This is a genomic window from Mucilaginibacter sp. P5_A4 (assembly GCF_056400605.1).
The window spans coordinates 1-57,671 of the sequence record NZ_JBFUKX010000016.1 but is presented as its reverse complement, the minus strand read 5'-3'; the positions used below and the strand labels follow the sequence as shown (position 1 = coordinate 57,671).

Genomic DNA, 57,671 nt, shown 5'->3' with positions numbered 1-57,671 from the left:
GCTTCGTTGTTTTATTTAGACGACGTAGGCGTTATACAGTAATATGTTGCTTTAAGATAATACCCATCCCCTGGCCGAATTGAGTAGGCCAGGAGATGGTATTTTAAAACTCACATGAACAATGAAGGCGATTAAAATAACGTGCTGCATAAGTTTAATTATGCTGAGCTTACTGGCTAAAGCGCAAAAAAACCTGGTAACCAATAGCGGTTTTGAAGATGAATTGTACGGATGGAGCGGAAATAATTTAAAACTTACGCCCTGGGACTTTAAAACCGGCAAAAACAGTTGCGCCATTATCAGCACAACTATCGATAATTGGATGGGTACCGACCAGGTAATCCGCATCCCCAAAAAAAACACAACTATTGAGTTTGGCGCCTGGATAAAAGTCATAAATGTTGTTAAAGGTAAAAATGATTGGGATGGCGCCATATTTAGTGTTGTTTTTATGGATAGCGGCGATAAAGAAATAAACGGTGGCGAAAACATTGCCCGCTTAACAGGTGATCTGGAATGGACTCTTTTTACTAAAGCGATTAAAATACCTGAGAAGGCTTCGAACTTTAAAATTCTTCTTGCAATGGGTAATGCCTCCGGAACGATGATAATAGATGATGTTACAGCCAAGATTGTTGCCGACCAGCTGGCAGTTAAATAAAATTATTATGATGACAAGCAATGTAATGCGCGAAATTACCCCGCTGACAGCCGGCGATTGCTTTACCGTTTTCGCGAAGACCGATAATAAATTTGATTCGCCTCTTCATTATCATGATGATTACGAACTGCATTTGATTTTGAATGCAAAAGGAGCCAAACGCGTTGTTGGGGGCCATATGGACGTAATTGATGATCTTGAACTGGTACTTATCGGCCCCGATCTTTACCATGGCTGGTTTACCAATGAATGTAAAAGTGAAGAGATAACAGAGATCATTATCCAGTTTCATAAGGACCTTTTTGATGAGAAATTTTTAAGGAGAAATCAACTCAGTTTTTTAAAGGGTATGCTTCAACGTGCACCTATGGGTATCATATTCGCTCCGGAAACAATTTTAGCGGTAAAGGAAAGGATTTTGGCCTTGAATAAAAAAAGCGGGTTTATATCTGTTTTAGAACTGCTATCTATTCTGCACGAGTTGTCAACCTCGGTCGACATGAAAACTTTATCGGATCTGAGCTTTATAAATGAAAGATTTTATTACAACAGCCGGCGAATAGAGAAGGTATTTGAGCATATGAACAATAATTACAACCGCCGGGTAACATTGGCCGAGGCTGCCAGGGTTATTCATATGCCCGAAGCTTCATTTAGCCGTTTTATAAAAAAGCGTACCGGCAAAACGTTTACCGATAGTTTAAACGAAATAAGATTAGGGCATGCTTCAAGGATGCTGATAGACTCCACAACTACAGTGGCCGAGATCGCTTATGAATGCGGCTTCAACAACATATCCAATTTCAACAGGATATTTAAACGCAAAAAACAATTCACCCCAAATGAGTTTAGGTCAACCTATATGATAGCAGGTTGTATACTACACCCGCAGGTTAACTTAAAGGCGTCAGTGGCATAATTTTAAAAAAAACACATGTTTGGCAAGCAGGTCATACAAGCCATATTTTAACCCCTATTAAGGCAAAAAACAAAAGAATGAAATTGACGACAAAGAGTGTATTTGTATTATTAATAGCCTTTTTAACATCAGAGGCATGTAAAAAGGAAAAAAAAATTGATACAACGGTGGTTGTCGCTATAGATAACGGAGGCGCAACCGGCCCGATTACATCACCAACAAATCCTGCTATCGCGGTTTCGCAAGGCTTTTTTTTAGATAACTGGGAGGGTAAAATATTTACAAAACCATCGGCGCAAAATGCAGCTAAACCCGGTACCACATCAACGATCACCGTAACCGCAGACTTTGCACAAGTGGTATCAAAAGTTTCAAAGAATTTGTTTGGTAACAATCTTACCCCATATACAGGTCAGTTTACTGATGCCAGCCTTATAAAAAATATCAGTAATCTTTCGCCCAACATTATCAGGGCGCCGGGGGGGAGTACATCAGATGTTTATTTTTATGACCTTCCATCTGGGGGTAAACCTGGCGATGTGCCCGCGCAATTATTAAAAGCCGACGGCACTCCTGATCCTGCTACCGGGTACTGGAGCGGCATGGTTACTGATAACTGGTCAATAAGCCTCGATAATTACTATTCGTTGTTACAAAAAACTAATAGTACGGGTATTATCACCGTAAATTATGGCTATGCGCGTTATGGATTGAGCGACCACCCGGTAGAGACCGCTGCGCATTATGCTGCCCAATGGGTTAGAAATGATAAAGGCCGTACCAAATTATGGGAGGTGGGTAATGAAAATTTTGGTAACTGGGAAGCCGGTTACCGTATTGATGTATCAAAAAATAAGGATGGGCAACCCGAAATTTTAACGGGCCAGCTATATGGAACCCATTTTAAGGTTTTTGCGGATTCGATGCGCAAAGCCGCCAGCGACGTAGGTGCCTCCATTAAAATAGGTGTTGTAATCACCGACGTAGATGACCAAAACAATTCGGTAGGAGTGCAAAACTGGAATGCAGGCGTATTATCAGCCGCCGGTTCATCGCCCGATTTTTTTGTGGTGCATAACTACTATACACCATTTAACCAAAATTCAACTCCAGAGGTTATCCTGGCAACCCCATCAGCGGTTACAACTTCAATGCTAAACTGGGTTAACAGCTCCATTCAAAAGGCAGGCGTGGCACAAAAACCGGTTGCTATGGACGAGTGGAACATATTTGCAGCCGGTTCAAGGCAGCAGGTATCGTATGTGAATGGCGTACACGCGGTTTTGGTACTTGGCGAGTTAATTAAAAACCAGGTAAGTATGGCCTGCCGCTGGGATTTAGCCAATGGCGGCAGCGATGGTAATGATCATGGTTTGTTTACCTATAAACAGGATGGCACAACGGATTTTACCCCGCGACCGGCGTTTTATTACCTGTATTACTTTCAAAAATATTTTGGAGATAGGATGATAAGTTCAACTGTAACGGGTAATACAGATATTGTTAGTTACGCATCTTCGTTTACATCGGGCGAAGCCGGTGTTACATTGGTAAATAAAAGCGGTACCGACCAGGTAGTTAATGTCAACTTTAAAAACTATTATACCGGGGCCAGCTACTACTATTACACATTGAAAGGCGGCACCGATAACGGATCATACTCGGGTAAGGTAATCATAAATAACAACGGTCCATCCGGCGATGTTGGCGGTCCATCAAATTATGCTGTGCTTCCGGCAAGCTCATCAAATACAAGTGGGGGAATAAAAGTTTCCGTGCCGGCAAGAGGAGTTGTGTTCCTGGTTTGCGATAAGAAGTAGTAATGCTATCAATGTTTTGCAAAAGTACCCTATGATATAAAAAAGCATATACCCCTAATTTAATAATTGATTAACATGTAGATAGCCTGCTTTGATTACGATACGTTTGTCGTAGTCAATGCGGCTATTTTTTGTCCCAAAGCCTGTTGGTAACTACCTGCTTTATAACCTGCTCCCGGTAATTACGGCTAATGGGAATTTTGCTGTTCTGAATAAAAATTTCGTTGCCCTCTATACCCTCTATTTTGCCAATTGCTACTACATATGATTTATGTACCCTGATAAAGGCTTTGCCCGCTAAATTCTCCTCCAGATTTTTGAGGGAGAGCATGGTTACATATTTGCCTTTTAAGGTGAATATGTTTACGTAGTTCTGCATTCCTTCTATATAGGCATAATGAGAAGTCGATAGAAATAATCCATCGTGCGTGGCCAAAGGATGACCCTTACTAATGCAAGCGCCCCTGTTGAATTAGAAGGTAAAAGATTCTGTCATGGTCTATTGATCACTACGGCCTTTGTGGTATATTGCCGCAAAGCCCGGTTAAAACTAATGGGCCGGTTGCCGGTTTAACATTGGTCCCGTTGGAAGGCGCAAGATTAAGGATTTCCTCGTTCCCGGCAGTGGAATAAAAATTATACACAGTTTTAGAGTCAAGTGACATATAACATACTGTTAATTAATAAGAACCATAAAACACCTATATATGCAAACTAAATTAAAAGTAGTAGCCCTGGCTTTGTTAATGTCATTGAGCATGAGGCTGGCCGCCCAGCAAAAAGCAACGGCACAAGTATGGTCGCAACAAAGGGCAAAGGAGTGGTATGCTAAAAATCAGTGGCTGGTTGGCAGCGATTTTATACCAAGCAACGCCATAAACCAGCTGGAAATGTGGCAGGCCGATTCATTTGATCCCAAAACTATTGATCGTGAGTTGGGATATGCCCAGGGCTTAGGTATGAATGTAATGCGCGTATTTTTACATCACCTTGCCTGGCAGCAGGATCCGGAAGGGTTTAAGAAACGTATGGATCAATATTTGGCCATATCCAGTAAGCATGGTATCAAAACCATGTTTGTGTTTTTTGATGATTGCTGGAACAAGGTCCCAAAAATTGGCAAACAACCAGGTCCAAAACCAGGGATCCATAACTCCGGCTGGATGCAGGATCCCGGGCAACCGGCATCCGAGGAAATGGCCGATTCCCCGATTCTACAGAAATATGTAAAGGATGTTTTAAGCCGGTTTGCTACCGATAAGCGCATTTTGCTTTGGGATTTGTACAATGAACCAGGCAACTCGGATAAAGGCAATAAATCATTACCGCTGCTTAAAAACATATTTAAATGGGCAAGGCAGATAAATCCGGCCCAGCCGCTAAGCGCGGGTGTATGGGCATGGAATTTAGAGGAACTGAACCGTTTCCAAATAGCTAATTCGGATGTGGTTACTTATCACGATTATTCGCCGGAGGCTGAGCACTTAAAAACTGTTCAGTTCCTTAAAATGGTTGGTCGCCCGCTGATCTGTACTGAGTATATGGCCCGCCCGCGTAACAGCCTGTTTAGTACTGTATTACCGATGTTGAAAAAGGAAAATGTGGGCGCCATCAACTGGGGTTTTGTATCTGGCAAAACCAATACCATTTATGCATGGGATGCCCCAATGCCAGATGGCAGCGAACCTAAATTATGGTTTCATGATATCTTTCGCCAGGATGGTACGCCATATAAAACTGATGAAACCGACTTGATTAAAAGCTTAACCGGGAGAGGGAAATAAATATAAAGCGTTTAGGTGTTCCACCGGAACGGTGGAACGCATTGGAACGGCTGAAACACCTTTTCTGCTGATAGTCAATGCTTTAAGTATTTAAAAAAAAATAGGGGTGGGACACTTAATTGTTTGATTATAAGTGTTTTAGTGTTTTGTGGGTTTTTATTTATTTAAGAAACCATAGGACAAACCGCAGATTTAAATGGGGTAAGCCGTTTGATCAAAGTAGCTAAACCGAACAAATTTTTGCTCGAGAAATATCGGGAAAAATGTATAAATATAGCTAAAACGACTTAACTTGTAGGCCATTATAGCAGATGGATAAACAAATAAAGATCATAAACGGCCGCGTTATTACACCCTATCGCATTAGCAATGCAACGGTGCTTATCAGCGGAAAAAAAATTAAGGCCGTAAGCGAGCGTGATATCGACGCGCCGGATGCTACTGTTATTGATGCAGCAGGTAAATACGTTTCGCCGGGGTTTATTGACATTCATGTGCATGGCGGCGGTGGTCATGATTTTATGGATGGCAGCGAAGAAGCGTTTTTAGCGATAGCCCGCACACATGCCCGCTACGGTACAACAGCCATGGTGCCAACAACCCTTACTTCCGAAAAAGCCGACTTGTTAAAAACACTTGATCTATATGCCCTTGCCGATGCTAAAAATACCATGGGTGCACAGTTTTTGGGCATGCATTTAGAAGGGCCTTACTTTGCCATGAGTCAGCGCGGTGCGCAGGATCCCCGTTATATCCGAAATCCCGATGAGGACGAATACAAAGAGGTCATCGCCTATTCAAAAGCTATTAAACGCTGGAGCGCCGCGCCCGAGTTGCCCGGAGCAATCAAATTTGCCAGGTACCTGCAGGCAAATGGGATCATTCCCGCTTTAGCCCATACCGATGCCATTTATGAGGAAGTTGTGGAGGCTTTTGAAAACGGGTATACCTTGGCTACCCATTTATATTCGGGTATGTCGGGTGTTTCCCGGCGCAATGCTTTCCGGTATGCAGGCGTTATCGAGAGCGCGTTTTTAATAGATGCCATGGATGTTGAAGTAATTGCGGATGGTATCCACCTGCCTGCTCCGTTGTTAAAATTGATTTACAAGATCAAGGGGCCCGATAGAATTGCCCTTATCACTGATGCCATGCGCGCCGCAGGTATGCCCGAAGGAGAAAGTGTGCTGGGCAATAAAGATACCGGGCTAAAAGTAATAGTAGAAGATGGCGTTGCCAAACTGCCCGACCGATCGTCATTTGCCGGGAGTGTTGCCACCTGCGACAGGCTGGTGAGGAATATGGTGAATATGGCGAACGTTCCCCTGGTTGAAGCTATAAGGATGATGACCCAAAATCCGGCTACCATTATGGGGGTAGGCGACAACAAAGGTGCTTTAGCTGCCGGGAAAGACGCCGACGTTGTAATATTTGATGATCAGATCAATATTCAAACAACTATGGTGAATGGCAGGGTAGTGTATGAAGCAAACCAAACACCGGGCTAAATAATGAAAGAACTTATTAAAGATAACCTGGCGGTTAAAATTTTTGGAAGCAGGCATTTGATGGGCCTGGCTGCCGCCATAGCCGTTGCCGAAAAGATAAATGAGCTGTTCAATGTAAAACCCTTTGTGAACATTGTTTTCGCTGCGGCACCATCTCAAAATGAGTTCCTGGAAGCTTTATTGGCACAGGATATTGACTGGACGAGGATCAACGGCTTTCATATGGATGAGTATTTAAACCTGGAGGCAGATGCTCCGCAGGGTTTCGGGAATTTTTTGAAGGAACGTTTGTTTAACAAAGTGACCTTTAACAGTGTGAATTACCTAAACGGCAATGCACCTGATGCAGATGAGGAATGCTTGCGTTATGCAGATCTGTTAACACAGCTCCCCCCGGATATCGTTTGCCTGGGGATTGGCGAAAATACACACCTTGCATTTAATGATCCGCATGTGGCCAATTTTAACGACCCCGTTTTGGTAAAGGTTGTCGATCTGGATAACGCATGCAGGATCCAACAAGTTAATGATGGCTGTTTTGCCCGGATAGAAGATGTGCCTACGCATGCTTTAACGTTAACTATTCCGGCGTTGGCAAGTGCACCTTACCTGTACATAATTGTTCCCGGTGAAAAAAAGGCCGAAGCTGTTTATCATACTTTAAACGCTGCTATCAGCGAGAAATATCCATCAACCATATTGCGTAAACATCCGCATGCGCTGCTTTTTGCTGATGATAAAAGCGGCACACATATCTGAAATATCAACCATGAAAAAACTGTTACCTGTTTTATTACTGCTGGCTTGTTTAAATACTTTGTTTGCACAACAAAGTAAAACGGTAACGGCCCCGTTTGCGGTCAGGGGATTTCACATCGATCTACGCATCCAGGTTATGACCATGCCCGCCCTGATGGATTTTGCCTTAAAGCTGAAGCAGCATGGTATGAATACGCTTGTAATGGAGTGGGAGGGTACTTATCCTTTTGAGAAGCACCCACTGATACCAAACCGTTATGCTTACAGTAAACAGGAGATAAAAAGCTTTATTAAATATTGCGATAGTTTGGGTATTGATGTAATACCCCTGCAGCAAAGCTTTGGGCACGTGGAATATATCCTGCGGCATGAGAGGTATAAGAAGCTGCGCGAGGATCAAAAGGATGTATCGCAGGTTTGCCCGCTGGAAACCGATGGCGACAAGGCGCTGTTTACCGATTTGTATACCGAACTGGCAGCTACGCACACGTCAAAATATATCCATATCGGCGGCGACGAGACTTATTTACTTGGGCACGATGCCAGATGTAAAGCAAAGGCCGAAAAGGAAGGCAAATCCAAACTGTATACCGACTACATTAAAATGCTGTGCGATATTGTGATCAAATTAGGTAAGCGACCAGTGCTTTGGGCGGATATTGCTTTAAAGTATCCGGAAGCCATCAAATCTCTCCCCAAAGAAACCGTATTTGTAGATTGGAACTATGGCTGGGATATGAGCCATTTTGGCGACCATCAAAAGCTGATGGAAAGCGGTTTCGAGATCTGGGGTTCTCCGGCTTTACGTTCAAGTCCGGATAATTATAATCTTACCCAATGGGAAAAACACTTCAAAAACATCCGCGATTTTATACCTGCAGCAGCCAGGTTGGGTTATAAAGGCATGATCATGACCTCCTGGTCAACATCGGGTCAATATTCGTCGGTCTATGAATCAGAAGCAGATGTTTCCGAGTTATATGCTATAAGGCATGTGTATCCATTATCGGGGTTTAATATTTCGATAGCAGCTTACTTCGAGGCACTTAAAAGCAAGCAGTCATTAGATATAAACCTATTTGTTTACAAATACGCCGAAGACCGGTTCGGATTGGATAAGGCCGGGGCATCATCGTTTTGGGAAGCTTTAAAAACAGCACCTTATGAAATTCAACAGGGCGAGGTTATATCACCACCCCCAATGTCTATCCCGCAGTTGTTGGATAGCTGTACCATAGCCCAGCAAAAGCTTTATGCATTAAAACCACTAAAAAACCAGCAGGAGTTTGAACATTTTAAGCTGATGGTCGATATCAGGGCTTATTACCTTACTTACCAGCTGATAGAAAAAGAGGTAAATCAACCCTCGTTTAATGAGGCCCAAAAGTCCGCTGTTATTGGCAAATTGAAGCAGCTGTTAACAGGTTCAAAAAGTCTGGATGAAAGATTTGCAAAGCTGAATAAGGATTTTTTAAACCCATCGGCCATTGCGGAAGAAAACCAGTTAAGAAATATGAAAGTGATTGGCTTATTTGATCGGCTGTCGGGCAATAAATAGTGAACTTATCCCACTGTCATTGCCACGAGCCTGGCTGGAAAAAACAGTAATAACATAATTTTAAACGGTAATTTTGTAGAGACGCATAATTGCGTCTCCCGCAGGACATTCAGGATTTGCAAGGGCGATTTGCACGCGGAATTTGCATGTGGGATTTGCACGCGGGAGACGCAATTATGCGTCTCTACATTAAGAACTCAAAATGGTATTGATACTCAATAACTTAAAGTCATGTCATTGCGAGGAACGAAGCAATCGCATGCTATACAGGGCGGACCTGCACAGTTCGCGATTGCCGCGCTGCGCTCGCAATGACATGGGTGTTGTGAGGCCGTAAACCCAACGCGTCATCCCCATTTTTTCCAGGATTACCCTGGTGGATACAGCAATGACGATCACGAGGCACCTGTTCAGCTCCGCCCCAAAAAAAACCGCTAATCAATTTGATTGGTAGCAGTCAAAAAATCCTTATTAACGTTAGTTATCAGTATTTTAAATGATGGCTCGGCATTGACGTATTCGTTAAGCAGCTTAAATTGATTTTTTGCGCGCATTAAATTATGACCAGGGTATTGCGCGCCGTAATAGACATCGTTGTTCAAAAAATCTGTTAAAAAACGCAAAGCCTGCATGTATATCATCAGTTTGCCCGAGAAAATAAAAAGCTGTTTTTCGGTTTCGGTTAAAATGTCGCCCATTTCGGTCATGTAACCTTTGTATATCGCCCTGAAGAAATCTTCCCTGATGTGTATTTTATCCATATCGGTTTCTTCTTCGTTGGCAGGCGACAGGTAGGTGCGCATCATATCGCCCACATCGCTTAAATAATACCCCGGCATTACGGTATCAAGGTCTACAAGGCAAAGGGCTTTACCGCTATCATTAAACAACACATTATTAATCTTGGTATCATGATGTACAACCCTCAACGGAATTTCATTATTAGCCACTACCTGGTTATAGGTTTGTACCACCTGGTGATGGTTATAAACCTCCTTTATCTCTACTGCGGCCTGCGCTGATTTAGCCGGATCGGCATTTTGAGCGGCGGCCGTAAACTGATCGAACCGAAGTTTAAGATTATGAAAATCAGGCAAAGTATATTTAAGCTGACCTATGTCAAAATGATTCAGAAGGCAGGTAAATCTGCCAAACTGCAAGGCAGCCTCATGAGCTTCGGTACTGTTCTGCAAAAAATTTACCGTATGTGATCCCTCAATAAACGGGAACAGCCTGTAAAACTTACCATCTGATGAGCTAACCATAAAGTCGCCCGAAATGGTTTTTAACGGCGCTACAAAAAGGTAACCGGGGTTGGTTTTATTAAGGTACTCTTTTACCAAAGCCAGGTTGCTGACTATGTAACCGGGATTTTTAAATACGCTGGTATTAATTTGTTGAAGGATGTAGGTCCCTTCATTACCGCTTAGCTTATAGGTATGGTTTATTAAGCCGGAGCCAAAAGCCCGGATATCATATGCTGAAACATTTAATCCAAAGCCCCTTAGTATATCATCAAACATATTATTTATTGAGATTATTTGGTCAAACATACCTAATTGGCTTATGAAACCGGTGTGCAAACGTTTGAGTGTTTTTTAATGGATTATTTTTTGTTTTCGATCAGTTGCGATTCAATAATGAGCTTGTAATAGGCACTTTGTTCATTAGTTCCTTTATGCTGGTGATGAAGCAGGTCTATCAGGATATCAGTCGCCTTTTGCCCCTGCAAATAGGGGAATTGCTCAACAGAAGCCGCGGGTATATTTTCCATATAATTAATCAAAGGTAAATTGGCGTAGCTCACAAATTCAAGGTCTTTGTTTATTTTAATATTCAATTTTTGTGCGTGTTTGATAGCAAAAAGGGCCACATAATCATTAAAAGTTACAACTGCGGTAGGTTTCCTTTTACCGGCTAACAACTTATCCAATGCTTTTTTTGTGCCCTCTTCGGTAAGGTCGCATGATACAATTAATGAAGGATCATATTTTAGCCTGTTTTTGGTCATGGCTTTAATATAACCTTCCTTTCTTTCGCCGGTAGCTACCATGGTTTGCGGACCGTTTATCATCCCAATTACACGATGTCCTTTTTTTAATAAATAGCTAACGGCCTCAACAGTACCTGTTTCCATATTGCAGGCTACGTAGTGTATGTTGGGCATAGGGGGGATGCGATCGAAAAAAACTACCGGGATATTGTATTTTTTTAAATTCTCGAAATGATGAAAAGACGAGGTGTTTTTACTCAGGGATATCAGCAAGCCATCAACCCGGTGATTTTTCATTTTTTCTACAAGCAGCTTTTCTTTATGCTCATCATCGTGCGATTGTGCAAGCAGTACGGTATAGTTTTTTTTGTAGGCGGTATCTTCAATCGCGCTTATGGCCGATGAGAAGAAAGCTTCGGAAAGCTCGGGTAAAATAACACCGATGGTGTGGGTTTTACCTTTCTGTAAAAATATGGCTGTTTGATTTGGCTCGTAATTTAACTCGCCGGCCAGTTTTTTAACCCTGGCACGGGTAGTAAGCCCAATACTGGGATGATCATGCAAGGCCCTTGAAACTGTGGAAACCGAGATGCCCAGTAATTGCGCTATCTCTTTTATAGTAGTTGGTTTTGATTGCATTATCCGGGGCTGTGTGTATGTGTTTGCAAATTTAAAGTTAGGAGAATATTATGATATTATTGCTTTGCAAACGTTTGCGTGTTGTTTTGACAGCAAGGTATTTAAATACGCCTGCTTAATGCGTAATTTCATTACAGTTTTAAAAGAGTGGCTATAAATTGCTAATTTAAGTTTTATCAACCTAAAATATAAATGCCGCTACTATAGCGGTTAAAGCGGGGCATTGCCAATGGCCGGGAGATTATGCTTTGTGAGTTTTATATAGGGAAAAGGCTGTCGGGGAGAGCTAACCACAATTATTATTTGTTGATATTGGTTAAATGATAAACACGACAGGATTACAAACGTTTGCGTTAAAATGGAAGCTATATATTCTTTACAAAAACGATGAATGCCGGTACATTTATACCTGGTAAAAAATGAGGATGACGTGTTTACTTAAACCGGCTTGACACCCTGAGTGGAAAGACGTTTTAAAAGGTTTGTCATCCTGAACGCAGTGAAGGATCTATTCGCAGACTATACAGGGCGAAGAAGCATGGCGGAGAGTAGATCCTTCACTGCGTTCAGGATGACAAAARGGTTTTTTAAACACATCATGGGTAGCCTGTCGAAGGGGGGTGTGCAGAGGTCTTCGCCCACTATGCTTCGATATGCTTGGCATAACAGCTTTTTTTTAACAATCCTCACAAGGACGATTTATTTATAACCTCAAAGCAACTAACAATAATTATAAATGGAAAGAAGAGAATTTATCAAAAACAGTGCGATTGCCGTAGCCGGTTTTAGCATATTACCCACCGGAAGCTTATTTGCTTCGGCGCCGGCCAAGGTTCGATTAGGTTATATAGGCGTTGGCGCCCGTGGCATGAGCCATATTGCCGAAGGTTTGCTGCGCGATGATGTGGAGATAGTGGCCATTTGTGATACGCAGGAAAGCTCGCTTAAAATTTGCAGGGAGTATATTGCCAAAAAGGGCCATGCCCCGGTAAAGGAATATACAGGCGGGTTGGATGCATATAAAAAGTTATTGGATCATAAGGATATCGATGCCGTGATTATTGCCACTCCATGGCAGTTTCATCATCCGCAGGCTATAGATGCGATGAAGGCCGGTAAGTATGTAGGCTGCGAGGTAATTGCAGGCTTAACGGTTGATGAGCATTGGGATATAGTACATACATCTGAAAAAACAGGCATGCCATATATGACACTGGAGAATGTTTGTTACCGCAGGGACGTAATGGCGGCCCTGAACATGGTGAGGCAGGACCTGTTTGGCGAGATGATTCACCTAGAGGGAGGTTATCAGCATAACCTAAGGAATGTACTTTTTAATAACGGCAAGCAATACTATGGCGGCGGCGTGGAATTTGGCCCTAATGCTTTGAGCGAGGCCCAATGGCGTACCCAGTATAATATTGACGTGGATGGCGATATTTACCCAACTCACGGAGCAGGCCCTTGCATGCATTACGCGAATATCAATGCAGGTAATCGTTTTACCAATTTGGTTTCGTTTAGTTCAAAAGCGAAAGGATTAGCCGCTTACGTGGAGGAACAATCACCTGGCCATAAAAACGCGAAGATCAATTACAAAAATGGTGATGTAACTACCACCATGATCAATTGTGCAAATGGCGAAACTGTATTGCTAAGCCACGATACACACTTGCCAAGGCCGTATTCCTTAGGTTTCAGGGTACAGGGAACAAAGGGGCTTTGGATGGATGTAAACAAGAGTGTATATATCGATCATCAGTCGAAAGAAGATGATTCATGGGATCCGGCAAAAGTATGGTTCGATAAATACGATCACCCCCTGTGGAAAAAATACGAAAAGCTGGCCGAAGGTGCAGGGCATGGGGGTATGGATTGGTTTGTATTTAACGCCTTTATAGAGTCGGTGAAGCAAAAACGGCAAACACCAATTGATGTGTATGATTCGGTTACCATGAGTGTAATCACACCATTATCAACCCAATCATTAAAAGAAGGCAACGCAAGTATCCAATTTCCGGATTTTACAAAAGGTAAATGGAAGGAAAGGAAAAATACTTTTGCTTTGGATGACAGCGGATTTTAAAGCCGGGTAGATAAATCTCATCGCCGTAAGTATGCTCCGTTAGGAGCAACCTGTTTGTAGTAGTTTTGAACAAAAAACAAGCTTGCTCCGTAGGTGCAACCCTCAATTAACAAGGTAAATAACATTATTGTGAGAGGGTAGCCTCTCCGAGGCAAAAAGTAATGGCTTGTCTTTTCTACAAATAGGTAGCACCTAATGGTGCAGGCTGCTCTTTTCAGGGCGCAGCCTTTTATAATCTTCCCTACATCTATAGTCGGTATACCCTTAGGAGCCAATCATTCCTAAGCGGCTAAAATAGCCGGAGAATCGGGCGCTGCAATTGCGCCCGGTTCTTAAAACAGCCCCAAATCCTAAAAGATGCCCTGAACAGGTACTCATGGATCCGCTTATTTCAAAAATTAGTGTGAATTGTTGCCGGATTACCCAAAGTGATGCCATTGTCATATTGTTTATACTTTTTTGTATAAACAGATAATGACCGTATCTTTGTGGTGTTATTATTACTGATTCCACTTAAAGACCGGCATCATGAAAGAAGAACTGAATACACTGGAACAAACTGTATTAAATGATTATAAATACGGTTTTGTTACAGATATAGATACGGACACCGCTCCGAAGGGGATTAACGAATCGGTTATCCGCCTGATCTCGGCCAAAAAAAACGAGCCCGATTGGATGCTGGACTGGCGTCTTAAAGCCTATGCCCAGTGGATGAAAATGGAAGAGCCAAAGTGGCCGAACGTGACCTATCCGCCAATCAATTACCAGGATATTATTTATTATGCCGCTCCTAAACAAAAGCAGCAGTTAAACGGTTTGGATGAGATAGACCCCGAATTGCGCCGCACGTTTGAAAAACTGGGTATTTCCCTTGACGAACAAAAACGGCTGAGCGGTGTAGCGGTAGATGTGGTGATGGATAGCGTTTCTGTGGCTACTTCCTTCAAAAAGCAATTGTCGGAAATCGGCGTTATTTTCTGCTCCATGAGCGAGGCTATACAACTGCATCCCGAACTGGTAAAAAAATACATGGGTTCTGTAGTGCCCATGACCGATAATTACTTTGCGGCGCTGAATGCGGCTGTATTTACCGATGGTTCTTTTTGCTATATTCCTAAAGGCGTACGCTGCCCCATGGAGTTATCCACTTATTTCCGGATCAATACAGAAAACTCTGGCCAGTTTGAACGTACGTTAATCATTGCTGAAGACGATAGCTACGTTAGCTACCTGGAAGGGTGCACAGCGCCTATGCGCGACGAAAATCAACTGCACGCAGCCGTAGTAGAGCTGGTTGCGCTTACCAAGGCGGAGATCAAGTATTCCACTGTTCAAAACTGGTATCCCGGCGACAAAGAAGGGCGTGGCGGCATTTATAATTTTGTTACCAAGCGAGGCATATGCCAGGGCGATCATTCCAAGATATCATGGACACAGGTAGAAACCGGTTCGGCAATTACCTGGAAATATCCAAGCGTAATTTTGAAGGGTGATTATTCCATTGGCGAGTTTTACTCGGTCGCACTTACCAACAACCATCAGCAAGCGGATACCGGTACCAAAATGATCCACCTCGGCAAGCATACCAAAAGCAGGATCGTAGCTAAAGGGATCTCTGCAGGGCATAGTAATAATAGTTATCGCGGGCTGGTACGCGCCAGCAAATGGGCCACTAATGCCCGTAATTATTCGCAATGTGATTCCCTGCTGCTGGGCGACAAATGCGGTGCGAATACCTTTCCGTATATTGAGGTTAAAAATACCACATCAATTGTTGAGCATGAAGCAACTACTTCAAAAATTGGTGAAGACCAGCTTTTTTATTGCAGGCAACGGGGGATTGATACCGAAACTGCCGTGGCATTGATAGTTAACGGATTTGCCAAAGAAGTAATGAATCAGCTGCCTATGGAATTTGCCGTAGAAGCGCAAAAGCTGCTGGCTATCAGTCTGGAAGGCAGCGTAGGGTAATTTTGAAACACACAGATTATTTATAAAACACGTTATAGAACTGCTATGTTATCTATAAAAAATATACACGCGGCCATTGAAGGGAAGCAAATACTAAACGGGATTGATCTTGAAATCAAACCGGGGGAAGTTCATGCCATTATGGGGCCGAATGGTTCGGGGAAAAGTACGCTGGCGCTGGTACTGGCCGGAAGAGAAGAATACGAAGTAACCCAGGGTTCGGTTACCTTTTCTGGGAAAGACCTGCTGCAGATGCCGCCTGAAGACCGGGCCCGTGAAGGTTTGTTTTTGGCATTTCAATACCCGGTGGAAATACCCGGGGTAAGTACAACCAATTTTATTAAAGCCGCAGTGAATGAAAAGCGGAAATACCTGGGTGAAGAACCGCTGGATGCTGTTACCTTTCTGAAACTGATGAAGGAGAAAATGGCGCTGGTTAATATTGACCAGGCTTTATTGAGCCGGTCTGTTAATGAGGGTTTTTCTGGCGGGGAGAAAAAACGCAACGAAATTTTCCAGATGGCTATGCTGGAACCCAAATTGGCCATACTGGACGAAACAGATTCCGGTTTGGATATTGATGCCCTGCGTATTGTGGCTGCCGGGGTAAACCAGCTACGCAGTAAGGACCGGGCCATACTAATAATTACCCATTACCAGCGCTTACTGGATTACCTGCAACCCGATTTTATACATGTGTTATACAATGGTCGTATGGTGAGATCAGGAGGTAAAGAACTGGCCCTGGAACTGGAAGAAAAAGGGTATGATTTTATTAAGGATGAGATCAATTTAGCCGAAGGCTTACCCACAGGTACTAATTAAACAGGATCATGACAGATGTAAGTTATTTTAAAGACCGCTTTGAACAGTTGCAGGGTGCAAACCCGGATAGCGAAATTGCCAGGATGCGCCAGGAAGGCTTTGATAGTTTTAATAGCGCAGGCCTTCCGTCTTTGCGTAACGAAGAGTGGAAATATACCAATATCAGCAGTTTGTTTGATAAAGAATACCACGTTGCAGCTGTTGACGAAAGGGCTGTTCTTAGCCAGGCAGATGTTGATTCCATCCGCTTGCCGGGACATTCAGGCGCTAATGAACTGGTTTTTGTAAACGGCCGGTTTATGCCGGCGCTTTCCACCATCCGTTCGCCGGGCCACCAATTAACTGTGATGCCATTGGAAGATGCTGCAAAGGGAATATATAAAGACCTGGTTAAAGAGCATCTTGGACAAAGCAGTAAATATATTAAAGACGGAATCCATGCGCTTAATACCTCATTCATCTATGGCGGGGTATTTATCTACATCGCTAAAGGACAACAATTGAAGCATCCTGTTTACCTGTATCATCTGGCAGATGCACGTGAACATCAAATGCTTTCGCAGCCCCGCAGCCTGGTATATGTGGGCGAAGGGAGTAAACTACAACTCGTGGAAACGTATCAAACAACAGGCACCGCCGATAGTTTCACCAACCAGGTGATGGAGGTGGTGGTTGACAGCGATGCCTATGTGGAATATTATCAGCTCCAGAACGATACTGCTAATGCCAGCCAGGTAAGCACAACACATATCCGGCAAATGGGCCGGAGTTATGTACACACTGTAACGATTACGCTTAATGGCGGTATGATTCGCAATAATATGAACCTGGTATTGGATGCAGCAGGCAATGAAACACACCTGTATGGTTTGTATATGCTTAAAGGCCATACCCATGCCGATAACCATACTTTGGTTGATAACCGCAAACCAAATTGTTTCAGTAACCAGCTATATAAAGGGATTGTGGATGATAACGCAACTGCCGTATTTAACGGAAAGATCATGGTACAGCCACAGGCGCAAAAAACCAATGCTTATCAATCCAATAAAAATATCCTGTTGTCTGATAAGGCAAGTATTAATACCAAGCCCCAGCTGGAAATTTTTGCGGATGATGTAAAATGTTCACATGGCTGTACTGTGGGGCAACTGGATGAAACAGCCTTGTTCTATTTAAGGGCAAGAGGTATCCCCAAGGAAAACGCACAGGCAATGCTGTTACAGGCCTTTGCCGAAGATATACTGTTGCAGATAAAACCCGAATTGCTTCGCGAATATGTGAGGCAACTGATTACAGCGCAGCTTTTTAATGATAAATAAAAAAATGACAGCTTTAAGCACGATATCGCCCGTTTTTGATGTGTATGCCGTTAGGAAGGCATTCCCCATTCTTGGCCGTATGGTTAAGGATAAGCCGTTGGTATACCTGGATAATGCGGCAACATCACAAAAGCCATTAAGTGTAATTAATGCCATTAATGATTATTATAGCGGTTATAATGCCAACATTCACCGGGGCATCCATAGCCTGGCCGAAGAAGCTACTGTAGCCTATGAGGCCTCGCGTTACGCAGTAAAACAATTTATTGGTGCGGCAGCTACTGAAGAGATCATTTTTACCAGGGGAACAACGGAAGGCATAAACCTGGTTGCCTATACCTGGGGCAGGCAAAATATTCATGCAGGAGATGAGATCATTATTTCGGGCATGGAGCATCATTCTAATATTGTGCCCTGGCAAATACTTTGTGATGAAAAGCGTGCTGTACTCAAAGTGATCCCGGTTACAGAAAACGGAGAACTTTCATTAAAGGCTTACCAGGAGCTTTTGACTGCTAAAACAAAGCTGGTTTCCATTGTGCAGGTATCAAACGCTTTAGGAACGGTAAATCCGGTTAAAGAAATGATTGCCGCGGCTCACCAGGCCGGAGCCCTGGTATTAGTTGATGGGGCGCAATCGGCCGTTCACCTGGATATTGATGTGCAGGACCTGGATTGTGATTTTTTCGCCTTTTCGGGGCATAAGGTTTATGGGCCAACCGGGGTAGGGGTGCTGTATGGTAAAAAAGCGATACTGGAGAATATGCCGGTTTTCCAGGGGGGCGGGGAAATGATCAAAGAAGTGACGTTTGAACATACTACCTATAACGAGCTGCCCTATAAATACGAAGCCGGCACGCCCAATATTGCGGATACCATTGCGTTAAAAGTTGCCCTGGATTTTATTAATACAACCGGGAAAGCCGAAATCCGGAAACACGAGGCCAGGTTATTGGCCTACGCTACAGAGCAGCTGGAAAACATCCCCGGGCTCACAATTATCGGCAAAGCCAGGGAGAAGGTGAGCCTGGTGTCGTTTGTGATTAAAGGGGCGCATCCGCAGGATATTGGCATTTTACTGGACAACCAGGGAATTGCTGTGCGAACTGGTCACCACTGCTGCCAGCCGCTGATGAAACGGTTTGATATTCCAGGAACAGTAAGAGCTTCATTTGCGCTATACAACACCAGGGAAGAAGTAGATAAATTGATTATAGGTTTACATAAAACCATCAAAATGCTGTCATGATGATAACAGACAACAACGGGCAAATGCAGGATACCGAGGCCGCAATTATTGCAGATTTTTCTTTTTTGGACAACTGGGAGGATAAGTACGAATACATCATCGACCTTGGTAAAAAGTTACCCGCATTAGATGAAGCTTATAAAATAGAAGAAAACAGGATTAAAGGCTGCCAATCGGCGGTGTGGCTGGTAGCAGATTACCATGATGGCAGGGTGTTTTTTAAAGCAGATAGCGATGCCGTTATTGTAAAAGGTTTGGTGAGTATGCTGATCCGTGTACTGTCGGGGCATACACCTGGTGAGATTATCCGGGCAAAGCTTGATTTTATAGAGCAAATAGGCATGATGACACACCTGGCACAAACCCGTTCCAACGGTTTGCTGGCCATGATCAGGCAGATGAAAAATTATGCCCTGGTCTATCAAACAGTTGGAAATTAAAAGAAAACGCGATGATGAACGAGGAAGCATTGAAACAAAAGATCATAGATTGTTTGCAAACTATCTATGATCCCGAGATCCCGGTAAGTATTTATGAACTTGGGCTGATTTATGAAACCACGGTTATGCCTCCTTTGAACAATGTACAGATTGTGATGACCCTTACCGCACCCGGCTGCCCTGCTGCGCAGTCATTACCTGTAGAAGTGGAACAAAAAATAAAAAAAATTGAAGGCGTGAATGAAGTGCATGTTGCTGTAGTATGGGATCCACCCTGGAATAGGGAAATGATGTCTGAAACGGCTAAGTTCGAATTAGGTATGTTATAAAAGATATAAGCACAAATACTAAAATATAGCGTTAAATATGAAAATTACGGCCCAGGAGGAGTATGGTTTACGGTTATTACTGCGCATTGCTAAATGTGGAGATAACGGCGGGATGAGCATTCCGGATTTAAGCGAGGCCGAAGGTTTGTCGGCAGCTTACGTAGCCAAGCTTACGCGCATATTGCGCATAGCCGGGTATATCAGCAGCACACCCGGCTACAAGGGGGGCTATGTACTGGCCCGACCTGCCGGTGAAGTCAATATCAACCAGGTATTGAAATTGCTGGGAGGTACTTTGTACAGTAAGGACTTTTGCGGCAGCTATGCGGGCGTACGGCCTTTGTGTACTAATTCCGTGGACTGTTCTGTGCGGTCACTCTGGCAAATCATTCAACTCTCGGTTGATCAATTATTAGATCAGGTAACTTTGGCCGACCTGGTTGGTTCTGAACACGTATCTGGTCAATTGCTCAATACGCTAATAGCTCAACGTATTAAGGTATTGTCTTGATGCACTTGACTATCAGCTTGCATTGACGGTGTTATAAATAGGTGTTGAGAAGATTTATTAAATCCCTCCCAACACCTATTGTGTAAACATTGGTTGTCGATGGTTACCAAACCTCCGGTAAATGATTGAAATCATTTGGCCGCCCGGGCCTTATTTGGATTTCTTTTCCGGAAGATCCTTCAGTGTTTCTTTTAAGAATTCTACTTTCCCGGTGTGGATATCATAAACGGCGCCTACAATCAGGATTTCTCCCTTTGAATATTTTTTATGTAAAATAGGATCTAAATCTCTAAGGGCATTTACCTGGTCAATCACGTTTTGTCTTACAGCATTATTCACAGGGTCTCCCGGATGGTGCGCAACCTTTGCTACTGCAGGTTTAATTTCGTTTATTAAAGTAACAATATGCCCGGGAACATCTTCCGGCCTCTGAACTGCCGCTGCTACAGCGCCACAGTCGGTATGTCCTAAAACAACAATCAGCCTGGTGTACAGTTTTATCACGGCATATTCCATGCTTCCGTAAGAGGCTGCTGATGATACTTGTCCTGCAGTCCGGATAATAAACAAATCACCCAAGCCCTGGTCAAAGATCATTTCATTAGGTACGCGGGAATCAGAACAACTGACAATGGTAGCAAAAGGCTTTTGGCCAAACCCTAATTTTTTAATGGTTTCGGCATCCTGTCTCGGGCGGATAGATTTATTTTCGACAAATCTTTTATTGCCCCCCATTAATTTCTTAATAGCAAGCTGTGGGTCGGTAAAGGCGGCATCCCTGTCTACAATATAATGGTCGGCTTTCCATTTTGCGGAGTCGATGGCTGTTTGAGCCTTCTTTTTTACGGAATGGCCGGGTTTTGCATTTTGAGCATTTACAATATTTTGTAATAAGAATAGCGCGATTATTGATACAAATAAATTTTTCACTTTTTGTGTTTTGTTTTTAGATAGGGTTTTTATAAAGATTGTTTTTTGTTTATACGGGACTAAAATTATTTTCGTTGCCTATGGGTATTTTTTTAATAACCAGTAAACGTAGCATATTTTGCTAAATATTTAGAAGCACAAAGTTGCACAGGCATTTCTATATATTTAAAATAGATTCCTATAAATCTTAGAATTATATTGCCCGGGTATATTAATATTGAAAATAATTACAGACCACCTATAAAAAGATAACTTATCATACTTAAAATTTAACCCGCCGAAGCCCGTACTCAGAACGTACTTCTATCTCGAAAGCAATGTTTTATTGGGGATTGTAAAAAGATAATTGCGGTGGAAAGATAAAGTATCCCAGGCAGTTGAAGTTTTTAAATAAATGAGTAATTTGTGATTTATAAACAAAATAAATAACCTGATTATGAATTCACGTCGCGACTTTTTACAGAAATTAGGATTATCAGTCTTAGCATTGCATTTGGCGCCAATTACAGCATGCGCAGATAGCAAAGATAATCATAACGGAGCCTATAATGGGCCGGTATTACGCGTAGCCATAATGGGCCTTGGAAGTTATGGAACCCGCGTTGCTGAAGCTATGCAATCCTGTGTAAAGGCCAAACTGGTTGGTGTAATTAGCGGTACGCCCTCAAAAATTAAAGAATGGCAAAGTAAGTATGCTATACCTGCAAAGAATTGTTACAATTATGAAAATTTCGACGATATAAAAAACAACCCTGATATTGATGCAGTATACGTAATAACCCCAAACGGATTGCACCATGATCAGGTGATACGGGTAGCTAAGGCCAGCAAACATGCGATTTGTGAAAAGCCAATGGCCGTGAATGCCAAAGAAGGGCAGGAGATGGTAGACGCTTGTAAAAAAGCGAATGTGAAATTATTAGTTGGCTACCGGATGCATTTTGAACCCAAAACGCTTGAAGTTATCAGGATGAGAAAAACCGGTGGTTTTGGAAAAATTTTGTTCTTCCAGGGATTATGTGGGTTTACGATCGGCGATCCCACGCAATGGCGATTAAATAAACAACTGGCAGGTGGCGGCTCTTTAATGGATATAGGTATTTATGCCATCAATGGTTCCAGGTATATGACCGGCGAGGAGCCCGTTTGGGTTACCGCACAAGAGACTAAAACAGATCCCATAAAATTTAAGGAAGGCGTGGATGAAACTATACAATTTCAATTTGGCTTTCCCAGCGGGGCCACGGCATCCTGTTTATCAACTTATAAAATGAACAACCTGGATCGTTTTTTCCTGAATGGAGAAAAGGGATTTGCAGAGTTACAACCATCTACCGGCTATGGACCTATCAAAGGGCGTACCAATAAGGGCGAATTGACGCAACCCATTACCGTTCATCAAACTGTGCAAATGGAACAAATAGCGGGGATCGTCTTAGAAAACAAACAGCCTGTTGTTCCAATAGACGGTGAAGAAGCAGTAAAAGACTTAAAAATAATTGATGCCATCTATCTGGCGGTAAAAACGGGGAAAAAGGTTGATATTAAGCTTTAATTTGCTGCTTACAACTGTTATAGATATAATATTAATTGTCCTCCTCACAATCATTTATTAACTTATTTATTGATTATTTGAATAATAGGTTGTTACTTTATGATTCCAATTATAAAACCGCATTTTGTTCAACTATTTGAGATCAGCCAATATTGGTGACGAAATATCAACTTCGCTGCACCAGCGCCTGTCATCGGGCGATGAACTTGCATTTAAGTTGTTTTTTCAAGAAAATCAACCCAGGCTTTTCGCCTATATTTATAAAGTTGTTAAGTCTCGCGAAATTGCAGAAGAACTGGTGCTTGATATTTTTGTGAAGATATGGTCAGCCAAAGAAATTCTTAGTGAAGTTGAAAACATTGATGCTTTCCTTTACCGGATGGCCATAAACAAATCTCTCGACTTTTTACGTACAGCCGCCCGCGAAAAAAGGATACAACAGCTGCTTAATCACCAAATGCAGTATGAGCAGGCAACAGCAGCTTCAAATCACGACTTAAAAGAATATAACCAGCGCGTTACACAATGTTTGCAAATGCTTACCCAGCAACAACAATTAGTACTCAATTTAAGCCGGGAAGAAGGCCTCACCCATGAACAAATTGCCGATAGATTAAATCTGTCGAAAAATACTGTAAAAAATCACATCGTTACTGCCCTGAAAAAAATGCGTGAATTTATAAAACATGGTCTGTTATCCATTTTATTGACAGTATCTCTTTTTTTATTTTTTTTCATATCTAATTAGTCCTCTCCCGTTATTTTATCGTCAAGTATACAAATTGGTTCCAATTAGCCAAATGTAGCATGTCAACAGCCTCTGTTTTTCGCATAAAATACTTGTTTCAAAAATACCTGGACGGCTTATGTTCCATGCAAGAGCTTGATGAACTCTTTGACCTGATAGGCAAAGAGGATAACCTGTTAGAAATTGAAGGTTTATTGGAAAAATTATGGTCAGATACCGAAGCCCGCTCTTTTGTTGACATTGACCCTGGCCACCAGGAGGTTTTATATAATAAGTTGCTTGAAACCATAAAGAAGGAAAAAAAAGTTTACTCGTTTCAAAAAAGAAGTCCGGCAACAATCATTTGGTCGGTTGCAGCAACCATTGCATTATTTATTTGCGCCGGGTTATACTTTTTACATACCAGGCCTAAACCAGCACCTTTGCAAGCCAAGGTAGCAATACCCCAACCTACCCGTCATGTGCAAGAAATAAAACTGGCCGATGGCAGCATCGTGTTGTTAAATAAAAACAGTCATTTAGATTATCCGGCAAAGTTCACCGGCAAAACCCGCGAAGTATACTTAACAGGCGAGGCTTACTTTGATATCAGGCACGATCCGCTTCACCCTTTCCTTGTGCATGCAGGGCAGATTACAACACGCGTATTAGGCACAGCGTTCAATATTAAATCCGAAGGCTGCATGGTTCAGGTAACAGTAACACGCGGAAAGGTTAAAGTATCTACTCCTAAAAAAACTTTAGGTATTGTATTGCCCAACCATCAGATAAGCTATAACGAAGCCAACCATCAATCTTCAAAAAATATATTGAATGCCAAAACCACGATACTTTGGAAAGAGACAGATCTGGTGATGGATCACATGACGCTGAAAGAAGCCGCCGCCGTTTTAACAGAAAGGTATGGTATAAAAGTTATGCTAAATAACGAAAAGATCGGTAACTGCCGTTTTAGCGCTACCTTCTTAAATACTACCGGGTTACAACAGGTTGTGAATGTATTATCACATCTAAATAATCTGAACTATAAATGGAACGGAACCGGTGAAGTTATACTATCCGGGCCAGGCTGTGAACAATAAACAATTTTTTACCACTTAAATTTAAACCCTATGAAACAGTGATACTTTAACGCTCAAAATTAAAAAACCCCGCTGCTTACGACTTCTCAAATCTTTCGGCAACAGGGTAAGTATTTTAACCAATTTATTAACCGATTAAAACCAATGCAAGTTATGAAAAAAACTCTTGCGTTTAAGCAATGGTGCACATTATCTGATGCTTCTGCACGCCAACTGTTAAACACATCCCGAAAAATTATGAGACTCAGTTTTATTATCCTGTTGGTATTACTGATTTCCGGCCAATTGCTCTTAGCTTCATCCAGTAAGGGGCAATCGCTGGATAAAATCAATATTAAGATAGAATTACGTAACGAAACTCTAAAATCGGTAATTAAAAAAATTGAAAAGCAAACCAATTTAAGATTTGCTTACAAAGACAATGTTCTGTCGGCAAATACCCGCGTCAGTCTTTCACCCGAAAATAGATCGGTAAAAGATATCCTGGATGAGCTTTTTGCCATTCACGGAATTGGCTATAGTCAAATAGAAAACAATATAATTTTGTTTAATAAGATTGCTTCGGGAGCTGCAGAAGCAACTGTTAGTAATAACGGCGGGCAGGTGGCAACAATTACAGTAAATGGTAAAGTAACCGACGAAAAAGGCGAACCGCTGCCTGGTGTATCAATAAGAATAAAAGAGACCAATATAGGTGTTGCCACTAATACTTCCGGCGAATTTACGATTACTGTTCCTAATGCTAATACTGTATTGGTATTTACGTTTTTAGGTTTCAAATCATTAGAACAAAGTGTTAATGGCCAAACTTTTTTAAAGGTATCGTTAGTGCCATTAAGCAAATCGCTCGAAGAGGTGATTATTGTAGGTTATGGTACGGTAAAAAAGCGGGATCTCACCGGTTCTGTTGTTTCTGTTAAGGGAGACGAAATCACCAAAGTAGCGGCATCAAACCCAATGGAGGCACTTCAGGGTAAAATTCCCGGCGTAGATATTGTACGCACAAGCGGTGCCGCAGGTTCAAATGTGAGCGTAACTGTTCGTGGTAACCGGTCGCTATCTGCTGGTAATGGCCCGCTTTACATAGTTGACGGGATACAATACAACAACTACGAGGATATCAACCAAAACGATATCGCATCAATGGAGTTTTTAAAGGATGCATCGTCCACTGCCATTTATGGCTCGCGCGGCGCAAACGGAGTAATTATTATCACAACAAAAAGAGGCAGCGATGGACAACCCAAGGTAGCTGCCAGTTCATATTATGGAATCTCGGATGTAGCCGGTTACCCTGTACCCATGACGGGCCCACAATATGCAAACCTAAAGCGCGAAGGTTTCAGAACCATTGGAACATGGAACTCTACCGCCGATGACCCGAAAGTTTTTACCAGTGCGGCGGATCTGGCTGCAGTTCAAAACGGTTTATCCTATTACTGGCCGGGTTTTTTACTGCACAAAGGTTCCCAACAGGATTATAGTGCAAGTGTTTCTGGCGGAAGCGAAAAAACAAAAGCTTATTTTTCGTTTGATTATTTTAAGGAAAAAGGTTTGTATGCCAATGATTATTCTAACAGGTACACATTACGGTTAAATATTGACCATCAGTTGTTCAAGACTTTTAAAGTTGGGTTGCAAAGTCAGCTTGCTTATTATAATCAAAACCTTCGGAACGATGGTGTACTATCTGTGGCTAACAAGGTTATCCCTTATTTTAACCCGTATAATGCCGATGGTAGCATAGCTAAATTTCCCGGTAATGGTAACCAGGCTAATCCTCTTTTTGATGATGATGCAGCACAGTTTGTAAATAAAAACAATATTACTCATTTGCTTTCAACTGCTTATGCAGAATGGAAGCCAATAAACAGCTTAACCATACGATCAAATTTAGGCATTACCTTGTCCAATTCACGTAACGGACATTTTGAAAGTGCCAATACGATAAACAGGGCATTGTCTTCGGGGTCACTATCATCGGTAGCCAATTCAAATGAAACTAATTTGCTTTGGGAAAACATTATTACCTGGCAAAAAACGATAGCCAGTCACAACATAGGCATAACGGGTGTTACCAGTTATCAATCAAATGTTATGGACCAATCATCGGCACAGGGCACCGGCCAATTAATACCCGACCAGTCTTTTTATGCACTACAAAACAACCCTTCTAACTTAAAAATAGCAAGCAACTACGTTGGGCAACATTTAATTTCAGGAGCGTTACGCCTAAATTATTCATTTAGAGACAGATATTTACTAACGCTTACCGGGCGCGCTGATGGTTCATCTGTATTGTCGTCAGGAAATAAGTGGGCATTCTTCCCTTCGGCAGCCGCAGCCTGGCGTGTGGTTGATGAGGGATTTATGAAAACCCAAAATGTATTTTCTGAATTGAAATTGCGCTTAAGTTACGGTGTGGCAGGTAATGCCGCAGTAAGTGCATATCAAACCCAAAGTAAGGCGGCGCTTATCCCATTTTCATGGAATGATATAACAGCATTGGCATATGGCCTTGATCCAAATATCGGAAACCCTCAATTAACCTGGGAACTAACAGGAACGTTAAACGCCGGTGTTGATTTCGGAATTTACAAAGACCGGGTTTCGGGCAGTGTGGATTATTATGATTCACATACCAGGGATTTGTTGTTGCCGCAGCAATTACCGGCCTCAACAGGGGCACTAAGAACATTGGCCAATGTTGGCAAAAGTCGCAATACAGGTATTGAGATTGCACTAAAAACCATTAACGTTCAATCAAAAAACTTCACATGGACATCCAATATTACCTATATGCGTAATAAGGAGCGTATCACTTATTTACCAAATGGGGTAAATGATCTTGCCAATGGTTGGTTTATAGGTCATCCGGTAGTATCTTTTTACGATTATAAAAAAGTAGGGATATGGCAAACAGCCGAAACCGCCCAGGCAGCAAGTTATGGTTATAAGCCAGGCGATATTAAAGTGGCCGACATTGATAACGACGGAAAGTTCACGACAACATTTGACCGTACAGTACTTGGCTCAGCTGTCCCAAGGTACAGCTTTGGCTTTGGTAATGATTTTAAATATAAAAGTTTTGACCTGAATGTTCAGGTATTTGGACGCATCGGACAGATGTTCATATCTCAATATGCGTTAAAATATGAACCTAACGGAATTGAAAATGGCGCTAATGTAGATTATTGGACCCCCGAAAATCCTACAAATGCATATCCAAGACCCAGCGCCAATATTACAAAGGCATCTGAGCCATTTGCTTCAACATTGGGCTACAAAGATGGTTCCTATGTTAAAATAAGGAACGCCACGCTTGGGTTTACTTTTCCGGCAAGTGTAACTAAAGCAATCCATGTTGCTAATTTAAGGATATATGTGAGTGCCAAAAACTTTGCGACATTCTCAAAAATAAAGGATTATGACCCTGAAGGTGGTGGTTCGTTCGATCGGCCGCTTACCAAATTGTTCCTGGCCGGATTAAATCTTTCCTTTTAACAAATACTAATATTTAAAAAATATATTATGAAAAAATTACTAAAAAGCTGGGCACTGTTACTCATAGCCATTGCCGCTTTATTTAGTGCCTGCAACAAAAAGCTTGAAGAATATAATCCAAGTAATTTAACTGCAACAACTGTTTATACCAAGGCGGTGGGCTTTGAAACATTGGTTAACGCGGCCTATTCCTATACCCGGTTTTGGTATGGTAAGGAGGAGGGTTACCTGGCCTCTGAAATGGGGACAGATATATGGACAAGCGGCACCGGCGACCCGTACCCAATGTTTACCCAATACATCAATTTTCAGGGTACTGCAGACCCACTGCCACTATTGTGGAACAATTTGTATGCCGGTGTAAATTTATGCAATACGGGGATAGCGCAAATTGCTGCTGTTACAGATTATACAGCGCCCCAAAAATTAAACCGCGAAGCCGAACTACGTTTTTTAAGAGCATTTTATTACTGGCATATTGTTGAAACCTGGGGAGGAGTAAACTTTGCCATTCAACCAACCGTAGGAGCTAATACAGAAGCTAATAAAACACCGGTAGAAACTTTTTACAAGCAGATATTTGAGGATCTCAATTTCGCTGTAACTAATTTAACCCCAACCACTACTGATTATGGCCGTGTTACAATTCCGGTAGCCAAAGCCTTTTTAGCGCGAATGTATTTAACACGCGGTATGAATACCGAAGCATTTAACATGGCCGATGACGTAATTAAAAATTATGGCTATGTATTGCAGCCTAAATATTCGGATCTGTGGAACATGGGGAACTTAAAAAATAAGGAAGTAATTTGGGCTGTTGATTATTCAACCAATTTGGCTAATAATGATCTTACATCGGCAACTTATCCAAACGGGCACTATCGCGGCTCAAACAACGGGCACTTACTGTACCTAATGGTTTATGACCAGGTAAATTCAAGCCTGCTCACTCGGGATATTCCAAACGGCAGGCCATTTAACAGGTATATGCCTACTTTGGCTTATTTAAATATGTTTGATCAGCAAAATGATTCACGTTACGCCGGTTCTTTCCAAAGTGTTTGGCGTGCTAATAAAGCCGGTACTTATAATGGCAATACTATTAAAGTTGGCGATACAGTGTGTTACACACCTAATGCAACTATACCAGTAGCAGCACAGAGCAATAAATATGTTACTTATGACCTTGCCAAGGTATATGCATCAAACGGGGTGCCCAAACAGCGTAAGTTTTATGTTTCTTTATCGAAATTTAAAGATTCAATACGCGCAAGCGTAGCCGAAGCTCAAAGTGCCCGCGACGTTTTTGTGATAAGGTTGGCAGAGATGTACCTGATTGCTGCCGAGGCAAAATTAAACCTGGGCGACCTTGAAACCGCAGCAACTTGTATTAACGTGCTTAGAACAAGGGCGGCAAAAGCCGGACACACAGCAGAAATGCAGATTACTGCTGCGCAGGTTACTATCGACTTTATTTTAGATGAAAGAGCACGTGAGTTAGGTGGCGAACAGCTACGATGGTTTGATCTGAAGCGAACAGGGAAATTAGCAAGTCGTATCCAGGCCTTGAATCCAGATGCAGCAGTTAATTTCAAACCATACCATTTAGTAAGACCGATACCACAGGGACAAATTGATGCCGTGACTAACAAAGATGTGTTTAAACAAAATCCAGGGTATAATTAAAATGTTATTAAAGAGGGGGAGTTCATGATTGCCCCTCTTTTAAATTTCTAAGCGCTTACCGATAGCTAATAATAGAAAACATGATGTACAGGAGCAGTAATATTAAATTTAAAAGCTTGTTACTTATCTGTGTTTTAATAAACGCGGCATTGCTTATGTCTTTTCTGGCTATTCCCGGTCGGATCACCATTTATTTAGCAGGCGATTCCACTATGGCTAACAAAAAGCCTAACGCTTTTCCCGAGACTGGGTGGGGGATGCCTTTCAGCTCGTTTTTTGATAGTACGGTAACTGTTGATAACCGTGCGCAGAATGGCCGAAGTACCAAAACATTCATTAATGAAGGTTTGTGGGATTCCATTATTTACAGTTTAAAGGAGGGCGATTACGTATTTATACAATTTGGCCATAATGACGAAGTGCCAACCAAAAAGAGCTACATTAATGAACAGGGCTACCGGGATAATTTAGCAAGATTCGTCCGCGAAACGAGAGCAAAAAAAGCAAACCCGGTATTGCTGACGCCTGTGGCACGAAGAAAGTTCGATACAACGGGAACTATCGTGGGGACACACGATGTATATTCGGCGATCGTACGCGAACTGGCAGCCGCGCAAAAAGTTCCGCTGATTGATCTGGATAAAGATAGTCAGGCCTTATTGCAAAAACTCGGGCCCTCGGAATCAAAAAAGCTATTTAATTACCTGGCTCCGGGAGAAAGCATTAACTACCCCAAGGGTCGGGTCGACGATACACACTTTAGTGAACTGGGAGCCCGTAAAATGGCTCAGATTGTTTTAGAAGGCATCCGGTCATTAAACCTTGGACTTGCCCAACATGTAGCGCCATCAAGCCTTAAACCAGCATATGAAAAATAAACTGGTATTCATTGCACTATTAATTACAACCGGACAGATCTTTGCCCAGCAAAAAAACAAATAACCACGGCAGGTACCGATTATATCTCTAAGGTATGGGTGGCAGATCATGGTAACGGCACCTATAAAAAATACGGTTATAAATGCCGATTATTCTGATCCGGATATTATTCGCGTGGGCGACGATTTCTATCTCATTGCTTCCAGCTTTGAAGCAATTCCGGGCTTGCCTGTACTGCATTCAAAAGACCTGGTTAACTGGAATATACTGGGCCACGCGTTGTTGACGCAGCCGCCCTTTGATCATTTTGATATTCCACGGTCCGCATCAGGGTGCATGGGTAAATACACTAACTGGTGAAGCTTTTTCCCCCATAAAAAAAATGAAATAAAACAGTATTTCGCTCTCAGAATCAAAAGGAGTGTTGTGGCTCGAACCAAAGAACATTGCCGTTCTACGTCAGGAACGGTTGGGAGTATTTTACTTTTAAATCCAATAAAAATGAATTTATTGCCAATTTTGCTGAATCAAATGCTAAACTCGCGAAATAATGGTTCATAAACATTTGCCATTTTTATAAACCATTATAAACGTCTTTTTTTTAATTATCAAACCAATATTAATATTGATAATTTATTTGAAGACAAATTGCCCGATATTTTTCCTGATGATTTAAAACTTTTGTATGCCCGGCTATGGTGTTTATTCGGATAAAGAATTAGCATATCTCTTAAATGATAGCGATAAAGCTGCTTTCACTGAAATTTATAACCGGTTTTATGGAGTTCTTTACCGGCATGCCTACAAAAGTCTGCCCGACTCTGAAGCATTAAAAGATATGCTTCAGGAGGTTTTTGTTTGTTTATGGAATAACAGGACAAATATAAAACCTGAAGAAAACCTTGCGGCTTACCTGTATATGTCTATCAGGAATAAATTGATTAATAATTTCAGGCACCTTAAAATTAAAAATAATTACATCGCATCGTTCCAAGATTACCTGGATAACAACAATCAACCTGAAGCAGACGAAACCATACGTTTAAAGCAGCTGATTTCTATAGTTGAGGCAGAAGTGGGCAGGCTTCCTGCACAAATGCGACTCATATTCCAAATGAGCAGGAACGCTAATCTTTCGCATCAGGAAATTGCAGACGAGCTTGGCCTGAGTATACTAACAGTAAGGAAACAGGTTAACAACTCCCTTAAAACCCTGAGATTGAAGCTGGGAAGTAAGTTTTTTTTATTTTTTTTCTAAATCGTCTACTCCCTTAGCGCTCGCTAAGTGTGTATAACATAATCGGGGAAAATAACCCCTTACCAATTATGTCTAAAAAAGACGCAACAGATTTATTGAACAGATACCGTAGTGGTCATGTATCCGAAGAAGAAAAAGCTTTGGTAGAAAGCTGGTATTTGAATTATACCCAAAAGGCTGCTAGTCCTGAAATCAGCGACCTGGAATTGGAGGCTAATCAGCATAAGATACTTGATCATATCATGGCTGAAATTGGGCCGGAACGTAAAATTCATTATTGGCGTTATATGAGCGTTGCTGCCGCTGTTCTGGCGGTAGTATTTGCCGGGGGAATACTCCTGAAAGAAAACAGGCTCCCTAATAAAATATTATCCTCTGTTATAAAACGGGAAGGTAATCATTTGCCGCCCGGGGGTAACAGGGCCACGTTAATTTTATCAAACGGCAACTCCATAAACCTTAGCGGTATAAAAAACGGCACCCTTGCCAGTGAAAAGGGGGTTGTTATTAATAAAAACGCCGATGGCCGGATAACTTACAGCCACGGCAAAAGCAATGCTGCATCGGCAAATGTATTTAACACGGTTTTAACTCCAAGAGGGGGCCAATACCAGCTTGTTTTAAGTGATGGAACCAAAGTTTGGCTAAACTCAGCTTCAACTTTAAAATATCCGGTAACCTTTACTGCTACGAAACGTGAAGTAGAGCTTTCTGGAGAAGCTTACTTTGAGGTTGCACATAATCAGCATAAGCCGTTCCGTGTGATCTCAAACGGGCAAACGGTACAAGTTTTGGGTACTCATTTCAATATTAACGCCTATCAGGACGAACAAGTCACCAAAACCACACTGCTGGAAGGAAGTGTTAAAGTACTTGCAAATGGAGTAAGCAGCAAAATTAAACCCGGACAGCAGGTACAGCAAAAAAATGGTAAGTTGTTTGTCTCGGAAGTAGACATAGAAGAAGCCATAGCCTGGAAAAATGGTTTCTTTTATTTTAAAGACGATAATATTAAAACAATTATGCGGCAGCTTGCCCGCTGGTATGACGTTGAAATAAAATATGAAGGGCAGATCCCGGAAAGGGAATTCTCCGGACAAATGAATAAAAACATCGATGCTTCACAACTGATGCACATTTTGAGTATCGAAAAAATACATTACCGCTTAGAGAACAGAACCATAGTTATAATACCATGATAATAATCCAATTATTCACTTAAACCCCATGACATGAGAAAAAACACACGCAAATAAATGTCTTAAGGCCACCCGGCCAATGGTTAAAAAGCAGAAACGTACCCCGACGGCAATCAGGGTACGTGTATCTGAGTTAACCTCTTTAAAAGAAAATGATCTTATTCGGTAATCATCCATTAACTCAAACTTATCAAAAGTATGAAATTAAATGCTCTTTCTGTGGCAATAGGTAAACTACGGCCGCCCCAAAAAATAATATTGGTTATGAAACTGACCACCTTAATTATTCTTTTAGCTTTTTTGCAGTGCAGTGCTAAGGTTTTTAGTCAAAAAATTAACCTTAATGAAACCAATGCACCTTTGAAAAAGGTATTGAAAGTCATTAATAGTCAAACGGGCTATGTATTCTTTTATGAATCAAAAGCCATTCGTAATAAAAACATCACTATACAGGTTAAAGATGCATCTCTTGATGCCGCTTTATTGGCTTGTTTGAAAGGTCAGCACTTAAGCTATGAAATAGTTAACAATACTATTTTTATAAAGGATCAGCAAACACCTGCCCAAATTCCATCGGTAAACTTACAGCAGGTTGCAGTGAAAGTAAGCGGTTTGGTTTATGACGAAAAGAACACCCCCCTGCCTGGTGTTACAGTTAAATTAAAAGGCAGTACTGCCGCCGTAATTACAGACAAAGACGGGAAATTTAATATTGATGTTCCTGATGCAAACGCCGTTCTTGTTTTTTCGTTTATCGGCTATACAAAGCAGGAACTAACCATTGTGCAGGGCGGCCTGATGACTGTTCACCTGCAGCCAGAACAATCAAAACTAAATGAGGTAGTTGTTGTAGGGTATGGCACTGCCAAAAAAACGGATTTAACAGGTGCTGTTGGCTCGGTGCGAAGCGAAGCCCTGCAGGAGCGGCCCGCTTCATCCCTTAACCAGGCCCTGGCTGGCCGTATATCGGGGGTAAACGTATCTTCCAATTCGGGCAGGCCCGGCGGTAAAACCAATATCCGTATCCGTGGTTCAAGCTCGTTGCTCACAACCAACAATCCGTTGTATGTAATAGATGGTGTTATTATGAGTAATATAGACCTCAGAAATGGAAGTACCCCGATTGATTATATCAATCCCAATGATATAGCCTCTGTTGAAGTGTTAAAAGATGCCTCGTCTACAGCTATTTATGGCGCCCGCGGCGCAAATGGTGTTATCATGGTTACAACCAAACGCGGAAGCACCAGCGGTGGAAAGATCTCGTATGACCCTGATTTCAGCATAGGCATACTGCCTAAAGAACTCCCTGTACTCAACTCAAAGGAGTTTTTAGCTTTAGAGGACCTGGCCTATGCAAATGCCGCAAAATATGACCCTGTTGGATGGGCTACCGGTACCAAATATACCGACCCTAAAACCAAAAGAACTAACCCGCTATTGTTTGATGCACAGGGTAATCCGCGGTATGATACCGATTGGCAAAAATTAGCGTTCCAAAAAGCATTTACACAAAACCAACAGCTTTCATTTACCGATGGTGATGAAAAGCGCAGCCTTGGTGTTTATTTAAACTATCGTAACCAACAGGGGCTGGCGCGTGGTTCATGGCAAAAAAGATACTCCGGACGCTTTGTGTTTGACAGCCAGATAAAAAGCTGGGCAAAAGTTGGAGGAACATTGGGTTATACCGATCAGACCGATAAACAGGTAGACCAGGTTGATGGAGCCGGCATTACCATGATGCGGGATGTTTTGGAAGAATTGCCTATTATTCCTGTAAAATATGCAAATGGGGCCTGGGCCAGTAACAGGGATTATCCGGGTATGGAAGGCGGCGACAATCCTTTGAGGCTTGCCGCTGATAGGAATGACTTTCTTAAAACTCAAACCTTGCTGGCCGATGTGTATGCCACTCTTCACTTTGCCGAAGGCTTGGACTTTAAATCAACAATTGGCACCAACCTGATTAATCAGTCAGAGCAATATTCGGCCGCTGCGGGATTGCAATATATTTCTGATAAGGGCGATGCCAGCGTATCTAACAGCCGGATCACTTCCTGGCAATTTGAAAATTACCTTACTTACAGCAAGCAGTTTGCCAAAATACATTCAATTAACGCCGTGGCGGGCTTGTCATGGCAGCATAATGATCGTTTTGACAGCTATGCGGCTTCCAGTAACTTTTTCGATCCTTACTTTCAGTTTAATAACCTTGGTGCAGGCGCCAGTCCGCAAGCTCCATCTTCGGGCGCCACGGCTTCCGGGTTAAACTCATATTTCGCCCGTTTAAATTATGGATTATTTAATAAATACCTTGTTACCTTCACGGGAAGGAGGGATGGCTCGTCAAAGTTTGGAAAAAACAATCAATATGCCTATTTCCCGTCCGCAGCACTCGCCTGGCGGGTAATAGAAGAAGATTTTATCAAAGCTATTCCTGTTATTTCAAACCTGAAACTTCGGGCAAGTTATGGATTAACAGGTAATTCTGAAATTGCGCCGTATAGTGCTAATGCCGGTTTAACCACCGATGGCTATGTGATAGTTTTAGACGGAACCCGCCAAACAGGGGTAGGCAATGCCCGTATGGCGAATGATAATTTAAAATGGGAAAAAACGGCACAAACCGATATGGGTTTAGAACTTGGTTTGTTTGCCAACAGGGTAAATTTTGAATTTGATGTATACCGCAGAAAGGTAAATGATATGCTACTGAACCAGCCTTTGCCGCTCAGCAGCGGATTTTCAAGTGTTGTTGCCAATGTTGGTAGCATGGAAAACAAGGGTTTTGAATTGGCGTTGAATACCATTAATATCAAAACAAGTAGGTTCTCATGGAGCACCACATTCAATATTTCTGTAAATAAAAACAAAGTGCTGGCCTTAGCCGGTGGTCGCGATATATTCTCCGGTAACGGAATTATAAGAGTAGGCGAACCTGTAGGTTCTTTTTATGGAAGGGTAAGCCTTGGAACATGGGGTAGCAACGAGGCGGCAGATGCAAAGAAATACGGTATGCTGCCGGGCGATATAAAGTATAAGGATTTAAATAATGACGGCACCATAAATGATCTTGATCGAACCATCATCGGAAAGGGTATTCCAGACGGCTATGGAACTTTCCTAAATACCTTCCAATATAAAAACTGGGCGTTAACAGTTGATCTGCAGTACATGTACGGCAATGACGTGCTTGACAGAAGCATCCACTCGGCAGAAGACAGGCAAGGTATTGCCAACAGCTACAAAACGGTATTAAACGCCTGGACAGAAACAAATCAAAATACGCCTATTGCGCAAATACGCCCCATTAACGCCTATTATACCACTAATAATGACAGCCACAAGGTAACCGACGGATCGTTTATACGTGGGCGCAACCTGTTGCTTGCTTACACGCTTCCATCATTGGTATCGTCCCGGTTAAAACTAAGCAGGTTAAGGGTTTATGCATCTGTGCAAAACTTTTTTGTAGCCACCAAATTCAAGGGCTATGACCCTGAAGTTTCCAACTCCAGCGCTCCATTTGACCAGGGCTTAACATTGTACGATTACCCGAAGCCAAGAATATTTATGCTTGGCCTTAATGTTGGACTGTAATTAATACCAATTCTTTAAACAAGGAAAAATGAAAACAATAAAGAAATATAGTTTGCTGGCATTAATAGTTGGCATATCAGGGCTATTCGGCTGTTCTAAATTTTTAAACGAGACAGATCCGAGCAACTTTACGGTGGGAGCGTATTTTACCAAACCAGAACAGGCCAGAACTTCCGTAAATGCTATTTATGCGAGCTTGCGCGATCCGATGTCTGGTGATTTTGGTGGCGCAGCCTGGACAATGACAGAATTTGCTACGGGGCAGGCGGCCACCGATTTGGGGCAGGCGGTTAATAGCTATTTTATAAAAGACTTGAAAAATACAGCAGAAAATGGCTATGGACAAACCTACTGGCGAAGTTATTATAGGGGTATTGGCAATGCCAACCTTTCTATAGCTAACATACCCAAAATAGCGGGCATGGATGCCACACAAGTTAAACAATTGCTTGGGGAAGCCTATTTTTTAAGGGCCTGGTATTATTTCAGCCTGGTGCAAATGTTTGGTAATATACCCTTGATTACCGAGCCCATTGATTTGACCTCATCGCAATTGAAACCCAAACAGGCAACCCCGGAAGATGTTTACAAATTGATTGTGAGTGATTTAACAACGGCCGAGGCGGCAGGATTACCATGGGTAGATGCGGGCGGAAGGGTAAGCCTGGGGGCGGTAAAATCATTGTTGGCCAAAGTATACCTTACTATGGCTGGGTATCCGTTAAAAAAGGGTAATGACTATTATGACCTGGCCGCAAAAAAAGCAGCCGAGGTTATTGACTCAAAACAATTTAAGCTGTTTGATAACTATTCTGATTTACACAACCCGAACAAGAAGAATATTGAGGAAAATATTTTTATGATCCAATTTAAAACACAGGTTATCCCCGGTAGCTGGCAGTCATTAATTATTCCTTATAACAAAAATATTTCTGCGTATTCTGCAGAAACCGGTGGTATTTACGCCACTGCAGATTTTGTAAAATCGTACGCCCCGGCCGATTTGCGCGCCAAAGAAGGGCAGTTCTTTTTTACCAAATTTACAAATCAGGATGACAGGAAAATTGAGGTGAATTTAGGGGGTTACTTCCTTTACAAACTTTTTGATGTTGATGCACAAACCAATACAGCCAACAGCGATCTTAACTGGTCGCTTATCCGTTATGCTGATGTGCTGCTGGTATATGCCGAAGCATCCAACGAAGTAAGCGGCCCAACAGGAAAAGCGTATGAGGCTGTTAACGGGATAAGAACAAGGGCGCAGTTACCAAACCTGGCCGGCCTGTCAAAAGATCAGTTTCGCGAGACTGTTTGGAAAGAACGCTGGTATGAATTATGTTTTGAAGATGTTACCTGGTTCGATATGGCCCGTCTTCGAAAAGCGTTTAATGTTAGTTCCAAACAGTTTGACGAATACGTTGGGCATAAATTCTCTTATGGCCCCGTTTTAACCGAAAGAGAGCTTTTGTTTCCTATTCCGAGTATTGAGTTGCAAAATAATCCTAATTTGATACCGACGAAAGGATATTAATATTCAAAGCACGCTTTATTAGCTATTAAAACAATTGTTGAATAATAATCCTGATGAATTTTGTTACATCAGGATTATTATTTCTTATATCTGTTTAGGTAATCATCCATCTGTACCTGAGGCAAAAGAAATTTGAATATTATCACTAACAATAAATAAAAAATTATGAAACGGATCTTCCTTTTTTTATGGCTTATCTCCACTTTGCTCCCTGTCGGCGCTCAGCAGCTCTCAAGTCATCATGACCGTGTTAAATGGTTTACCGATGCCCGTTTTGGGATGTTCATTCACTGGGGCGTATATAGTGGCGCGGAAGGAATATGGAAAGGCGAACGCCTGAGAAACGGAAATAATTATGCAGAATGGCTTCGCTACCGCAATCGTATTTCACAAGATGAATATGTTCAGTTGGCAAAACGGTTTGATTGGAATAAAATAAACCCGGAGCAATGGGTATTGCTGGCTAAAAAGGCAGGAATGAAATATATCCTTATTACTGCCAAGCATCACGATGGGATAGCTATCTGGAATTCTAAAGTAAGCGATATTAACCTTAGTAAACTTAGCGGTACAAACAGGGATGTGATTAAGGAGTTAGCCGCCGCGTGTAAAAAACATAATATGAAACTGGGTTTTTATTATTCGCATTGGCTTGATTGGGAACATCCAAATGGCTGGGATCACAACCAGGAAATAACCGGCCGGATTACTGATGAGCGATACAATAAATATTGGCAGGAAAAAGTTTTGCCGCAATTGCGCGAACTACTAACCAATTATGGTGACATCGCTATGATCTGGTTTGATATGTGGATAGATTATAAATCCACTATTGTAAAAAAGGAGCAACTGGATCAGGTCATCAAGCTGATACATGAGTTACAACCAGGTTGCCTTATAAATTCCAGGCTGGGATTACCGGCAAGTGATCCGGGCATTGATTTTGAAACCATGGGCGACAACCAACTGGGTGCGGTATATACAAACCATCCCTGGGAAACTTCGGGAACAATTGCACATTCATGGGGGTACAACGCCCTGGAGAATGAGTATAAGTCTACCAGCCAGTTATTACAATCTTTAATAGGTAATGTTAGCCTCAATGGAGGATTCACTTTAAATATAGGTCCAAGGGCGGATGGTTCCGTTCCCTACGAAGATGTAACGAGATTGGATGAGATGGGCGCATGGCTTTCTAAAAACGGAGAATCTGTTTATGGGTGTACTGGTCTTAAATTGCGGCCTAATCAACATGATTGGGGGCGGATAACCACAAAAAAGCTGGGCAAAAAACAGATCGTTTACCTGCAGGTGTATAACTGGCCATTAGATCATGTGCTACGTTTAACCGGAATTTTATCAAAGCCCGAAAAAGCAGAGCTGATAACGCCATCTGGTAAAATGGCATTGCGCTTTACGCAATCAGGCCTATATACCCATATTCAATTGCCCCGGGTTGCCGCAGATCATTTTGTTTCGGTAATTGCATTACAGTATGCACAACCACTGGAGCTTGATGAAAAGACCGTGGCCGAATCTACCTTTGGAGGGCTTGCTTTAAGTAGTGAAAATGACACAGAAAATCCTTCAAAATATAAACAGGTGCAATTTGATGGCCTACGCCCTTCTCATTTGATAATAGATAAAGATGGTTTAGTTGTATGGCAGATTTATATCCCCGGCCCCGGAACTTATAATGTAGATATATCATATCATAATGACTCAAAAACCGGAATGCCGGTTAACATTAGCGCAGGCGAGCAGAATTTATCACAAACGTTAAAACCCACCGGAAAGGTGGTTGTAGAGCCTCATGATAGTTATACAGACGAATTTGTGAATAACCGAATTGGTGTACTTGATTTTCCTAAAGAAGGTTTTTATAAGGTTACCTTAAAGGCAAGCCCTAAAGAAAACGAAAAATTATACTTTAATAGAATTTGGGTAAGCAAAAAACCTTAGCAAAAAGTAAGAGTTCATTTATTAGTGCGATCCTGGTTCCCAGACAGCGGCGGATGTAGGAGATGTATTTCGGATTCGCGACAATATGGTTACCCATATACAAGGAAAATCACAATTAATAATCAAAAAGTTAACATGGTCAAAGTGTTCCAGAATTGCCTGTTGGTAGTTTTCGGAATTAGACGGTTGGGTATGAAGGTAAATGTCCGGAATAGGGCATTTACCTAAGTGACCCTAAAATACAGATGTCGAACACTTTTATTGAGGATGTAAAGAAAATAGTGGCTTTAAACGAATGCGGCAGCCGGCTCCAATGAGGGAAATAAGCACCCAACTGAATGTCGATCACCAATATCCGGGTAATCCACAAAACAGCAATAGCCAGCGCCACGGCCAAAAAACGGTTTGCTGTTTGGTTTGTCCTTTTGGCAAACCACAAAAAACGGCAATAGTAGGCCCGATGAAGATCGTTGCAAAGAACGCAGCGTCACAAAGGGTTATATGGAACGTAAATGGTTTCAAGTAAAATATTAATTGATATGGGCATTATAAATTTATTCATTTCGCAAACTCTTCACCGGGTTGGCCATACCAGCCCTAATGGTTCGGAAACTTAAGGTAAATAATCCTGTTATCAGCATCCCTGCGCCGCTGATCACGAATACCCACCAGCTAATAGCTACGTGGTCAGCAAAGCTTTCCATCCATTTATTTACGGCATACCATGCAATTGGCGTTACGATGATAAAAGCGAGTAAAATAAGCGATATCAGTTCGGTTGATAGCAGGGTTACTATTTGAGCAACGCTTGCGCCAAATACTTTGCGTATGCCAATTTCTTTTGTTCGTTGATTGGTGGTGTAAATGGCGAGTCCTAACAGCCCGAGGCAGCTAATCAATATCGAGAAACCTGTTGCCCAGGTGAGCAGGGTTGATGTTTGTTGTTCTTCGTCGTAAAATCTGGCTATCGTGTCATCATAAAAATGGCAATCGAAATCATCGTCGGGATAAACCTTCTTCCAGGCCTCTCCCATATTTGTAATTGCGGTTTTCCACTCATTACCACCTGCGGTTTCAGGTTTCAAACTAATATGTAACGTCATCATTGGTCGGCTGTCTGGACTACCGGAAAATAAAACTAATGGATGAATGGGGAAATGCAGCGACCATTGATAAAAATCCGTAACTACGCCAATAATACTTACATTTCGGCCTTTGCCGCCACCGTATTTCAACTGCTTCCCAATAGCATCATGGGGGTTAGTAAACCCTAATAGTTTAGTGTAAGTATTGTTGATGATGATTCCTTTCCCTGTGTCGGCTTCGCTTATGTTTCTGCCGGCAAGTAATTTTAGCTGGTATATTTTGATGTAGTTTTCATCACCAGACTTAAATGTCACTTCATCTGTTGTTATCTGTTTTTTTCCATCGTTGTAAGTACCGAGCAGCCAATTATATACATTAGCCGAAGGCGGGTCATTACCCAAACCCACAAGGGCAACCTGGGGCATCAACCTAAACTCGTTCAGCAGAACCTGGTTGCTGCTGGCCTTAGTGTTTTGCCAGGGCGTATTAATAACCAGGATGGCGTCTTTTTTAAACCCCAGGTTTTTATGTAACGCGTAATAAATCTGCCTGCTTACCAAAATAGTAGCCATCAATAAAAATTGGGCTATAACAAACTGCGAAACCGTAAGCGACTTACGGAGCCACGCATTTCGCGTTTTATTACTATTGCCCTGCACCTGGTTTTTTAGCACCGATGCGGGCTTGTAGCCCGATAACACAATTGCGGGATAAAAACCCGACAAAATACTTATTACCACAGTTAAAATCAGCAGGAAGAGTATGACATCCGGCCTTAGCATATTGGCATGAATATCCGGGGATATAACGTCGGCAAACATTTTTAAAATAATTGGCGCAAGCACTACCGATATGCAAACCGCAAAGAATGTTAAAAAAAATGTTTCGCTTAAAAACTGAACTACTAATTGTATCCGGCTGCTACCCAAAGTTTTGCGGATGCCAATTTCTTTTGCCCTTTGGGCGGCCTGGGCGGTAGTTAAATTTACATAATTGATACATGCCAGCAACAACAAAAAGATACCGATAGCCAATAATCCGTAAAGTGTTGTTTTGCTGGCCGGCGATGAGAAATTAAAAATATTGTAGTCGGGATTGAAGTGAATATCGTCCAATGGCTGTAAAGCCAGATCCACCTTGTCTGCAAACCCTTTTACTCCGACACCCGGCGGATTACTTTTATTGAAAATGGTATTGATCTGTTTTACAACCCCAGGTGCCGGGATGCCCGGTGCCAGCTTTACAAAAACCTGCGATGCCGAAGGGATGCGATCCCAGGTGTTTATCTTTAAATCAGCAGAAAAACGTTTGTTAGTTGTGGTCGTACTAAAGGAAATAAAGTCATGAAAGGTAAAGTCGGTATTTTCAGTAAGTGTTTCAACTACCCCGCTAACGGTTGTCTTAAGGGTATCATAGGTAACTACTTTACCAATCATTTCATGATATGATAACGAAGGGAAGTAAAGCCTGGCTTGTTGGGATGTTAATACCACCTGGCCGGGCGCATCAAGCGCGTGTTGCGATGAGCCGGCAAGCCATAAATAATTAAAAATTTTAAAATATTGCTGATCGGTAAGTGTTATCCTGTCCAGGTCTTTGAACCGCTTTTGTGCCTTTTTATCTTTGTCGATATAGACAAAATGAGGCGACAGTGTATATACCGGCGTAATTTCCTCTATTCCTGTGGCCTGGCTTTTAATCGCCTCAGCCAGTGGACCAGGTCCGCCGCTCGAATAGTTCTTATGTCCCTGAAATGACATGTTCATAACAACGCGGTAAATCCGGTCGCTGTCCTTGTGAAATTTATCAAACGTAAAATCGTAGTGTACAATAAGGTAAATGACCAGGAAAGCACTTATACCGATGGATAAACCGATAATATTTATCAGTGTAAATAGCTTATGCCTCCAAAATCCGCGGAATGCAATTTTAAAATAAGTTTTAAACATACGACTGTCGGTTAATTTTTCATGTGTCCACCCCGGAGGGTTTACATGGCTCAATATTAGCGGCATAGTCTGGGTAAAACCTCTCAAGTTATAAGATGGGAGAACTTTTTGAAGGTGGTTTTTATATTCTAAAGGGGTTTTGCCTGTAAATTGCTTAAAAATACGATGAAAGCTGCTTTGTGAATTAAAGCCTGACTCATAGGCAATACCAAGCAGCGTGATATGATCATAGGACGGGTCCTGCATTTTGAGCGCAACCTCGCGAACACGGTATTCATTGATAAAATCGTTGAAGCTTTTTTTGAAAACTGTATTAATAATTCGGGATACTTCATGAGTATGCAATCCAAGTTTTTCAGCAAGAGAGCTCAGGCTTAATTCCGCATCCCGGTAATGCCCTTTTTCCTTTACTTCTATTTTTAACCAGGAGCCTTTTTGCTTCAAATCTGCCGGTAATAATGACTTTATGGTAATATCCGTCTTCTCAGGAGTTTCTGCTTTTAAATGGCTCTTTGCAGCAATCCAAATGATCAGGGATATGAAAAGCAGGTACAAAGGAAAATAATACTGTGCCCCTGATTTATCATGGTAATAAAAATAGTCAACTGCTGTAAACGGTATCCATAGTAACCATAGCATACCGAATGCGGTAAGCAAACGATCCAACCATAGTAACTCGTTGCGGTAACGGTCGCCATCATAAAATTTTAAGCGCTGATAAAAGCTTCCTATCTGCCTGTGAGCCAGGTAAAGGTAAATTGTGACTGATACAAACGCCAGCAATTGCAATACCGGGTTCAATTGCTGAAAGGCCGGCGTTTCATAAGTAGCTGCACCGGTATTTATACTATCCCTAACTTCCAATGCCTGGGCACTCAATTCCAGCACCAACGGACTAAAATGCAGCAAATCCTTAGTCCGGAATTTATATTCAGGCCGGGTTATTTTAAGCACGTAAAAGAAAATAAGGGGGCCAATAACAAGCGAAAATTGCAGTGGCAGCCGGCTCCAATTAGTAATGTAAGTTGACAGCGCGATGTGGATGCCCAATATCCGGGCTATCCACAAAACAATCGTAACCATTGCCAGGGCCAAAAGCCGGTTTGCAGCCCGGTTTATCCTTTTGGTGAACCATAAAAGCAGGATAAAAGTGAGCCCGATAAAGATTGTACCAAAGAAAGCCAGGTCGTAGGTATTAATATGGAAAGTATATGTATCCATTTGAAATATTAAAACTCAATCGCTCTTACAAACTTATAATTTATTGATATATAAAAAATTATATAGAATAAAATAGGTGCACTGTAACAAACCTCACATTGAGCCGTTCAGTTTTGGATTGTATAGCTGTTTCATAAAAGCCGATTTTTTCAACTCTCGTCGAGATTCAGCTCCCAAAGAGTGGTCGAATGAAGCAATGCTGCTCCCGCTGTACTATTGGAATGACCCTACGAGGATCGAACTCGAAAAGTGATTTCTATTAACGGGAAACGCTGGTTTAAAAATGAATCAAAAAGTAAAAACCGCCTCTATTGTCATTAGAAGCGGTTTTTGAAATTTCGTGACCTGGGAGAGGATCGAACTCTCGACCCACTGATTAAGAGTCAGTTGCTCTACCGGCTGAGCTACCAAGTCGTTCCGGTTTTTTTGCCGGGTTGCAAATATGCAAATTTTTATTTGAGTCGGAAAGTATAGAAGTCGGAAAGTCCGGAAGAATTTGTCATTTTCTAACTTCCTGACTTTCCGTCTTGCGGACTTTTAAACCATAGCGTACAAATCTTCGCGTTGTTTTTGAACTACTGCGCTGTTGATATATTCATCATAAGTCATCAGCTTATCAATGTAACCACCTGGGGTAAGCTCAATAATACGGTTGGCAACTGTTTCAACCAGTTCATGATCCCGTGAAGTGAACAGGATGGTTCCCCTGAAGTCCTTCATGCCATTATTAAGCGCTGTGATCGATTCCAGGTCGAGGTGGTTGGTTGGCTCGTCAAACATCAGCAGGTTTGCTTGTTGTAGCATCATACGGCTAAACATACAGCGCATTTTTTCGCCACCTGATAATACATTGCTTTTCTTTAATACTTCCTCGCCAGAGAATAACATCCGACCCAAAAAGCCACGAATAAACTGATCATCTTTCTCACCTGGCGAGTATTCGCGCAGCCAATCTATAAGGTTATCATTTTTGCCTTTAAAGTATTCGGCATTATCAATAGGAATATCGGCCGGATTAATGGTAACACCCCATTTAAAGCTGCCTTTATAATCGGTATCCCTGCCGGTTAAAATGTTATACAGTGCGGTAGTAGCTAAGCTGTTTTGAGAGAGGATAGCAATTTTATCACCTTTGTTTACCGTAAAGCTGATGTTATTGAATAACAGTTCGCCATTAAGGCTTTTCTTTAAGTTTTCAACCTGCAGAATCTGGTCACCAGCTTCGCGGCCAAGGTTATTGAATATAATTCCCGGGTATTTACGGTTTGAAGGCTGGATCTCATCTATATTGATCTTATCCAACGCTTTTTTACGACTGGTAGCCTGTTTTGATTTTGATGCGTTGGCACTAAACCTGCGTATAAATTCCTGCAACTCCTTAACCCGCTCTTCTGTCTTTTTATTCTGATCAGAACGTTGCTTCAGGGCTAACTGGCTCGATTCATACCAGAATGTATAGTTACCGGTATAAATGGTCATTTTAGCAAAGTCAATATCAACCACGTGGGTACACACAGTGTCCAGGAAGTGCCTGTCGTGTGATACTACCAGCACAATCGCCTCGTACGAGGCTAAAAAGTCTTCAAGCCAGCTTACGGTATGGATGTCCAGGTCGTTGGTAGGCTCATCCAATAGTAAAATATCAGGTTTGCCAAAAAGGGCTTGTGCTAATAACACGCGTACTTTTTGAGTATTATCCAAGTCTTTTACAAGGTTATAATGAAATTCTTCTTTAATGCCCAGGTTACTTAATAGGGTAGCAGCATTGCTTTCGGCATTCCAGCCATCCATTTCGGCAAAAAGGTTTTCCAGCTCCCCTGCGCGTTCTCCGTCTGCATCAGTAAAATCTTCTTTCAGGTAAATGGCGTCCTTTTCTTTCATAATGGCATACATCTCCTTATGGCCCATCATAACGGTTTCAATCACCGAAAATTCGTCAAACGCATAATGGTTTTGACTTAATACAGCCATTCGCTCGCCGGGCGTAAAGCTCACCGAGCCACTGGTTGGATCGATATCGCCAGAAAGAATTTTTAAAAATGTTGATTTTCCTGCACCGTTGGCACCTATAATGCCATAGCAGTTACCTTGCGAAAACTTAAGATTAACGTCTTCAAATAATGTACGCTTACCGTAACGTAGAGATAGATTGGATACCGTGATCATGCTGCACCTGTAATTTGCCGCAAAAATAAGGTAAATACTTCGTTTTATGGTAAACTAAGCCGATATTATGTTTGTGTGGAGACTGGGATAAGGGTGTATCCCTGTTTTCCCCAATTGTTTTGGCAACCGTGGATACAATTGCTCAAAATATTTGCACAAACGAAACTAAATGCCCTTTTTATACGTTATAAAGCATAATTCACCAATGCCAGATAAATGGTATAACCTTTGACTTAACATTCTTATATTCTTTATTATTATTTATTAAACAATACCAGTCATGGGAGCATTAATTGTAGGTTTGATCATCGTAAATATTGTGATAGCCATTAATAATACACAAAAACGGAAGGTATATTAATTACTACCATAAAACCTGCAACACATACTTAAATTAATATATTATTTAAGKTTTGTGTTTCATGGTTAGCTAATTTTTGCAGAGGCCCCGAGGCGAGCATCTTTAACATCATGTTCAAATCTGCATTAATTGTAAAAAGGACATTTGTATGGTCATTATTGGAAGATAATGACCATTTTAATTTCAAATCGAACGGTGGTTTTGTTGCCGGTACAATCACAATTTCCTCATTAGTTATGCGGCTTTCTATTTTTAATGATAGTTTGGCCATATTTGGTATGCTAAAGCTGGCCTCATCTGCGGTAGATACCCATTCCTGTATGTTATCAGGCATTAGTTTCTGGTGATTATTAAAATCGGCCAGGTAAGTGTATACCTCAGTTATGGGTTTGTTGATGCTGGTAGCACTGGTGAATGTAGTCATTGATGTAGATGTGAGAAATTAGATTAACTTAGTTGAGGTCTTCCGTTTGAGACAAGGGGAAAAGTATTAGTCAAAATCCTTCAATCTTACGAACTTAAAATCAACTCTTTAACTCGATGCAATTTGTCCCCATGTCGAGGGTGCTTCGCGCCATTGTTTTAAAATAGCAACATCTTTTTCGGTAATATATTGGTTTTCCCCGGCGTATTTAATCAGTGCATTGTAGTTTGACAAAGTAACAAAGGGACAACCTGCATTCTTGAAATTTTCTGTAGCTACATCAAACCCATAGCTAAATATGGCTGCAAGGCCTGCAACTTCAAAACCAGCGGTTTTCAACGCGTCAACAGCCTGCAAACTGCTTTTTCCGGTTGATATCAGGTCCTCAATAACCACAACTCTTTTGCCAGTAGTAGTAGTTATATCTCCTTCAATTAAACTCCCGGTGCCATGTTCTTTTGCTTTGGCACGTACGTATATAAACGGAAGCCCCAATTCCTGCGCCACTAATGCGCCTTGGGGTATACCTGCAGTTGCAACACCTGCTATGCAGCCAACACTACCAAATTTTTCCTGGATAATAACAGTTAATTGTTGCCTGATATAGGTACGTATTGATGGATGAGAGAGCGTTACGCGGTTATCGCAATAGATAGGCGATTTCCATCCTGAAGCCCATGTAAAAGGATTATTAGGTTGTAATTTAATTGCTTTAATTTGCAGCAGGAATTCGGCAACCTGCTGTTCTATCTCATTATTATTAAACATGGCTCAAAAATACAGAATTTATATTAACGAAAAGGTTATCCTGCTAACAGAATCAGAACCTCATAATGTTGAAAGTTATGAAAAGCTTGAAGCAGAGACCTTTGATCTTAAAATAATTTACACCTGGATACTGGCTAATCCCAAAAAACTGTTCTATATAAAATGCAATAACGCCAAAGAGTTTTTAAGATCTGTTAAGAAAAATATAACACTTATTGAGGCCGCAGGCGGCCTTGTTAAGAATACCGCCGGGCACTATTTATTTATTTACCGTAATGATAAATGGGACTTGCCAAAGGGTAAAATTGAAAAGGACGAAAAGGTAAAAGAGGCGGCTGTGCGCGAGGTAGAGGAAGAGTGTGGTATAAAAGTAAGCAAGCTTAAAGATAAAATATGTAAAACTTACCATGTTTATATTAACCGTGGTGATGTGGTGCTTAAGAAAACACACTGGTTTAACATGGATTGCAAGGGCAGGGAAAAGTTAAAGCCGCAAAAAGAAGAAGGTATTACCGATGTGCGCTGGTTTGAAAAACATCATATTGAACCTATAATTGATAATACCTTTCCATCTATTTTGGATGTATTACATAAAGAAAAACTGGCTATAAATAGGCTAATGCCTCAGAAGGGATAAATTGGGCAACATCGCCATGGTGGCGCATAATTTCGCGCACTATGGTTGAGCTGATGGATGAATAGCCTGGTTTGCTTACTATGAAAATACTTTCAATATCGGGCACAAGGGCATGGTTCATTTGAGCAATGGCTTTTTCGTACTCAAAATCGGATACAGTACGGATTCCCCTGATCATGTACGTGGCGCCAATGCTTTTGCAAAAGTTGACCGTAAGGCCTTCATAAGCTATAATATGAATCCGGTCATCGTGCTTAAAAACGGCTCTCAGCATTTGCTCCCGGGTTTCAATGCTTAATAAGCCCTTTTTGCTACTGTTTGCACCAATCCCAATGTAAACCTTATCAAACAGATCAACTGATCTTTTCACAATGTCGACGTGGGCTTTGGTAACCGGATCAAACGAACCCGGGAAAAGAGCGATCTTCATAATAGGGTAGTGTTAATGCTTCCACCAAAAGTAACAATGATTTTTAATGTTTGATTATATTAGATTGAATTTAAAGCGCTATAATATCTTCCAGTTGGTAATAAACTTTTATGCCATGTTCTTTTGCTATCCTAACATCTTCATCAGCTCCTTTAGATTCACCTGAAATCCTTAAAATGGCATCGCATTTGGCCAGTATCCGCCGCGATACAGGATATGAAATTTCCTGATACGCTTCATCGCCCGGGTATTTTGAGCCTGCCTGTTTTAAAAGAGGTAGCGCAAACCATTCGCCAATTACAGGGATATGGCCGGCCCTGAATATAGGAAGTGCTGCTTCTTCCATTTTTCTTAAATTTTCTGCCATTAATTCCGGGTTATCATTTGTGCCTGAACGGTACGGGCCCGCTATTAATATTGTTAAAATTTTGTTCGTCATGATATTAAATTATTAATCTGGGCATATTGTAAAAGCATTATGGTTTTAGCATCTCTTATTTCGCCATTGAGCATCATTTGCAAGGCTTCGGCGAATGGTAATTCCAGCACTTCTATATTTTCGTTCTCTTCGTCGAGGCCACCGCCATTGCCAACTTTCATGTCTTTTGTATACTCGGCTATAAAAAAATAAAGTATTTCTGTCACCGATCCCGGCGACATATAGGCCTCGAACACTTTTTTTACGTTGATAACCTGGTAGCCGGTTTCTTCCTCAGTTTCTTTCCTTATACAATCTTCTGCATTATTCTTATCAAGTAACCCGGCACAGCATTCTATGAGCATTCCACTTGTATTACCATTGATGTAAGTAGGCATCCGGAATTGCCTGGTAAGTATTACGGATTTATTAGCGGTATTGTATAAAAGGATGGTTGCACCGTTGCCTCTGTCATAGGCTTCACGGCTAAGCAACAATACCGTACCATCTTTTTTTGTTGCCTCAAAGGTTATTTTATTTAGCGTATACCAATTATTTGATAGGATATCGATATTTAAGATTTTTATTTTATTCATACATTTTGATTGAATTTGATCGATTATGATTATTTTTGAACAAATCAACGATATTTAAATGAGCTTTCAAAAAAGAAAACAGAAAATACTTGATAAACTAAGTAGTTTAGGTGAGGTTGATATTAAAGAATTAGCCGCAACACTGGCAATCTCGGAGATAACTGCCAGGCGCGATTTAAACCAGCTTGCCAGCGATGGTTTACTTTACCGTACTCATGGCGGTGCCATGAAGGTTGATCCTTTAGCAAAACCGCAGGACTTTGTAAATAAGGCGGCCCAAAATTCAAGCGTTAAAGACAACATTTGCCGCAAAGCCGCCGAGCATATTCACGACGGGGATATTATTTTTATGGATTGTGGCAGTACCGTTTTTAGGTTGTGCCAGTTTATAAAAAACAAAAAAATAAAGGTGATTACTAACTCGCTGCCTGTTATTTATGAGTTGCAAAACTGCCAGGTATCCCTGAATGTAATAGGGGGCGAGTTTGACAGTAAAAGGCAGGCCGTACATGGCAAAGCAGCCAACGAGCATATTGGCCGGTACAGGGCCGGTAAGGCTTTTTTAGGGGTTGACGGCATATCGCCAAACGGTTTATTTGCAAATAGTGAACTTGAGGCAGAAATAACATCCGCTTATATTAACCAAAGTGCTTTTACCTATATGTTATGCGATGCCAGTAAAATAGGTAACGAAACTTATTTGAAATTTGCCGATATAAACCAAGTTGACGCTCTTATTACTAATGCCCAGGATGAAAAACTTAGCCGTTTCAAAAATACAGCATTGACTATTTTGAAGGCAGAGTAGTAATTCCGGACGGCTATTTAAAACTATTTTATCTTTTGTACAAAACCATAGCGATGCATTGGCTTGCCTCCGCCCGGCAATTGATCAAAGGCTTGGTATAGAATGTGATTATTATTTTTTACGATGCCGTTAAATATGCCGGCAATGTTTTTTTGTAAATAATTATTCTCTAACCGTAAGGCAGCAGTATCAGTTAGCTGAATGTTAGTTTTATAATTGATAATGGGGTAAATTCCCTCGCGTCCTTTCTCACCTATAAACTGAGGGTTAACACCAAAAATAACCGGCTTTGTTTTTATTTCGCTAACTGTAATGGGGAATTTATAAACAGTGTTAGCTTCTTTGATAACTTTGGCGTAAAAATTCTTCATCTCGTCCTCATTTTTGTACTTAAAGTACGGCCCTCCCGGGTTTGCAATTTGCGATGCTGTAATAATCATGTCCGCTGCATCAACAATGTCGCCCGAATTACGTAATTTTTGGGCTGTGTCATAATAATCGGATGCTGTGTAACCTGCTATCGCGTAAGCTCCGAATTGAATGATATTCAGTTTCCAATCGCTGCCGTATTTTCCGTATACTGCGATAATCATCATGCTATTGACTGATTTGGTGGTTTTCAATAAAGAAACGTACATCTCTTCATTGAGGGCAAGATAATTAACCACATAACCACTGTGATTAGTAATGCTGGATATAAGTGTGTTGGGGACTTTAGTGGTTGTATTTTTAGTGTAATACTCATCTATGACCTCATAACTGGTTTCGCTTAACGACTCTCCCAGGTTGGGAAAGGCTATCTATTAATTTCCCGGATTTTTCTATTAATCCCGGAGACATTAGTTGTTTCAAACCTGTTGCGTCTTTTTTCTGGATGTCGTTATAAAGTGTTTTGTTTAGCTGGTCAATTTTACTTTTTATATCAGGCTCGATATTGGCATTTACCCAGGTACCAGAAGTTCCAACACGGCAACTCAGGAGGCTTGAACTTAATAATATTAATAGATATTTTTTCATTTTGGATAAGTTTAGGTTTTTTCAATAAAACTCATTAATATTTGTTCCTAAAGAACGAAAAAGACGAATGTCCATACTTACGCTGCTCCACAAAAGCCGGGTGCTGACTTATGTTTTGCATTGATTGATGCTCAACTATCAATAATGCGCCAGGCAAGAGAATATTCCTTTCAAAAACAATTTTTGGTATATCGGGAATCTTATTCAGGTCATAGGGTGGGTCGGCAAATACAAGGTCATATTGTTCCGTTTCTATCTGGAGATATTTGAACACATCTTCTTTATAAGCTTTTATTTGGGTTAGCTTATGCTGGCGCGATGTATCTTTCAGGTAATTAATACAATGAATGCTGCGGTCAACCGATATAACTTCGGCAGCGCCCCTGGAAGCAAACTCCAACGAGATATTGCCTGTGCCGCTAAACAGATCGAGTACTTTGATACCCTCAAATTCTATTTGATTTAGCAGGATATTAAACAAGGCTTCCTTGGCCAGGTCGGTAGTAGGGCGTACCGGAAGGTTTTTAGGTGGGTTAAGCCTTAAACCTCTTAAAGAGCCTCCGATGATACGCATAATGAAAGAGCAGAAAGTGACAGTATTTTATGACCTTCAATTTCTGAAGGTAACAGAAGTGGCGTTACAGTGTTGATCTCCGCTTTGCCAAAAAACTCAGCTAAACGGCTCATATTTTTATCGCCGGCATTAACCTCTCCACTCGCATAAACAGAAGTGTGGGCGGGTTGTAAACTAAGTTCGCTGGTTACTAACGATACAAAATAAGCCAGTTCATCTTCGCCGGTAAACTCAAAAGTATTATAAAAGCGCAGTTTACTAAAGCCGAAGTTGGCTATTTCAGCCGTTTCACCGTTGATATTCAAATATAGGTCACTGTCGCCGGGCTGGTTATTGGCTATGGCATTTAGCCATCCTTTTGATGAAAATACGGTATTACGTAAACCAAACTCTTCTGCAGCGTTTAGTACATCGCCGGGTGTTTTATAAACAATGATGTTTTTATTATCTAATGGCTGGCTCAAAACCTTTTCGTCTGCCTTTACATCAAGGAAACGGGCCAGGTCGGCTACCTTATCCTGGTTGAAAAGGCTTTGTGGCAAAAGCGAAAAGCCGGTTGCGGGTAAACCGATAACTACATTTTTATAGCTTGCCGATAACAGATCTAACAATTCCTGTGGATCGTTTAATTCATCCAGCGGGTGCTTATCAGCCAGGGCGATAAGTTTGTTTTGATCGCTTACAGCGTACGAAAACGATGTTTTATCAATTTGTATCAATAAATTATAACCTTGCGCCTTATCAAGGCTAAAGGTATCATCATGGTAATTGTAGTTGTGTTCGCTCATGCCAGTTTAACAAAAGTAATATTTTTTAGCAGATACCCTATAGGCAACTATTAAATATGCTTTCATTGTTGGGTGAAACTTTAAACCAGGAACCTTGAAAAAAGAGATAAAAGAATGTAAATAATTAGGGGCCGCCAGATAGGTTTAGGATAATAATCATCGTCAGGAAAATACTTTTTAAAGAAGTATCTTGTTAGTATTAGCCCCGCTATAATGTTGAGTGCTATAATTAAGCCCATAAGCTCCAACATTGGTAATAGTTGGGTAAATGTTAAGGGCGTGCCCGACGAAGCCTTTTTAATTAATTCAGGATCTATCTTAATGCCCGAATACCTTATTGCATTAATATATATTAAATAAAAAACCACCAGGAAAAGTAAAACCTGGGTTATAACTTTTTTATACCCGGCCGCCCATAAATTAAGAATAAGCAACACGCCGGCAAATAAAAAACTGAAAATAGAAAAACCAAAAATGGCCCGTTTTGAATAGATATCTACAAAATCCTCTTCTTGTTCTTCTACCTTATCTTCATTAAATTCCATGGCCAAATTTATAACTAATCCTGTTAGCTTTTTAGTAAGGGTAAAGGTTTTTCAATTACTTATCATCATTTTTGTAAAGTGGCAGAAATTGATCATATCCGCAAAGCATTTCCGCATACCCCAACCGGCCAGCAACTGGAACTGTTTGACCGCCTGCATGCCTTTTTACAGAGCCGTGACGGCGACGAATGTTTTATCCTGAGGGGATACGCCGGTACCGGCAAAACCACGGTATTGGGGGCGCTTGTAAAAGCACTGAAGCAATACAATTACCGGTCGGTATTACTGGCGCCAACCGGGCGGGCTGCCAAGGTGATCACCAATTACTCGGGTAAAAAGGCCTTCACTATTCATAAACGCATCTACCGTAAAAAATCGGCGCTTACAATGGATGGCGGTTTTGCCATTGCCGATAACCTGGCCAGCGATACGCTGTTTATAGTTGATGAGGCATCAATGATAAGTGATGAACCCGTTGCCGGCCATGCATCTTTGCTGTACGACCTGGTAAGGTACGCGTACAACGATAAAAATTGCAAACTGGTACTGGTAGGCGATACCGCCCAGCTACCGCCTGTAGGCTCTGATAACAGCCCTGCGCTCGACGAAAAGATCATGAAAGGGAAGTTCAGGCTTAATGTTTTTAAGTATGAACTTACGGATGTGCTTCGCCAGCAAAAGGATTCGGGGATTTTGTTTAATGCTACGGCTATCCGCGATATCATCCGCCTGGAAGAAATAACTACTCCTAAAATAGTTACCAAAGGCTATAAGGATGTTTTCAGGATGACGGGCGAGCGACTGGAGGAGGGATTAAACTACGCCTATAATAAGTATGGGTATGATCGCACGCTTATTATTTGCCGCTCAAACAAGAACGCTAACCTATATAACGGGCAGATCCGCAACCGGATACTGTACCGCGAGGAAGAACTCACCGGGGGCGACCAGATCATGGTGGTTAAAAATAACTACTTCTGGCTTAAGGATAATGACGAAAACAGTACCGATTTTATTGCCAATGGCGATATTGCCCGCATCAGGAAGGTGCGCCGTACAGAGGATATGTATGGCTTCCGTTTCGCCGATGTGCAGATAGAGTTTATTGATTATGCCGAAGACCCGGTATTGGATTGTAAGATACTGCTGGATACCCTGTATGCCGATTCGCCGGCTTTATCACAGGAAAATCAAAAGAAGTTTTACGAGGAGGTTATGAAAGATTATGCCCACCTTACCAATAAAAGGGCCATGCATAACGAGCTGAAGCTAAACCCGTATTACAATGCCCTGCAGATCAAATTCGCCTATGCCATTACCTGTCACAAGGCCCAGGGTGGCCAGTGGGATGCCGTTTTTGTTGACCAGGGCTACGTAACCGACGAAATGATCAACATGGATTTCCTGCGCTGGTTTTATACCGCCGTTACCCGTGCCACTACCGAACTGTTTTTAGTGAATTTTGATAACAGGTTTTATAAAGTTCCGGTTGAGTTTTAGTGATCAGGTGTTCCGTTTCAGTTAAGTGAACATGTGCAGGAAAAAATCATGAAACAGTATTAATTTGGTTGTAATAAATTGACAATGAGTTTTTTGTGTAGGTATTAAAAAAAATTATGTACGACACGTGTTGTCGTACACCCAATAAAAACATCAACCTGGAACACTTTTTTAGTATGAATTAACAGGTATTTAAATCCCCTTTCCCCAAAATCTATATTAAAAAAAGTCTTTCATCCTTTGTCCATAAATCCTTTGTCCGAAAGTCTTTTGTCCGAAAGTCTTTTGTCCGAAAATCCTTCGTCCATAAATCCTTTATCCAAAAATCCTTTGTCCATAAATCCTTCATCCTAAAAAACTATCTTTATACCATAATTACTTTAACAACATACCCAACAAGGATTGCCAAAAATCCGGCCTGTTAATCCAGGTTTTCTGATTCGCTGAATGCCCGGCGCAAGTGTTTGCTATGCCATAATTTTTCAGCGCTAATCTTCAAGTTTTATCAATAAATATTACACTTCTGTAAAGAAATATACAGATATATCGGCATTTGGCTCATGTGTTTTAAATAAGCATAAGTCTGGCCATTAAAGTAAAATACAAACATGAATATCCTATCAAATAAACAAAAAGTACTATTGTTTTATAAGCTGATCGTCGGTCAGCGCAAGGCCGAACTCATCCCCGAATTTGTGTTGGAGGATTACAAACAACATAACCCAACCGTTGCCCAGGGTAGGGCAGGCATCACCGCTATGATCAACTATTTAAAAACCTTGCCGCTGCCACCGGCCGACGCCCCGTCGCCCATCATCAGGTGCATTCAGGAAGGCGACCTGGTTATAACTCACCTGGATATTACATTCATGGGCAAACACTTGGTGGTTATCGATCTGTTTAAGCTAAAGGATGGTATGCTGGCCGAACATTGGGATGTTATACAGGAAATGCCCGACCAAACCGGCCAGTCCATTACCGCCACCAATGGCACATCAGCTATCCACGAAACTGCATCGGCACAAAATAGTAAACAGGTGGTGAACAGGTTTTATGAGGCTGTTATCAATAAGCAATTGCCTGCCGGCCTTATTAAGCCGGATTACATTGAGCACGATCCATCCTTAATCAGCAGCGGTAAAAACCTGGTGGATTACCTGTTTGCCGGGCATGATCGTGATATCAAAATTCACCGGTTAATCGCCGAAGGAGATTTTGTAGTAGTTCAGTCTCAATTTAAAAGAGGAGGGAAGGCGTTTGTGCTTTATGACATCTTCAGGGTTGAGCAGGATAAGATTGCCGAACACTGGAGTGCAGAGCAGGCCGTACCGGAAGGTATTGAGGCCGGGGATATGTTTTAAAAGGTTTGTCATCCTGAACGGAGTGAAGGATCTATTCGCAGACTGTACAGGGCGAAGAAGCATGGCAAATAATAGATGCTTCACTGCGTTCAGATACTGTCTTTGAAAACACGTCATTACGAGTAATCATCAGGATAATCCTGGAAAAAATGGGGATGACGTGCTGGCTTTTGGGGGCTCATAACAGCGATGTCATTGCGAGCGTAGCGTGGCAATCGCGAACTGTGCAGGTCCGCTCTGTATAGCATGCGATTGCTTCGTTCCTCGCAATGACATAGATTATATTAAAAATAGTACTGATAATCAGTGGTTTGTAAATACGTCATTATAAGTGATCCGCTGACTCCCCACTGCTGGCGCACGCGCAATGCCATTAAGTTAAGAGGTTTTTCGCGCAAAGATCGCAAAGGCGCAAAGTGACTTTCTGGCTTTCCTTAGCGTCCTGGTCATTTTTGGGCGAAATAAATGGCAATACCTGCGGCCCGGGCTCATATCTTTATATTTATATAAATCAGAATAAAAGGAGGCACTTTGCGCCCGGGCATGACACGTAGTAATTATGATGTTGACGGTATAGGGTTATCCTCCTTTTTTATTTCTTAAAGTCAGAACAGTACCTATTGACAGGTTTCGCACCTGATCAGCTATTAACATGAGCAAAGACTTAAAAGAGGTTCCTGATGATAACTATAATTTGTAAAAGCATGA

50 protein-coding genes and 1 tRNA gene (1 of these 51 running past the window's edge) are annotated in these 57,671 nt (G+C 41.6%); 33 read left to right on the top strand and 18 right to left on the bottom strand.

The features are described from left to right. The 4 genes from AC1DQW_RS12135 to AC1DQW_RS12120 all read left to right on the top strand — a co-directional run. On the top strand, positions 1-42 hold the 3' portion of the coding sequence (locus AC1DQW_RS12135; RefSeq protein ID WP_477454323.1) for an IPT/TIG domain-containing protein. Its footprint begins 1,164 nt before the window's first position; 42 of the gene's 1,206 nt are visible here — the last part of the coding sequence; its start codon lies beyond the left edge, outside the window; its stop codon occupies positions 40-42. A 79-nt stretch (positions 43-121) separates the two neighbouring features. Further along, positions 122-661 (top strand): carbohydrate binding domain-containing protein, encoded by a 540-nt coding sequence (locus AC1DQW_RS12130; RefSeq protein WP_477454322.1) that lies wholly within the window; start codon positions 122-124, stop codon positions 659-661. Positions 662-668: 7 nt separating this feature from the next. Next, complete coding sequence (locus AC1DQW_RS12125) at positions 669-1,580, top strand: AraC family transcriptional regulator (protein ID WP_477454321.1); 912 nt, start codon at positions 669-671, stop codon at positions 1,578-1,580. Between the two features lie 77 nt (positions 1,581-1,657). Beyond that, positions 1,658-3,400, top strand: a complete 1,743-nt coding sequence (locus AC1DQW_RS12120; protein WP_477454320.1) for an alpha-L-arabinofuranosidase — start codon at positions 1,658-1,660, stop codon at positions 3,398-3,400. A gap of 124 nt (positions 3,401-3,524) precedes the next feature. Here AC1DQW_RS12120 and AC1DQW_RS12115 read toward each other — a convergent pair whose 3' ends face one another. Beyond that, positions 3,525-3,779 carry a LytR/AlgR family response regulator transcription factor gene (locus AC1DQW_RS12115; protein WP_477454319.1) on the bottom strand — a complete coding sequence of 85 codons (255 nt, stop codon included), beginning with the start codon at positions 3,777-3,779 and terminating at the stop codon, positions 3,525-3,527. A 130-nt stretch (positions 3,780-3,909) separates the two neighbouring features. After that, positions 3,910-4,065 (bottom strand): hypothetical protein, encoded by a 156-nt coding sequence (locus tag AC1DQW_RS12110; protein ID WP_477454318.1) that lies wholly within the window; start codon positions 4,063-4,065, stop codon positions 3,910-3,912. Positions 4,066-4,107: 42 nt separating this feature from the next. On the opposite strand from AC1DQW_RS12110, the gene AC1DQW_RS12105 reads away from it, so the two are divergent. From AC1DQW_RS12105 to AC1DQW_RS12090, 4 genes are all read left to right on the top strand, one after another. After that, positions 4,108-5,184, top strand: coding sequence for a cellulase family glycosylhydrolase (locus AC1DQW_RS12105; RefSeq protein ID WP_477454317.1), 1,077 nt, complete (start codon positions 4,108-4,110; stop codon positions 5,182-5,184). Positions 5,185-5,495: 311 nt separating this feature from the next. Next, positions 5,496-6,692, top strand: coding sequence for an N-acetylglucosamine-6-phosphate deacetylase (gene nagA, locus AC1DQW_RS12100; protein ID WP_477454316.1), 1,197 nt, complete (start codon positions 5,496-5,498; stop codon positions 6,690-6,692). A 3-nt stretch (positions 6,693-6,695) separates the two neighbouring features. Next, positions 6,696-7,451 (top strand): glucosamine-6-phosphate deaminase, encoded by a 756-nt coding sequence (locus AC1DQW_RS12095; RefSeq protein WP_477454315.1) that lies wholly within the window; start codon positions 6,696-6,698, stop codon positions 7,449-7,451. Between the two features lie 10 nt (positions 7,452-7,461). Next, positions 7,462-9,009 (top strand): beta-N-acetylhexosaminidase, encoded by a 1,548-nt coding sequence (locus AC1DQW_RS12090; protein WP_477454314.1) that lies wholly within the window; start codon positions 7,462-7,464, stop codon positions 9,007-9,009. A gap of 434 nt (positions 9,010-9,443) precedes the next feature. Here the strand turns inward: AC1DQW_RS12090 and AC1DQW_RS12085 are convergent, their stop codons facing one another. Together AC1DQW_RS12085 and AC1DQW_RS12080 are read right to left on the bottom strand one after the other, a co-directional pair. Continuing rightward, positions 9,444-10,562 carry a phosphotransferase enzyme family protein gene (locus AC1DQW_RS12085; protein WP_477454313.1) on the bottom strand — a complete coding sequence of 373 codons (1,119 nt, stop codon included), beginning with the start codon at positions 10,560-10,562 and terminating at the stop codon, positions 9,444-9,446. A gap of 53 nt (positions 10,563-10,615) precedes the next feature. Then, positions 10,616-11,641, bottom strand: a complete 1,026-nt coding sequence (locus AC1DQW_RS12080) for a LacI family DNA-binding transcriptional regulator (RefSeq protein WP_477402874.1) — start codon at positions 11,639-11,641, stop codon at positions 10,616-10,618. 736 nt (positions 11,642-12,377) lie between these two features. On the opposite strand from AC1DQW_RS12080, the gene AC1DQW_RS12075 reads away from it, so the two are divergent. The 8 genes from AC1DQW_RS12075 to AC1DQW_RS12040 all read left to right on the top strand — a co-directional run bounded on the left by AC1DQW_RS12075 (position 12,378) and on the right by AC1DQW_RS12040 (position 20,377). After that, the gene (locus AC1DQW_RS12075; protein ID WP_477454312.1) at positions 12,378-13,727 is read left to right on the top strand and encodes a Gfo/Idh/MocA family protein; all 1,350 of its coding nucleotides are present in this window, start codon (positions 12,378-12,380) and stop codon (positions 13,725-13,727) included. A 528-nt stretch (positions 13,728-14,255) separates the two neighbouring features. Further along, a complete protein-coding gene (gene sufB / locus AC1DQW_RS12070; protein ID WP_477454311.1) occupies positions 14,256-15,701 on the top strand; it encodes a Fe-S cluster assembly protein SufB in 1,446 nt (481 codons plus the stop codon). Positions 15,702-15,746: 45 nt separating this feature from the next. Further along, positions 15,747-16,526 carry a Fe-S cluster assembly ATPase SufC gene (sufC, locus tag AC1DQW_RS12065; protein ID WP_477454310.1) on the top strand — a complete coding sequence of 260 codons (780 nt, stop codon included), beginning with the start codon at positions 15,747-15,749 and terminating at the stop codon, positions 16,524-16,526. Positions 16,527-16,534: 8 nt separating this feature from the next. Further along, complete coding sequence (gene sufD, locus AC1DQW_RS12060) at positions 16,535-17,848, top strand: Fe-S cluster assembly protein SufD (protein WP_477454309.1); 1,314 nt, start codon at positions 16,535-16,537, stop codon at positions 17,846-17,848. A 4-nt stretch (positions 17,849-17,852) separates the two neighbouring features. Continuing rightward, positions 17,853-19,097: a SufS family cysteine desulfurase gene (locus AC1DQW_RS12055; protein WP_477454308.1), complete on the top strand. Its 1,245-nt coding sequence runs from the start codon at positions 17,853-17,855 to the stop codon at positions 19,095-19,097. After that, positions 19,094-19,537, top strand: coding sequence for a SufE family protein (locus AC1DQW_RS12050; protein WP_477454307.1), 444 nt, complete (start codon positions 19,094-19,096; stop codon positions 19,535-19,537). Before AC1DQW_RS12055 ends, AC1DQW_RS12050 begins: the two co-directional genes overlap by 4 nt. 11 nt (positions 19,538-19,548) lie before the next feature. Next, a complete protein-coding gene (locus AC1DQW_RS12045) occupies positions 19,549-19,866 on the top strand; it encodes an iron-sulfur cluster assembly protein (protein WP_477454306.1) in 318 nt (105 codons plus the stop codon). 37 nt (positions 19,867-19,903) lie between these two features. Next, the gene (locus AC1DQW_RS12040) at positions 19,904-20,377 is read left to right on the top strand and encodes an RrF2 family transcriptional regulator (RefSeq protein WP_477454305.1); all 474 of its coding nucleotides are present in this window, start codon (positions 19,904-19,906) and stop codon (positions 20,375-20,377) included. 150 nt (positions 20,378-20,527) lie between these two features. On the opposite strand, the gene AC1DQW_RS12035 is transcribed toward AC1DQW_RS12040, so the two are convergent. Beyond that, the gene (locus AC1DQW_RS12035) at positions 20,528-21,307 is read right to left on the bottom strand and encodes a carbonic anhydrase (RefSeq protein WP_477454304.1); all 780 of its coding nucleotides are present in this window, start codon (positions 21,305-21,307) and stop codon (positions 20,528-20,530) included. 436 nt (positions 21,308-21,743) lie between these two features. Between AC1DQW_RS12035 and AC1DQW_RS12030 the strand changes: the two genes are divergently transcribed. The 13 genes from AC1DQW_RS12030 (at position 21,744) to AC1DQW_RS11970 (ending at position 40,840) form a co-directional block, all read left to right on the top strand. Beyond that, positions 21,744-22,862 (top strand): Gfo/Idh/MocA family protein, encoded by a 1,119-nt coding sequence (locus AC1DQW_RS12030; protein ID WP_477454303.1) that lies wholly within the window; start codon positions 21,744-21,746, stop codon positions 22,860-22,862. Positions 22,863-22,998: 136 nt separating this feature from the next. Next, positions 22,999-23,610 (top strand): RNA polymerase sigma-70 factor, encoded by a 612-nt coding sequence (locus tag AC1DQW_RS12025; RefSeq protein WP_477454302.1) that lies wholly within the window; start codon positions 22,999-23,001, stop codon positions 23,608-23,610. A gap of 59 nt (positions 23,611-23,669) precedes the next feature. Beyond that, positions 23,670-24,692: a FecR family protein gene (locus AC1DQW_RS12020; RefSeq protein WP_477454301.1), complete on the top strand. Its 1,023-nt coding sequence runs from the start codon at positions 23,670-23,672 to the stop codon at positions 24,690-24,692. A gap of 237 nt (positions 24,693-24,929) precedes the next feature. Beyond that, the gene (locus AC1DQW_RS12015) at positions 24,930-28,196 is read left to right on the top strand and encodes a SusC/RagA family TonB-linked outer membrane protein (RefSeq protein WP_477454300.1); all 3,267 of its coding nucleotides are present in this window, start codon (positions 24,930-24,932) and stop codon (positions 28,194-28,196) included. A 27-nt stretch (positions 28,197-28,223) separates the two neighbouring features. Then, a complete protein-coding gene (locus AC1DQW_RS12010) occupies positions 28,224-29,882 on the top strand; it encodes a RagB/SusD family nutrient uptake outer membrane protein (protein ID WP_477454299.1) in 1,659 nt (552 codons plus the stop codon). A gap of 80 nt (positions 29,883-29,962) precedes the next feature. Further along, positions 29,963-30,760 carry a rhamnogalacturonan acetylesterase gene (locus tag AC1DQW_RS12005; RefSeq protein WP_477454298.1) on the top strand — a complete coding sequence of 266 codons (798 nt, stop codon included), beginning with the start codon at positions 29,963-29,965 and terminating at the stop codon, positions 30,758-30,760. A gap of 109 nt (positions 30,761-30,869) precedes the next feature. After that, positions 30,870-31,121, top strand: coding sequence for a family 43 glycosylhydrolase (locus AC1DQW_RS12000; RefSeq protein ID WP_477454297.1), 252 nt, complete (start codon positions 30,870-30,872; stop codon positions 31,119-31,121). A 325-nt stretch (positions 31,122-31,446) separates the two neighbouring features. Then, positions 31,447-32,019 (top strand): RNA polymerase sigma-70 factor, encoded by a 573-nt coding sequence (locus tag AC1DQW_RS11995; RefSeq protein WP_477454296.1) that lies wholly within the window; start codon positions 31,447-31,449, stop codon positions 32,017-32,019. 68 nt (positions 32,020-32,087) lie between these two features. After that, positions 32,088-33,218: a FecR family protein gene (locus AC1DQW_RS11990; RefSeq protein ID WP_477454295.1), complete on the top strand. Its 1,131-nt coding sequence runs from the start codon at positions 32,088-32,090 to the stop codon at positions 33,216-33,218. Between the two features lie 264 nt (positions 33,219-33,482). Continuing rightward, positions 33,483-36,821, top strand: coding sequence for a TonB-dependent receptor (locus AC1DQW_RS11985; RefSeq protein ID WP_477454294.1), 3,339 nt, complete (start codon positions 33,483-33,485; stop codon positions 36,819-36,821). 28 nt (positions 36,822-36,849) lie between these two features. Then, complete coding sequence (locus tag AC1DQW_RS11980; protein WP_477454293.1) at positions 36,850-38,352, top strand: RagB/SusD family nutrient uptake outer membrane protein; 1,503 nt, start codon at positions 36,850-36,852, stop codon at positions 38,350-38,352. Positions 38,353-38,517: 165 nt separating this feature from the next. Continuing rightward, the gene (locus AC1DQW_RS11975) at positions 38,518-40,314 is read left to right on the top strand and encodes an alpha-L-fucosidase (protein WP_477454292.1); all 1,797 of its coding nucleotides are present in this window, start codon (positions 38,518-38,520) and stop codon (positions 40,312-40,314) included. Positions 40,315-40,609: 295 nt separating this feature from the next. Beyond that, positions 40,610-40,840, top strand: a complete 231-nt coding sequence (locus AC1DQW_RS11970; RefSeq protein WP_477454291.1) for a hypothetical protein — start codon at positions 40,610-40,612, stop codon at positions 40,838-40,840. A gap of 28 nt (positions 40,841-40,868) precedes the next feature. Here AC1DQW_RS11970 and AC1DQW_RS11965 read toward each other — a convergent pair whose 3' ends face one another. From AC1DQW_RS11965 to pyrE, 5 genes are all read right to left on the bottom strand, one after another. Beyond that, positions 40,869-44,570, bottom strand: coding sequence for an ABC transporter permease (locus tag AC1DQW_RS11965; protein ID WP_477454290.1), 3,702 nt, complete (start codon positions 44,568-44,570; stop codon positions 40,869-40,871). Between the two features lie 341 nt (positions 44,571-44,911). After that, positions 44,912-44,984, bottom strand: a tRNA-Lys gene (locus AC1DQW_RS11960). A gap of 123 nt (positions 44,985-45,107) precedes the next feature. Continuing rightward, a complete protein-coding gene (locus AC1DQW_RS11955; protein ID WP_477454289.1) occupies positions 45,108-46,736 on the bottom strand; it encodes an ABC-F family ATP-binding cassette domain-containing protein in 1,629 nt (542 codons plus the stop codon). A 389-nt stretch (positions 46,737-47,125) separates the two neighbouring features. Then, positions 47,126-47,521: an SRPBCC family protein gene (locus tag AC1DQW_RS11950; protein ID WP_477454288.1), complete on the bottom strand. Its 396-nt coding sequence runs from the start codon at positions 47,519-47,521 to the stop codon at positions 47,126-47,128. Positions 47,522-47,629: 108 nt separating this feature from the next. After that, positions 47,630-48,289, bottom strand: coding sequence for an orotate phosphoribosyltransferase (pyrE, locus tag AC1DQW_RS11945; RefSeq protein ID WP_477454287.1), 660 nt, complete (start codon positions 48,287-48,289; stop codon positions 47,630-47,632). Between pyrE and AC1DQW_RS11940 the strand changes: the two genes are divergently transcribed. Further along, positions 48,288-48,926, top strand: a complete 639-nt coding sequence (locus tag AC1DQW_RS11940) for an NUDIX hydrolase (RefSeq protein ID WP_477418245.1) — start codon at positions 48,288-48,290, stop codon at positions 48,924-48,926. The two genes, pyrE and AC1DQW_RS11940, sit on opposite strands and share 2 nt — an antisense overlap. Here AC1DQW_RS11940 and coaD read toward each other — a convergent pair. The 3 genes from coaD to nudK all read right to left on the bottom strand — a co-directional run bounded on the left by coaD (position 48,895) and on the right by nudK (position 50,370). After that, positions 48,895-49,356, bottom strand: coding sequence for a pantetheine-phosphate adenylyltransferase (gene coaD / locus AC1DQW_RS11935; RefSeq protein WP_477418243.1), 462 nt, complete (start codon positions 49,354-49,356; stop codon positions 48,895-48,897). The two genes, AC1DQW_RS11940 and coaD, sit on opposite strands and share 32 nt — an antisense overlap. A gap of 70 nt (positions 49,357-49,426) precedes the next feature. Continuing rightward, a complete protein-coding gene (locus tag AC1DQW_RS11930; protein ID WP_477454286.1) occupies positions 49,427-49,795 on the bottom strand; it encodes a DUF4406 domain-containing protein in 369 nt (122 codons plus the stop codon). After that, a complete protein-coding gene (gene nudK / locus AC1DQW_RS11925; protein ID WP_477454285.1) occupies positions 49,792-50,370 on the bottom strand; it encodes a GDP-mannose pyrophosphatase NudK in 579 nt (192 codons plus the stop codon). Before nudK ends, AC1DQW_RS11930 begins: the two co-directional genes overlap by 4 nt. Before the next feature lie 58 nt (positions 50,371-50,428). On the opposite strand from nudK, the gene AC1DQW_RS11920 reads away from it, so the two are divergent. Continuing rightward, the gene (locus tag AC1DQW_RS11920; protein ID WP_477454284.1) at positions 50,429-51,178 is read left to right on the top strand and encodes a DeoR/GlpR family DNA-binding transcription regulator; all 750 of its coding nucleotides are present in this window, start codon (positions 50,429-50,431) and stop codon (positions 51,176-51,178) included. Positions 51,179-51,201: 23 nt separating this feature from the next. On the opposite strand, the gene AC1DQW_RS11915 is transcribed toward AC1DQW_RS11920, so the two are convergent. The 5 genes from AC1DQW_RS11915 to AC1DQW_RS11895 form a co-directional block, all read right to left on the bottom strand. After that, positions 51,202-51,774 (bottom strand): hypothetical protein, encoded by a 573-nt coding sequence (locus AC1DQW_RS11915; RefSeq protein ID WP_477454283.1) that lies wholly within the window; start codon positions 51,772-51,774, stop codon positions 51,202-51,204. 157 nt (positions 51,775-51,931) lie between these two features. Continuing rightward, positions 51,932-52,195: a hypothetical protein gene (locus tag AC1DQW_RS11910; RefSeq protein ID WP_477454282.1), complete on the bottom strand. Its 264-nt coding sequence runs from the start codon at positions 52,193-52,195 to the stop codon at positions 51,932-51,934. 34 nt (positions 52,196-52,229) lie between these two features. Beyond that, on the bottom strand, positions 52,230-52,769 hold the full coding sequence (rsmD, locus tag AC1DQW_RS11905) for a 16S rRNA (guanine(966)-N(2))-methyltransferase RsmD (protein ID WP_477454281.1): 540 nt from the start codon (positions 52,767-52,769) through the stop codon (positions 52,230-52,232). Continuing rightward, a complete protein-coding gene (locus AC1DQW_RS11900) occupies positions 52,745-53,557 on the bottom strand; it encodes a DUF3822 family protein (protein ID WP_477454280.1) in 813 nt (270 codons plus the stop codon). The genes rsmD and AC1DQW_RS11900 overlap by 25 nt, the downstream gene beginning before the upstream one ends. An 80-nt stretch (positions 53,558-53,637) precedes the next feature. Next, on the bottom strand, positions 53,638-54,102 hold the full coding sequence (locus AC1DQW_RS11895; RefSeq protein ID WP_477454279.1) for a hypothetical protein: 465 nt from the start codon (positions 54,100-54,102) through the stop codon (positions 53,638-53,640). 78 nt (positions 54,103-54,180) lie between these two features. On the opposite strand from AC1DQW_RS11895, the gene AC1DQW_RS11890 reads away from it, so the two are divergent. Next, positions 54,181-55,602, top strand: coding sequence for an ATP-dependent DNA helicase (locus AC1DQW_RS11890; RefSeq protein WP_477454278.1), 1,422 nt, complete (start codon positions 54,181-54,183; stop codon positions 55,600-55,602). A gap of 608 nt (positions 55,603-56,210) precedes the next feature. Then, complete coding sequence (locus AC1DQW_RS11885) at positions 56,211-56,963, top strand: nuclear transport factor 2 family protein (protein WP_477454277.1); 753 nt, start codon at positions 56,211-56,213, stop codon at positions 56,961-56,963. Positions 56,964-57,671: the final 708 nt, after the last annotated feature.

Coding starts and splice junctions, on each gene's coding strand:
- AC1DQW_RS12020 (WP_477454301.1), top strand. CDS start 23,670: ATGTCAACAGCCTCTGTTTTTCGCATAAAATACTTGTTTCAAAAATAC.
- sufB (WP_477454311.1), top strand. CDS start 14,256: ATGAAAGAAGAACTGAATACACTGGAACAAACTGTATTAAATGATTAT.
- AC1DQW_RS11920 (WP_477454284.1), top strand. CDS start 50,429: ATGAGCTTTCAAAAAAGAAAACAGAAAATACTTGATAAACTAAGTAGT.
- AC1DQW_RS12105 (WP_477454317.1), top strand. CDS start 4,108: ATGCAAACTAAATTAAAAGTAGTAGCCCTGGCTTTGTTAATGTCATTG.
- nagA (WP_477454316.1), top strand. CDS start 5,496: ATGGATAAACAAATAAAGATCATAAACGGCCGCGTTATTACACCCTAT.
- AC1DQW_RS12030 (WP_477454303.1), top strand. CDS start 21,744: ATGAATTCACGTCGCGACTTTTTACAGAAATTAGGATTATCAGTCTTA.
- AC1DQW_RS12055 (WP_477454308.1), top strand. CDS start 17,853: ATGACAGCTTTAAGCACGATATCGCCCGTTTTTGATGTGTATGCCGTT.
- AC1DQW_RS12085 (WP_477454313.1), bottom strand. CDS start 10,562: ATGTTTGACCAAATAATCTCAATAAATAATATGTTTGATGATATACTA.
- AC1DQW_RS11990 (WP_477454295.1), top strand. CDS start 32,088: ATGTCTAAAAAAGACGCAACAGATTTATTGAACAGATACCGTAGTGGT.
- sufD (WP_477454309.1), top strand. CDS start 16,535: ATGACAGATGTAAGTTATTTTAAAGACCGCTTTGAACAGTTGCAGGGT.
- AC1DQW_RS11965 (WP_477454290.1), bottom strand. CDS start 44,570: ATGGATACATATACTTTCCATATTAATACCTACGACCTGGCTTTCTTT.
- AC1DQW_RS12075 (WP_477454312.1), top strand. CDS start 12,378: ATGGAAAGAAGAGAATTTATCAAAAACAGTGCGATTGCCGTAGCCGGT.
- AC1DQW_RS12050 (WP_477454307.1), top strand. CDS start 19,094: ATGATGATAACAGACAACAACGGGCAAATGCAGGATACCGAGGCCGCA.
- nudK (WP_477454285.1), bottom strand. CDS start 50,370: ATGAATAAAATAAAAATCTTAAATATCGATATCCTATCAAATAATTGG.
- AC1DQW_RS12130 (WP_477454322.1), top strand. CDS start 122: ATGAAGGCGATTAAAATAACGTGCTGCATAAGTTTAATTATGCTGAGC.
- AC1DQW_RS11930 (WP_477454286.1), bottom strand. CDS start 49,795: ATGACGAACAAAATTTTAACAATATTAATAGCGGGCCCGTACCGTTCA.
- AC1DQW_RS11980 (WP_477454293.1), top strand. CDS start 36,850: ATGAAAACAATAAAGAAATATAGTTTGCTGGCATTAATAGTTGGCATA.
- AC1DQW_RS11970 (WP_477454291.1), top strand. CDS start 40,610: ATGCGGCAGCCGGCTCCAATGAGGGAAATAAGCACCCAACTGAATGTC.
- AC1DQW_RS12090 (WP_477454314.1), top strand. CDS start 7,462: ATGAAAAAACTGTTACCTGTTTTATTACTGCTGGCTTGTTTAAATACT.
- AC1DQW_RS12115 (WP_477454319.1), bottom strand. CDS start 3,779: ATGCAGAACTACGTAAACATATTCACCTTAAAAGGCAAATATGTAACC.
- AC1DQW_RS11900 (WP_477454280.1), bottom strand. CDS start 53,557: ATGAGCGAACACAACTACAATTACCATGATGATACCTTTAGCCTTGAT.
- AC1DQW_RS12010 (WP_477454299.1), top strand. CDS start 28,224: ATGAAAAAATTACTAAAAAGCTGGGCACTGTTACTCATAGCCATTGCC.
- AC1DQW_RS12000 (WP_477454297.1), top strand. CDS start 30,870: ATGGTAACGGCACCTATAAAAAATACGGTTATAAATGCCGATTATTCT.
- AC1DQW_RS12080 (WP_477402874.1), bottom strand. CDS start 11,641: ATGCAATCAAAACCAACTACTATAAAAGAGATAGCGCAATTACTGGGC.
- sufC (WP_477454310.1), top strand. CDS start 15,747: ATGTTATCTATAAAAAATATACACGCGGCCATTGAAGGGAAGCAAATA.
- AC1DQW_RS11895 (WP_477454279.1), bottom strand. CDS start 54,102: ATGGAATTTAATGAAGATAAGGTAGAAGAACAAGAAGAGGATTTTGTA.
- AC1DQW_RS12125 (WP_477454321.1), top strand. CDS start 669: ATGATGACAAGCAATGTAATGCGCGAAATTACCCCGCTGACAGCCGGC.
- AC1DQW_RS11985 (WP_477454294.1), top strand. CDS start 33,483: ATGAAACTGACCACCTTAATTATTCTTTTAGCTTTTTTGCAGTGCAGT.
- coaD (WP_477418243.1), bottom strand. CDS start 49,356: ATGAAGATCGCTCTTTTCCCGGGTTCGTTTGATCCGGTTACCAAAGCC.
- AC1DQW_RS12040 (WP_477454305.1), top strand. CDS start 19,904: ATGAAAATTACGGCCCAGGAGGAGTATGGTTTACGGTTATTACTGCGC.
- AC1DQW_RS12005 (WP_477454298.1), top strand. CDS start 29,963: ATGATGTACAGGAGCAGTAATATTAAATTTAAAAGCTTGTTACTTATC.
- pyrE (WP_477454287.1), bottom strand. CDS start 48,289: ATGTTTAATAATAATGAGATAGAACAGCAGGTTGCCGAATTCCTGCTG.
- AC1DQW_RS12120 (WP_477454320.1), top strand. CDS start 1,658: ATGAAATTGACGACAAAGAGTGTATTTGTATTATTAATAGCCTTTTTA.
- AC1DQW_RS11975 (WP_477454292.1), top strand. CDS start 38,518: ATGAAACGGATCTTCCTTTTTTTATGGCTTATCTCCACTTTGCTCCCT.
- rsmD (WP_477454281.1), bottom strand. CDS start 52,769: ATGCGTATCATCGGAGGCTCTTTAAGAGGTTTAAGGCTTAACCCACCT.
- AC1DQW_RS12015 (WP_477454300.1), top strand. CDS start 24,930: ATGAGACTCAGTTTTATTATCCTGTTGGTATTACTGATTTCCGGCCAA.
- AC1DQW_RS11995 (WP_477454296.1), top strand. CDS start 31,447: ATGCCCGGCTATGGTGTTTATTCGGATAAAGAATTAGCATATCTCTTA.
- AC1DQW_RS11955 (WP_477454289.1), bottom strand. CDS start 46,736: ATGATCACGGTATCCAATCTATCTCTACGTTACGGTAAGCGTACATTA.
- AC1DQW_RS11915 (WP_477454283.1), bottom strand. CDS start 51,774: ATGATGATTATCGCAGTATACGGAAAATACGGCAGCGATTGGAAACTG.
- AC1DQW_RS11940 (WP_477418245.1), top strand. CDS start 48,288: ATGGCTCAAAAATACAGAATTTATATTAACGAAAAGGTTATCCTGCTA.
- AC1DQW_RS11910 (WP_477454282.1), bottom strand. CDS start 52,195: ATGAAAAAATATCTATTAATATTATTAAGTTCAAGCCTCCTGAGTTGC.
- AC1DQW_RS12045 (WP_477454306.1), top strand. CDS start 19,549: ATGATGAACGAGGAAGCATTGAAACAAAAGATCATAGATTGTTTGCAA.
- AC1DQW_RS12095 (WP_477454315.1), top strand. CDS start 6,696: ATGAAAGAACTTATTAAAGATAACCTGGCGGTTAAAATTTTTGGAAGC.
- AC1DQW_RS11885 (WP_477454277.1), top strand. CDS start 56,211: ATGAATATCCTATCAAATAAACAAAAAGTACTATTGTTTTATAAGCTG.
- AC1DQW_RS12110 (WP_477454318.1), bottom strand. CDS start 4,065: ATGTCACTTGACTCTAAAACTGTGTATAATTTTTATTCCACTGCCGGG.